This window comes from Pseudomonas sp. LARHCG127 (assembly GCF_052871455.1).
In genome coordinates this window covers 1-57,671 of record NZ_JBIXJT010000024.1, presented here as the reverse complement: position 1 = coordinate 57,671, position 57,671 = coordinate 1, and the positions used below count along the sequence as shown (strand labels likewise).

The window sequence follows — 57,671 nt, the reverse complement described above, 5'->3', positions numbered from 1 at the left end:
CCGGTGCTGCTCGCCGCGACAGGGGGCTCGGATCGCCATGCCTTGATCATCGATCACCAGTTGCGGCCGCTGTTCGGTTTCTTCCAAGCCCTCAGCTTGCCGGTGGGCGTCTATGCCAGCGAAACCGATTTCAGCCAATACCGCATTTCCAGCCCACAGGTGCTGGACCGTATCGAGCGCGCCGTCGAATCGGCGCTGCTGAGCCTGGTCCCGAGCGTCCGACGCAACGCCAGTGCCGCCTGATCCCTTTTTCCTTTCAAAACGAGCCGTGGAGTACATGCAATGAGCCAGGACACGATCAAATTTGCCTACTGGGTGCCCAACGTCAGCGGCGGACTGGTGGTCAGCAAAATCGAACAACGCACCGACTGGGGCATCGACTACAACCGCAAGCTGGCCCAGATCGCTGAAGCGGCCGGCTTCGACTACGCCTTGTCCCAGGTACGCTTTACCGCCGGCTACGGCGCCGAATACCAGCACGAGTCCGTGGCGTTCAGCCATGCCTTGCTGGCCGCCACCACGCGCCTGAAAGTCATCGCCGCGGTGTTGCCGGGGCCGTGGACGCCGTCGGTGTTGGCCAAGCAGATCGCAACCATCGATCACCTGACGGGTGGCCGAGTGGCGGTCAACGTCGTGTCGGGCTGGTTCAAGGGCGAGTTCACGGCCATTGGCGAGCCGTGGCTGGAGCACGACGAGCGCTATCGCCGTTCCGAAGAATTCATCACCGCCCTCAAGGGCATCTGGACCACTGATAATTTCACGCTGCGCGGTGACTTCTACCGCTTCCACGACTACACCCTCAAGCCAAAACCCCTGCAGCAGCACCCAGAAATTTTCCAGGGCGGCAGCTCACGTGCGGCTCGGGACATGGCCGCCCGGGTATCGGACTGGTACTTCACCAACGGCAATACCGTGGAAGGCGTCAAGGCGCAGATCGATGATCTCCAGGCAAAAGCCGCGGCCAACCACCACAAGGTCAAGGTCGGCGTGAATGCCTTTGTCATTGCCCGTGACACGGAAGAAGAGGCGCGGGCGGTCCTTGCCCAAATCATCGACCAGGCCGATCCCGAGGCCGTCAATGCCTTTGGCGACGCGGCGAAACAGGCCGGCAAGTCCAGCCCGGAGGGCGAAGGCAACTGGGCCAAGTCCAGTTTCGAAGACCTGGTGCAGTACAACGATGGCTTCAAGACCAACTTGATCGGTACCCCTCAGCAGATCGCCGAACGCATCGTCGCGCTAAAGGCCGTGGGTGTGGATCTGGTGCTCGCCGGGTTCTTGCACTTCCAGGAAGAAGTCGAGTATTTCGGCCGTAAGGTCCTGCCGTTGGTGCGTGAGTTGGAGCAACGCAAAGTGACGGCCAAAACGGCGGCGGTCGCCTAGGCGCGGGAGGCAGCATGGGCACGTTCACCGACACACCCGACGCGGTCCCGGCCAGCTTGCCCCAGTGGTTGCAGCGACAGGCGCTAGAGCATGGCACCGATGTCGCGCTGCGCCATAAGCACCTGGGTGTCTGGCAGGAAAGGACCTGGGCGCAGGTGGTCGACGAGGTGCGCCGTTTGGCGAGTGCCCTGCAAGCTCGCGGTTTTGCGGCGGGCGAGACCCTGACGATCATCAGCCGACCCAGGCCCCAGGCGCTGCTTGCCGCATTGGCCGCGCAATGGCTGGGCGGCGTGGCGAGCTTGTTCGACCCGCTGGAAGCAGCGGCCGAACAGGTGCAACGGCTCACTACATTGCAACCGGATTTCGTCCTGGTCGAAGGCGTGGAGGACATGCTGCGGCTGCGTTCGGCGCAGGTGGCCGTGCGGATCTTGGTCTATCTCGACAAACGTGGCCTGTCGGATTCGACGCCATTTGCGCAGGCGTCGGATTACGCCGCGTTACTTGCCGAGCGACCGATCGATAACGGGGTGCCGCAAGGGCGATTGTTGCAAACGGCCTTTGTCTTTTATCGCGGGGCTGGCCAGGCGATTGAGGAGCAACGCGTCAGCCACGCCGAGCTGTTGCAGGAGGGGCAGCGGTTGGTGACCCGCGAAGGGCTGGGGCGGCAGGAGGAGGCATTGGCCGCCCGGGCGTTCGCCTCGGGTGGGCAAGCTCGCTATCTGCTGGCGCCCTGGTTGATCGCCGGTTTTCGCCTGAACTTTCCCGAGAACCTGGCGACCCGCGATCGCGATCGGCGTGAGCTGGGGCCGACGCTGGTGGCCGGGACGCGGGAAACCTACGAACGTTTGCACCGCTACGCGCTGGAACGTTTGCCCGCGCCGGGCAGTGGGGCGCGCAGGCTGGTGGACTGGGCGCTGGCAGCGCAGCCGGGGCCGTTGCAACGGCATGTGGGGGATTGGCTGGTGCGTCGGCCTCTGCGCGATGTGCTGGGCTTTTCCCGGACCCGCGCGCCGCTGTTGGTGGGCGATGCATTGCCGCCGAACACCCAGGCGTTTTTCCAGGCATTGGGTATCCGGGTTCGCCAGTGGGGCGATGCGGCCCATTGGGAAGCGCCGACGCATCTTGTACACAAAACCACCGATAACTGGACCGGCCTCCAGTCCCGACTGGCCTGAGAGGAGACGCCCCAATGACCCAGACGGCCATTACGCATTTGCTGGAGCTGGAACATATTTCACTGTCATTCAAAGGTGTCAAAGCGATCACGGACATCAGCTTTCGCGTCGCCACCGGTGAAATCTGCGCCTTGATCGGCCCCAACGGCGCCGGCAAGAGTTCGCTGCTGAATGTCATCAGCGGCGTGTACCAGGCCCAGGACGGGCACATTCGTTTTGATCGGCAGGAGCGGCGCCGGATGCGTCCCCACGATGTGGCGGTCCGCGGCGTCGCCCGGACATTCCAGAACATCGCGCTGTTCAAGGGCATGAGCGTGCTCGACAACGTGCTCACCGGGCGCAACCTCAAGCGCCGCAGCACCTGGATCGAGCAGGCACTGCGCATCGGTCGCGCCCGGGCCGAGGATGATCATCAGCGCGAAGCGGCCGAACGGGTCATCGCGTTCCTGCATTTGCAGCCTTGGCGCGACGTCCTGGTGGGCACGCTGCCCTATGGCTTGCAGAAACGAGTGGAGCTGGCCCGCGCACTGGCGGCGGAGCCTCGGCTGTTGCTGCTGGATGAACCCATGGCCGGGATGAACGCCGACGAGAAGCGACAGATGAGCCGCTTTATCGTCGACATCAACCGTGAGCTGGGTACGACGGTGGTGCTGATCGAGCACGACATCGGCGTGGTCATGGACATCAGCGACCACGTGGTGGTGCTCGACTACGGTCGCAAGATCGGCGACGGCTCGCCCGAAGACGTACGGCAGAACCCCGAGGTCATTTCGGCCTACCTGGGCACTCGCCACTGATACCGGATATTTGATGCCTTCCCGCTGGGCTCTGTAGGAGCTGGCGAAGCCTGCGATCTTTTGATCTTTTGATCTTTTGATCTTTCGCTTGAGACTCAAGTGTCTGGGAAAAGATCGCAGCCTCGCTCGGCTCGACAGCTCCTACCGCGCAGCCCAGCGGGAGCAATCCTTGGCTACAGGATCCTCGTTTGTATTGACTGGACAGCATTAGGAACAGCGATGGAATTTTTCTTTGAAGTGCTGATTGGCGGGTTGTTGGCGGGGGTGATGTATGCCTTGGTGGCCATCGGTTTCGTGCTGATCTACAAGGCCTCCGGGGTGTTCAATTTCGCCCAGGGCGCGATGGTGCTGTTCTCGGCGCTGACCTTCGTCAGCCTGCTGGAGCGGGGTGTGCCGTTCTGGCTGGCGTTTCTCATCAGCTTGGCGGCCATGGTGCTGATCGCCGTGGCGGTGGAGCGGGTGGTGCTGCGGCCCTTGGTCAACCGGTCGCCGATCACACTCTTCATGGCCACCCTTGGCTTGTCCTACGTCATCGAGGGCTTCGCCCAGGCGCTGTGGGGCGCCCAGGTGCACGGCCTGGACTTGGGCATCAGCGATGAACCGCTGGAACTGGGCGGGATGTTGTTGTCGCAGTTCGACATTTTTGCCGCGTTGACGGCAGCGTCCCTGGTGCTGCTGTTGTCCTGGCTGTTCAACAAGACTCGCCTCGGGTTGTCGCTGCGAGCGGTGGCCGATGATCCCTTGGCGGCGCTGGCCGTGGGCATTCGTTTGCAGCGGGTCTGGGTGGTGGTGTGGTCGGTGGCGGGGTTTGTCGGGCTGGTCGCCGGCCTGCTCTGGGGCGCGCGCCTGGGCGTGCAGTTCTCGCTCTCGCTGGTGGTGCTCAAGGCCTTGCCGGTGCTGATCATCGGTGGCTTCACCTCCATCAGCGGGGCGATTGTCGGCGGCTTGATCATCGGTGCCTCGGAGAAACTGGCGGAGGTTTACCTCGGGCCCTTCATCGGCAGCGGCATCGAGAACTGGTTTCCCTACGTGCTGGCGCTGCTGTTCCTGTTGGTGCGGCCGGCGGGGTTGTTTGGCGAACGGGCCATCGAACGGGTTTAGGGGGCGCATCTATGTTCTATCGGGAAGCAGGCCAGTTCAGCACACGTTATGCCCAGGACCGTCGGGTCTTCGCCCTGCGCCAGGACCGTCACGGGCTGGCCGCATTGCTGCTGTTTGCCTTCGTCGGGGTGCCCTGGTTGGGCAATGACTATTGGCTCAGCGCGATCCTGATTCCGTTCCTGGTGCTGTCCCTGGCCGGGTTGGGGCTCAATCTGCTCACCGGTTATGCCGGGCAGCTGTCCCTCGGTTCAGCGGCGTTCATGGCGGTGGGAGCCTTTGCCACCTACAACCTGGAAATACGGGTCGCTGGCTTGCCGTTGCTGGCCAGCATTGCCCTGGGCGGGTTGATGGCGGCACTGGTGGCGGTGCTGTTCGGCCTGCCGAGCCTGCGTATCAAAGGCTTCTACCTGCTGGTCTCGACCCTGGCGGCGCAGTTCTTCGTGACCTGGGCGCTGACCCGGTTCAGTTGGTTTTCCAATAACAGCGCCTCGGGCGTCATCAGCGCGCCGCGCCTGGATGTGTTAGGGGTGAACCTCGATGCGCCCGTTGGCCGCTATCTGTTGACCCTGACCGTGGTGGTGGCGCTGTTCTGGCTGGGCAAGAACCTGGTACGCAGTGAGTTGGGGCGCAACTGGATGGCAGTGCGCGACATGGACACCGCCGCTGCGGTCATCGGCATTGCGTTGGCGAAAACCAAGCTGCTGGCGTTCGCCATCAGCGGCTTTTTCCTCGGGGTGGCCGGCGCGCTCTGGGCTTTCGCTTACCTGGGGACGGTAGAGCCCCACGGATTCGACCTCAATCGGTCGTTCCAGATCCTGTTCATCATCATTATCGGCGGCCTCGGCAGCCTGCTGGGCAACTTCCTCGGCGCGGCCTTCATCGTGCTGTTTCCGGTGCTGCTCTCGAACCTGGTATCGCTGCTGCCCGTTGGGCTGGTGGACGCCGGCCAGGTGGAGAACCTGCAGAAAATGATATTCGGCGCCCTGATCATCCTGTTCCTGATCAAAGAGCCAGAGGGCCTCGCGCGTCTTTGGCAGAGATTTCGCCAGCGCGCACGGCTGTGGCCGTTGCGCTACTGAGCGAACCGCACAACGCGGGTTTGCAGTTCCATTTTGTTGGCTTATTTATGGCTCCATAACAAGGAAATCCCGATGTTCAAACGATCATTCGCCAGCAGCCTGGCACTGGCCTTGAGCCTCACCGCCACGGCCTTTACCGTCCAAGCGGACAACGAACAATACTTCCCGCTGCAAAGCTATCGCGTCGGCCCTTATGCGGCTGGCGGCAGCGGTTTTTTCGGTGGTTTCATCGACTATCTCAAGTACGTCAACGCCAATGGCGGCGTGAACGGCGTCAAGCTGACCTGGAGCGAGTGCGAGACCGAATACGTGGTGGAAAAAGGCGTCGAGTGCTACGAACGGCTGAAGAAAGGCTTGAACGGTGCGCCAGCGGCGGCCACCAACCCGCTGTCGGTGGGCATTGCCTACGCCACGCTGGAGCGCTCGACCGCCGACAAGCTGCCACTGATCACCATCAACCACGGTCGCACGGACTCCACCGATGGCAGCGTGTTTCCCTACGTCTTCCCATTGCAATTGAATCCGTACTCCGAGGTCTCGGCGATCATCAACTACATCGGCCAGCGCGCCGGCGGGTTGGACAAGCTCAAGGGCTTGAAGATCGTCACCCTGTATCACGGTTCGCCCTATGGCAAGGAAACCAACGAGGTCCTGCAAACCCTGGCCGACAAGTACGGCTTTGCGCTGACCTTGCTGGAGGTGCCGCACCCGGGCAACGAACAACAATCGCAGTGGCTGAATATCCGTCGGGAAAAACCCGATTGGGTGATCCTGCGCGGTTGGGGGGTGATGAACCCGGTGGCGCTGAAAACCGCGCAGAAAGTCGGGTTCCCGGCCGACCACATCATCGGCAATATCTGGAGCAACTCCGAAGATGACGCCGCGCCGGCCGGTGCCGCGGCCAAGGGCTTCATCGCCATCACCACGCACCCTTCGGGCACCGATTTCCCGGTGTTGCAGGGCATCAAGCAGCAGGTGGTGGACGCCGGCCATGGCGACCTGGCCGATCCCAAGCGTTTCGGCACCGTGTATTACAACCTCGGCGTGGTCAACGGCATTCTCAACGTAGAAGCGCTGCGCATTGCCCAGCAGAAATTCGGCCAGCAACCCCTGACGGGTGAGCAGGTGCGTTGGGGCTTCGAGCATCTCAAACTCGACGACGCCCGACTCAAGGAACTGGGGGCGTTGGGGCTGGTGCAGCCGTTGCAGTTGTCGTGCGCGGACCATGAGGGCGGTGGTGCGGTGCGTTTCCAGCAATGGGACGGTGGCCAGTGGAAGCTGATCAGTGACTGGGTGCAGGCCGACCGCGCCTTGTTGCGGCCGATCATCGAAGCCTCTTCGCACCAGTACGCCCGGGAAAAAGGCATTACCCCGCGTGATTGCAGCAAGGAATCCTGAGGCATCGCAGCGACCGGTCGCTCCCTCGCCACGAGATGCGGCCAGGCGTTCGAGCGGTGTGGATTTTTGCGGTGTGGCGAGCGGAGCTCTACAAAATTGACACGCCACCGAAACGCTTTTTGTGGCGAGGGAGCTTGCTCCCGCTGGGCTGCGCAGCGGCCCTCAAGCCAGTCACCGCGGTGTATCAGATGGATGTCATCCGCCTCAATGGGGGCGCTTCGCACCCAGCGGGAGCAAGCTCCCTCGCCACGAGGTGCGGCCAGGCGTTCGAGCGGTGTGGATTTTTGCGGTGTGGCGAGCGGAGCTCTACAAAATTGACACGCCACCGAAACGCTTTTTGTGGCGAGGGAGCTTGCTCCCGCTGGGCTGCGCAGCAGCCCCAAAGCCAGTCACCGCGGTGTATCAGATGGATGTCACCCGCCTCAATGGGGGCGCTTCGCACCCCAGCGGGAGCAAGCTCCCTCGCCACAAAGGTGTGGGCGTCAGGTCGACAGGTTGATCACCCGGCCATCCCGGGTGTCCAGTGCCGGGCGGCGTCGATTGACCACCAACTCGCCAATCCTGATCAGCAACGTGCGGGTGACGTTGCGGCTCAGGCCCAGCAGGCTTGCGGTATGGACTTGATTGCAATTGGCGTATCGGTAGGCGGTGCGCAATAACTCGGCCTCGACCTTTTCATACACATCGCCATGCCCTTGCTCGAGCAGTTTCTCGAAGGCCTTCTGCAAGAGCGCCTCTGCACTTTGGGGGACGGATTCGGGCAGGTTGTCCTGGCGCTCGATGCGCAAGTTCGACAGGTGCAGGTCCTGCACACCAATCACTTTGTTACGGCAAATCAGCAGCGTGTGGTGAATGACGTTTTCCAGCTCGCGGATATTCCCCGGCCAGGAATAATCGAGCAACTTGCGCTGCGCCTGGGCATCCAACGTCACCTCGCCGTGACCGAGCCTGTGGCTGTACTGCGCAATGAAATGGCGTATCAGCGGCAGAATGTCGCCGGGACGTTCGCGCAGCGGCTTGAGCACCAGGCTGACCACGTTCAAACGGTAATAAAGGTCTTCGCGAAAATGCCCGGCATTGATGGCTCTTTCCAGCTGTACGTTGGTGGCCGCCAACACACGTACATCGATCTTGATGCTTTTGCGCGAACCCAGCCGGACCACTTCACGTTCCTGCAATACCCGCAGCAACTTGACCTGGATCGGCAACGGCAGATCCCCGATTTCATCAAGGAACAGGGTGCCGCCGTCCGCTTCCTCGAACCAGCCGGCCTTGGCTGTCAACGCGCCGGTAAAGGCGCCTTTTTCATGCCCGAACAGCTCGGCCTCCACCAGGCTCTCGGAAAACGCCCCGCAGTTGACCGCAACGAAGGGCTTGTGGCGACGGGCGCTGAGGTTGTGGACGTGGCGCGCCACCAGTTCCTTGCCGGTCCCGGTCTGGCCGATGATCAACACGCTGGCTTCACTGGGCGCGACTTGTTGCAGGTGAGCCAGCAAGGCGCGGGAGGTGGGGTCTTCGAAGACCTGGGCGGTGGCACGGATCGAGGTGGCCAGGCCGGGGGAGGGAGGTAGTGTTAGAAGCTGCATGACGGTGGCCCGTTAATGAGATTGCCGTGACTGAAGGTAGGTGAATGCCAACGTTCCTTGAAGGCAATACCGCGAAGCCATTGGGCTTAAGGCTTAATCTAAATGATCTAAAAAAATGATAATAAATAACTTTAAGTTATTTGCTTAGGCGACTGTGGGAGCAAGCCTCGCTCCCACAGGCTTGGCATTTATCCATCAATGCGGATATGCGGGGTCACGGACATCCCCACCCGCAGTTTCGCCGCGGCGGGTTGGTCGGGATCGATGCGAATGCGCACGGGCAAGCGCTGGACGATCTTGGTGAAGTTGCCGGTGGCGTTGTGCGGCGCAATGGCTGAATAGCTGACGCCGCTGGCAGGTCCCAGGCTTTGCACGGTGCCGAGCAGCGACTCGCCCGGCAACGCATCCACCGTGATGTCCACGGCCTGGCCCATCGCGACGCGCGCCAGTTGCGTCTCGCGGAAGTTGGCGGTGATGTAGACGGCGTCGAGCGGCACAATCGCCAGCAACGGTTGCCCGGTATTCACGAATGCGCCGATGCGCACGGATTTCCGTCCTATGGTGCCGGCGATCGGCGCCGTGATGCGGGTATAGGACAGCTTCAGTTCCTCGATGGCCTGCGTGGCTTGGGCATGGGCGAGGGTGGCCTGGGCTTTTTCCAGATCGGCCTTGAGGACATCCACTTGCTGCCGGGCCGCCTGCAAGCCCGCCTCGCTCCTGTCCCGGCGCGCCTGTTGGATGCTCAATTGCGCTTCGGCCTGTTGTCGCGCTTGCACGGTACCCGAGCCATCGTTGGCCAAATTGCGATACCGCGCTTGGTTGGCACTGGCCAGTTTCAGCGCCGCCTCGTCCGCGGCCACCGCCGCCTGAGCCTGGCGGATGGCGGTTTGCTGCCGGCTCAGGTGCGCTTGCAGGCTGGCGATGCTGGCCCGGGCACTGGCGACCTGGGCGTTGGCCGCGTTCACGGCGGCGACGAAATCACGGTCGTCCAGTGTCGCCAGCAAGTCGCCTTTCTCGACCCGCTGGTTGTCTTCGATCAACACCGTCTCGACCGTACCGGACACCTGCGGCGCGACTGTGGTGAAGTCCGCGTGGACATAAGCGTCGTCCGTTGACTGTGTCGATGCGCTGGATTCAGGGCGATTGACGTAGAGCACCCCGGCGGCTGCCACGGCGAGCAGAACGACACTGATGATCTGGGCTTTCTTCGATAAGGCCATGATGAATTACCCATGTGAGGATGAGGATGAGGCGGCCTGACTGGCAGGCGCCGGGATGTAGGTCAGTCGCAGCACGAGGGGAATCAGCAGCAGTGCCAGCAGGCCCAACGCGCGATAGGCATCGGCGATCGACAACACCAGCGACTGCTGGCTGACGATGCCCAGCAGTGCTGAGGGGGGCGGCGCCGAGGCCAGGGCATTGCTGGCCAGGGCCGCCTGGTCCAGCAACATTTCCCCATGGAAGCGGCCGCTCACGACCACGAGCTGTCCGACCAGGGCCGCACCGAACAACGACCCGAAGGCGCGCAGGGTATTGATGGTGCCGGACACATACGGGCCCTCGGCTGGCTGCACCACGCTGGTGATCAAAAACAGCATCGACACCACGGCCATCGGTTGTCCAAAGGCCTGTAGCGTTTGCGCCACGACGAACTGGTCGCGGTTCCAGTCGCTGGTCAATTGCGCGCCGCAAAGGCAGGCCAGGGCGATCAGGCATAATCCCAACGCGAACATGAAGCGCGCATCGACCCACTTCTGGTACAGCAGCAGCGCCACCAGTGCTCCCAGGAATAACTGCGGCAGCGCAACGATTAGCCCGATCGCGGCCATCTGCAACGGGCGATAGTCCTGCAGTGGCCCGAGGTAACTGGCCGGTAGCAACGAACCGGATAGCAGCACCACCAGCAGCGAGACGAACAGAATGCAACCCAGACCCAGGTTGCGACGCCCCAGGATCTGCAACTTGATGAACGGCGAGGGATGAAACCATTCGGTCAACAGGTAGATCGCCAGCAAGGCCAGGCCCGCGACCAGTGTCGAAGTGACCAGCGGTGAATGAAACCAATCCAGTCGAATGCCTTGATCCAGGGCGACGGTCAGCAAACCAAGCGCCGGGACACCGCAGGCCATGCCGGCCCAATTGGCCTGGCGAAAGCGTGGGAACTGGACCGGTTCACGTGGCAGCCCCCAGGCGATCAAGCCGGCCGCGATCAGGGCCAGAGGGACGATCTGCCAATACACCCAGCGCCAGTCCTGCAGTTGGTCCGTCCAATGCCCCGCCAGCCAAATGGCCAGGTTGGGCGCGAAGGTCGCGGTCATCGCGTACATCGCCAGGCCGTACAACCGTATGGGGGGCGGCAGGAATTTCAGGGCCGCCATCATCAGCAACGGGATCGTCGTGCCGCTGGCGATGCCTTGCACGAAACGCAGGCCCAGGAGCAGATCGAGGTCATGGACGAAAGGCAGGAGCAGCGCCAGCGATGTACACGTGGCGAGCGTCCACAGCTCAAGGCGCCGGAGCGAGAGCGTCAGGGCAAACCACGCGGCAAAGGGCATGGCGATCAGCTCCCCGGCGCTATACGCGGTGGTGAGCCAGGACGCATCGTCCAAGCCAAAGCCCAGCGCGCCTCTCACGTCCGCCAGCGCCAACGCGCCAACGCGGGTGTTCAGCCCCGCCATCATGGCCGCCAGGAAAATCCCGGCCAGACCGACCAGCGGGCGTTTCGACGACGTGACCAAGGGGGCCGCGCGAGGTGCGACCTGGGCGGGCGGCAACGCGATGCTGTTCATGGATGCGGCTCCGGGCCCCAGCCGCCACCCAGGGACTTAAAGAGATTGACCACGGTCAGGGTGGCGTTGGTGGCGCTGGCATTGAGGCTGGTCTGGCTGGCGAGCAGGTTCAGTTGCGCCGTGAGAACGCTCAGGTAATCGGCGGCACCCTGCTGATAGCCGCGTTCGGCCGCGTGCAATGCTTGCCGGTTCTGTTCATACGAAACCAGCAGTTCGTCGTGTTGGCGCTGTTGCGCGGCCCAGGCATCCAAGGCGTCGTCCACTTCGTGCCAGGCGCGCAATACGGTTTGCCGATAGGCGAGGGCGGCGGTCTTTTGCCGTGATTCGTTCAAGGCCAGGCGCTGTACCAAGCGACCGCCCTGGAAGATCGGCAGGTAAACCGTTGGCCCGACGGAAAAGAAGCGCGCGTCCCAATTGGCCAGGTCGCCGCTGTCGAAGGCTTCCACACCGATTCGTCCTTTCAGGCCGATACGTGGGTAGAAGTCGGCCTTGGCCACGCCGATGGCCGCGGTCGCGGCGTGGAGCTGCGCTTCGGCGCGCCGGATGTCGGGACGTCGCTGGGCCAGTTCAGACGGCACCCCGACCGGCACTTGAGTGGGCAGCGAAGGCAGGGGCATGGCTTGGCGCAGCTGTGCATCGAGGGTGCGAGGTGGTTCGCCCATCAACAGCGCAAGGGCATTCATCTGGGCATTGCGACGCTGGGCCAGTTCGGGAAGCATGGCCTTGATCGTCGCCAACTGCGCGCGTGCGGAGGCGGTTTCGAAGCGTGTCGCCACGCCATTTCGCTCGCGGCTTTCCGCCAGGCCCAGGGTGCGTTCGGCGATCGTCAGGTTCTGTTGGGCGATGTCCAGTTGCGCCTGGGTGCCACGCAGTTGCAGGTAGGTCCGTGCCACTTCGGCGGACAGCGCCACCCGAGCGGCTTCGCGATCAAACACCGTCGCCTCCAGCGTCGCCGCCGCACCTTCGCGCGCGCGGCGGGCCCGGCCCCACAGGTCGATTTCCCAACTGGCATCGAAACCCATTTGCCAGAAATTGCTGGGGGCCGTCGGGGCGCCCAGCGCGGCGAACTTGCCATGTTCACTGAGCGCCTCCCGGGCGTAACTGGCATTGGCGCCGACGCTGGGCAGCAATCGGGAAGCGGTAATCCCCAGTTGCGCCCGGCTTTGATCGATGCGTTCGGCGGCCATCTGCAAATCAAGGTTGCCGGCCTGCGCACGGGATTGCAGTTGGGCGAGCAGCGGGTCGTTGAACAGTTGCCACCATTGGCTGGGAACGGCGGCGGGGAGCAGGGAGGCGTCGCGTCCATGCTCGGGGCGGGGCGTCAGTTGCGCGGCGCCAAGTTCGTTCTTGGGTTCCATGAAATCGGGGCCTACCGCACAGCCGGTGAGGGCGAGTGTCGTGAGCACGACCATGGGTGGCAAGCGGCGTTGAAGTCGTTCGAAAAAAGCCGACATGGGCAGTTCCCCACAGGGTTGCAGCGCAGCTGCGCGAGCATGCGCCTGGGCTCGATCGATCCTGGATAGCGAGTCGTCCGCTGTGGGGTCATGGTATTGAGCGGTTGCGGCGAGGGCACTTCTACATCGGTACAGCCAGGACATACCTCGGTGGGGGGGTATGCATACTAGGGTATGTGTTTGGGCCAGTAAGGGCGGTTGTCCCCTACATAACCGGCCTGGTTCGGGGTGACCGCGTTTCTTCTAGGGGAGCGGAGTACGGGGTCTATCCGCGATTCAGCATTGTGGCCAAAGGCCCGCAAAAAGCCTGAAACATGATGGCACCTTTGAATAAATGATCTACACCTATGACAAGGGATTGCATTGCCAAGGTCGGCATGCGGCTGGTCGATCGATCACCGCGCGAAGTCTTCGCCATATTCCCTCGATAGCGTTCGCATTCGGCTAACAGAGCCAGGTTTGAGCGTGCCCACTTTTTGGGTGCCAAGGAGGTGTGTCACTTCATTGAGCGTGGACCGTGGACCGTGAACAAGCTTGGGCATTGTGCCGAAGCCTGATAACAGAAGGAGACCCTGCGCATCGCTCAGCAATTCGATGGGACGGCAGGCGTCTCTCTATAAGGAGATATCGATGAAGCAGCCTCAAGGAAAGATCATTGCGTGGCTGGCCCTGACGGGGGCCTTGTCCACCGCTAGCGTCCATGCCGGAGTCTTCCCCGATTTCGGCTACGCCCCGCCCAAGAGTGAATACGCCGGAGCGCCATTCCAGCTCAGCCAGGATTATCCGACGGTGGCCCCGGGCGCATCCTCGGTACCGGCATTCTTCCAACATTTGCCCAAGTCATTCTCCAATGACTTTGAAACCTGGCGCCCGTACATGGAGGAAGTGAAAAAATACTGCTTGGAAGGCAATACTGAAATCGGCTGGAAAGTACAAAAGAACAAGATTCGCCAGTGGTATCACATGCCTTGGCAGCATTACGGCCCCAACGGTCGTGAAGGCATCAGCGGGCTGACCAAGGAGGCACCGATTCAGCCCGGGCAACTGGCAAGTACGCAGACCGGCAGCGGGCAGACCTACGCGGTGGGTATCTATAACGACATAGGCGCCTACACCATCGGCCAGGTCTGGAAAGACCCCGATAATCCAGACCCAAGCCAAACCTCGAAACCCAAGAGCTTTGCCAACGGCACGGTGGTCTGCAAGGCGCTGTTCGCCGATATAGACGTCAAGACGGTGCCGTTCCTTGCAAACCCATTGCTCTGGAACGCCTACACCACCGAAACCTTTACCTCGACCAACCGGTCCGTCACCAAGGTAGCGCTGATTCAGATGGACATTGCCGTGCGCGACACCCGCGTGAGCGATACCGGCTGGTTGTTCGGCACGTTCCAATACAATGGCGCCATGACCGGCAAGGCGAACTGGAACAACCTGGTGCCGGTGGGGATCATGTGGGGCAATGATCCCCAGGAAATCGGCAATGACTATACCAACCCCAAACCGGTGGTCACCAAGATCAACCCGGCCCTGAAACAGACCGCAATCAACGCCAACACCCAAGAGCTGCCACCGACTCACCTGGGTTGGAACGGACGACTCAATGGGCCGGTGGACAACCCCCAGGCGTCCTGCCTGAGTTGCCACATGACCGCCGAGTACCAGCAATTGGCGATCATGAACCCGACGTTCCAGGCCAACCCGCCACCTGTGGGAGGCGATGAGTGGATGAAATGGTTCCAGAACATTCCGGCCGGTCAACCGTTCAGCCCGGGCACGCAAAGCACGGACTACAGCCTGCAACTGTCTGGCGCCCTGGCCAACTTCTACGACTGGAAGTGCAACCACAGCGGCGTCTATGCAGATGGCGTCAATGCCTGCGCCAAGCTCCAGACGCTCAAGTTGATCAAGGCGAGCAACGCGCCTGAGGAACAAGTGCACAAAGTGCAACGCAGCCCTGAACTGGAAGAGCTCGAGTAGCATGCTCCCGGCCTCGGACAAGCGCCGAGGCCGGGTCAAATCTGCATTCCCCTGTGGGAGCGAGCTTGCTCGCGATAGCGGTGGCTCAGTCACATGTATGTTGGGCCTGCCGGCCTCTTCGCGAGCAAGCTCGCTCCCACAGGGGCTCAAAACCAGGCGGATACCTACGCCATCGGCGGTAATCGCCGCTTGACCGGTGTTTTCTTGACGATGGCGGTATTGGTCTCGGCATGGACATTGAGCTTGTCCAGCAAGGTATCGAGCTGTTCCATCGAGCGCACGTGCAGGCGCGCGATGAAGCAGTCATCGCCGGTGACCTTGTCGCATTCGGTAAATTCAGCGATGGCCTGGATCTGCCGCTCCACTTCCTGCAACTGTCCCGGCAGCGGGCGGATACGCACGATGGCCTGGAGTTGATACCCAAAGCACTTGGGGTCCACCTCGACGGTGTAGCCCCTGAGCACGCCACGTTCCTCGAGCCGACGAAGGCGCTCGGCGACACTGGGGGAGGACAGGCCGCTGAGGTTGGCCAAGGCCTTGAGCGAGCGTCGGGAATCTTCCATCAGGGCACTGATGAGGATCTGGTCAATGTCGTCAGTCATTTTCAGCTCCGTTAGGCAAATGCGGGAAGTTGCCTTGATAAAAAAGGTCGAAACGCAGTTTAGCCTTTTTCAATCCATGGAGAAGGCCCCGGTCTGCTCGGCATACTGTGCCCACTTGCTGAAGGAGCCTGAAGATGGACAAGACCTTACGCCGCGGTTCGCTGGAAATGACCGCCGCCATGCTGATTTCCGGAACCATCGGTTGGTTCGTACTGGTTTCCGGCCTGCCTGTACTGGATGTCGTGTTCTGGCGCTGCGTGTTCGGCGCCGTGACCTTGTTGTTGATCTGCGCCGGCTTTGGCTTTTTGCGCCCCGGCATCCTCACCCGTACCACGTTCCTGCTGGCGGTGCTCAGTGGCGTGGCGATCGTCGGTAACTGGGTGTTGTTGTTTGCCTCTTACTCCCGTGCGTCGATAGCCATCGGCACGGCGGTGTACAACGTCCAGCCGTTCATGCTGGTAGGGCTGGCGGCGTTGTTCCTGGGGGAGAAAATTACCGCGCAAAAACTGTTCTGGCTGGCGGTGTCGTTTCTCGGAATGCTGGCCATCGTCAGTGCCCATGGTGAGCAGGGGCAGGGCGGCGGAGACTATCTGCTGGGCATCGCATTGGCACTGGGGGCCGCGTTGCTGTACGCCATCGCGGCCTTGATCATCAAGCGCCTGACCGGCACGCCACCCCATCTGATCGCGCTGATCCAGGTCAGCACCGGCGTGTTGCTGTTGGCACCCTGGGCGAACTTCTCGGCGTTGCCGCAACACGCCCAGGCCTGGGCCAGCCTGTTGACCTTGGGCATGGTGCACACCGGCGTGATGTACGTGCTGCTGTACAGCGCCATTCAGCGGTTGCCGACCGCACTGACCGGAGCGCTGTCGTTCATTTATCCGATCGCGGCGATCTTCGTCGACTGGTTCGCCTTCGGCCATCGCCTCGAACCGCTGCAATGGCTGGGGGTGGCGGCGATCCTGCTGGCGGCCGCTGGCATGCAACAGGGCTGGGGTATCAAGTGGCGTCGTCCAGCCCTGTCGTAGCCCACCGTTTGGGCGTGATCAGAAGATGTAGTCCGTGGTCAGGAAGTTAGAGTCCCGCTCACGGATGATGTCGCTGATCAACGCCTTGTTGTTTTCCTGGAACTTGGTTGCCACCAGCGTGCGAATGGAAAAGGTGCGCAGCGCATCGTGGACGGACAAGGTGCCCTCGGCCGAGTTCTTCCGGCCATTGAACGGGAACGTGTCCGGACCACGCTGGCACTGGGCGTTGATGTTGATGCGCCCGACCTGGTTGGCGAAGATGTCCACCAGCTTGCCGACTTGTGCCGGGTTAGTGCCGAAGATGCTGAGCTGCTGGCCGAAATCGGACTCCAGCACGTAATCGACCACGGTATTGAGGTCGCGGTACGGCACGATGGGCACGACGGGGCCGAACTGTTCTTCGTGGTAGACCCGCATCGCCGTGTTCACCGGGTACAGCACCGCCGGATAGAAAAACGAGCTTCGCGATTCGCCACCGTGGGCATTCTTCACTTCGGCACCTTTGGCAACCGCATCGGCGACCAGCGCATGCAGGTAATCGACCTTGCCCGCTTCGGGCAATGGCGTCAGCGCCACACCGTCTTCCCAGGGCATGCCGGGTTTGAGGCTGGCGAGCTTGGCGTTGAATTTCTCGATGAATGCGGGTGCCACGTCTTCATGGACAAACAGGATTTTCAGCGCCGTGCAGCGCTGGCCGTTGAAGGACAGCGAGCCGGTCAATGCCTCGCTGACGGCATTGTCCAAGTCCACGTCCGGCAGTACCAGCCCCGGGTTCTTCGCATCCAGCCCCAGGGCGGCACGCAGGCGGTGCGGACGGGGGTGGAGTTTCTTCAGGTCACTGGCCGCCTTGTTGGTGCCGATGAAGGCGAAGATATCGATCTTGCCGCTGGCCATCAGCGCGCTGACGGTTTCCCGGCCGCTGCCGTAGATCACGTTGATCACGCCCGCCGGGAAGCTGTCACGGAAGGCTTCCAGCAGGGGGCGCACCAGCAGGACGCCGAGCTTGGCCGGCTTGAACACCACGGTGTTGCCCATGATCAAGGCCGGAATCAGTGTGGTGAAGGTTTCGTTCAGCGGATAGTTGTAGGGCCCCATGCATAACGCCACGCCCAGGGGCACGCGGCGGATCTGCCCGAGGGTGTCCTGTTCCAGCTCGAAGCGGCTGGAGCGACGGTCCAGTTCCTTGAGGGCGTTGATGGTGTCGACGATATAATCGCAGGTGCGGTCGAATTCCTTCTGGGAATCCTTGAGGTTCTTGCCGATCTCCCACATCAGCAACTTGACCACGGCCTCGCGCTGCTCGCGCATGCGCGCCAGGAAGGTTTCCACGTGGCGGATACGCTCGGCGACGCGCATCGTCGGCCACTGGCCTTGGCCGCGATCGTAAGCCCGGACCGCCGCGTCCAGGGCCGTGAGGGCGGTCTCGGCGTCCAGCAGTGGCGTGCTGCCGAGGATCACTTGCTCATCGCCCAGCTCGCCGGTCAGGTAGACGGGGCTGCGGACGACGGCCAGCGGCCCTTGCCAGGCTTTCAGGACGCCGTCGACCAGGTATTCGCGCTGCTCGATCCGGCCTTCGAGGCGGTAGGCGTCGGGGATGTCGGCGGCACTGGGGAACAGGTTGGCGAGGAAGGGGGCTGTGGTCATGTCGTTACTCCATCAATGAAATGAGCCAGGGTCGGACGGCTTGCAGGGATAAAACGCTTTTAGCGTTATACGCCCTAATGGAGGTGTTTTTTAAGTGGCGGCAGATTGCTCGCGCCGGGCTACGTTGTAGGAGCTGACGAGCGCAGCGAGGCTGCGATCTTTTCCCAGGCGCTTGAATCTCAAGCGAAGATCAAAAGATCGCAGCCTCGCTGCGCTCGACAGCTCCTACAGGCCAATCGGCGATTGGAATATCGATAACTCACCAACGCATCCGCACCCCCATGCTGGTAATGATGCCATTGAGGTCGTTGTCATCGACGTCGCTGCTGTAATCGGCGCTGACATACAGGCTGACCGCCGGCGTAACCCGAGCCACCAGCCCCAGGCCGACTTCGACGGTGGAGGATTTTCGGCTGCTGCTGATCTTGTCGACCTTGTCCAGGGATACGGTACCGGCGCTCTGGACGGTGTGCCACAGGTTGGTTCGAACGTAAGGTTCCACGCCGAGACCGTTGACTTGATAGGTCCCTTTCAGCCGTGCGCCAACACGGCCACTCCAACTGCTCAGTTCATCGCCGGAGCCGCTTTCGGCGTTCGACGTGTTCAGGGTGACGCGCTGGTTGATCAGTTGTGCCTGGGGTTCGACCACCCAGTGGGTGCTGATCCCAATAGGAAAACCACCTTCGACCGACAGCGTCATTGCATGGCCTTGGGCGGCCTGGCGCTGGCCTTGTTCGGTGCGGCTGTAGCCATTGACCCGACCGCCGCTGGCGCTCAGGTCGACGTGCCAGCCCGCCGGGCCGGTCAGGCTCCAATAGGCGCCGAGGCTCGAACCTTTCAGGTTGAGGGCATCTGTGGCCGGTTCGGCCTGTGCGGGCATCACCAGCAGGCCGCCGCCGGTCGAAATGATCTGGTTTTGTCCGCTGATCAGCCCCATGCGCTGGGTATGGCCGCTGTCGTTTCGCAAGGTGAACAGGGCGGGGCTCTTGCCGGAAGTCGGCTCGCTTGCAAAGTGTGCGGCATCGAGGTGGGTAGACGGTGCTCGGCCATACCAGGGCTGCGTCGTCTCCTCGGCAGGCCAGGCCTGTACCTCCATGGATGAAAGCAGCAGCAACGACGTCGAGACGGTATGAAAAGTAGTGGAGAGTTCTTGCGGACGGTGGGAGGTTTTCATGGTGGCCTGCCTTGCAATCGCATGCGTTTCTCGCTTTTTTGGCGTCTCTCCTACCCCGAATGAGGGGCGACCGAATGGATTGGGGCAAGCCTCTGGCGGCCCGTCTCGGCGGGTTCCAGAGGCCTGCCCCTGACTGTGTTTCCGGGGGTAGTACGGTGTAGTCAAGAAGACTGATGGCGGTGCGTCAAGAAAATGAACGACGAATGGCAAGATGAAATCAGCGTCAATAACACGCTGATTTCAATTGAGTATTAAGGTGGTTGTTTCGGCGTCAAAGCTCCGTCGCGGGCGCCTGTCTAACAGGTCTACGCGCAAAAAGACTGAGGGAAGGCCCGTTCTACAAGTGCACTTCCACCGAAAGGGGCAGGTGGTCGCTCAGGTGGGTCCAGGGTTTGTTGCCCAGTATTTGCGGGGAATGGCTGGTGGCGTTGCGCAGGTAGACGCGGTCCAGGCGCAACAGCGGGAAGCGAGCCGGGTAAGTCCTGGCGGGACGGCCGAGGTGGTGCTCGAAGGCTTCGTGCAGGTAACCACGGCGGGCGAGGGCGAGGTTGCCGCGCAGTTGCCAGTCGTTGAAGTCACCGGCGATGATCACCGGCGCATCCTCGGGCAGTGAGTCGAGCAGTTGGCAGAGCAGTTTGAGTTGCAATTGGCGATGGCTTTCCAACAGGCTCAAATGCACACAGATGCCGTGGACCTCGGCGTGGCCCGGCACATCCAGCACGCAATGCAATAACCCGCGCCGCTCCGGGCCGGTGATGGACACGTCGAGATTGCGGAACTGGCGGATCGGGTATTTGGAGAGCAGGGCATTGCCATGGTGGCCATCGGGGTAGACCGCATTACGGCCGTAGGCGAAGTCGCTCCACATGCTGTCGGCGAGGAATTCGTACTGGGACGTCTGGGGCCAGTTGTCGTAGCGTGACGCGTGGCGGTCATGTTCGCCCAGTACCTCTTGCAGGAACACCAGGTCGGCACCGGTACTGCGCACCGCTTCGCGCAATTCGGGCAGGATGAAGCGCCGGTTGAGGGCGGTGAAGCCCTTGTGGGTGTTGACCGTCAGGACCCGCAGCCGATGAACCGTCGCAGGCGCGTCCGATGGCATGGGTTCGACGGCTCGCCAATCGGGGTCTTGAGTCACGTTCGCTCCTGAATCAGACGTACTTGTTCATGCGACTGACCCAAGGCACCGGCAGTTCCGGATTTTTCATATCCTTGCTGATCGCCATCGCGAGCAAGCTCGCTCCCACAGTTTTTTCTGCTGTTCACTCCTGATCATTCCAATCAACACACCGCTCTTGTGGCGAGGGAGCTTGCTCCCGCCGGAGGCTGCGATCTTTTGATCTTTCGCTTTGGACTCAATTGCTAGGGGCAAGATCGCAGCCTCGTTGCACTCGACAGCTCCTACGCAGCCGAGCGGGAGCAAGCTCCCTCGCCACAAAAGCGTTCAAGCCATCACGCCCAGCGGTAAACACTGTGGGAGCGAGCCTGCTCGCGATAGCGGTGTGTCTGAATCACCGTCACCCGCGAACAAACCCGCTTTCACAGGTGTGTGTTCAGATAAAGACAATCTCATACGGCAAACCCATCCGGTCAAGGATGACCCTGGGCAACAGTGGGGCGATGCCGCTCGCCGGTTCGCCGCTGAGTTGGCTGACGTAGGCGTGCATGGCGTGACGCTTGCGGGCGGTGGTCCAGACGTCGAGGCGCAGCTTGCGAGCCCGGTGCCAGGGGATTTTATTCTGCTCGCGGACCGGCCAGTGCCAGGCCCACACCGGCAGTTCGTTGAACGCCACCCCGATCCTGTCGGCGGCCAAGGCTCCGGCGCGCCCTACTGTGTCGTGGTCGCTGTCGCCGTCCTGGCGCCAGGTGCTGAACACCACGTCGCCGGGGCGAAGGTGTCGCGCAATGAAGGTGGCCAGTTCAGCTTCGTGTTCCACGAGGTCTTTTTCCGGAAAACCGCCGCGTACCCATTGCAGGCCATGGGCGTCGATGCCCAGGCGGTGCAGGGCGTCGACGCTTTCCTGGGGATGAGGGCGGTGCGTACGCAGGCGCTCGTCGGTCCACAACGGTGAACCGGGGTGGGCCAGGGCGCCATCGGTGACCGAAACCAGCAACATGGGCTGTTCGAGGTTGCTCAGCAATTGCAGCAAGCCGCCACAGGCCCCTACCTCATCGCCCGGGTGCGGGGCGAGAATGACGGCGCGGGCACCGGCGGGAATGAGCGTCTGGGTACTGATGATCGGAATATCGGCCAGTTGCGCAGCACTGTTCCAGATTTGCGGGTGCTGCCGGCCAGGCAGGCGAGAGGCGGGCTTCATAAGCGACATCCTTGTTGGTGTTCGATCTTTCAGTCATGCACCGGGCCTACTGTCCGGTGGCACCGATGTGAGCATGGCTGTGATTCACGGCGCTCCGAATCCTGGAGACTACCACGGGGGAAGTATTGACCATGTCAGCCCATTCGTCTCGTGACATGTGTATCTGAACTGGTTTTTTTTCGGCTAACTGGACGATTTGAAGGGAAAAACCGCATCCTTGCGGCCCCATGAGGTTAACTGCGAATCGTTCAATCCTCTTCTTCGCGTTGCAGCTCGAACAGCAGCAGCGAGCGTCCGGTGACGGAATACTCGGATTCGAAATCGAAGCGCTCCTGTCCACGAACGTTGGGCTGGTTGGTGTCGACCATGCAAGTCCAGAAACTGCCTTCGGGGACTTCCGGCAAGCGGAAGTTGACGATGTCATGGTGTGCGTTGACCACCAGCAGCAGCGTCGCATCGCCACCCTTGCGCCGAATGCCGGTTTCCTGGGCGCGGCCATCCATCAGCATGCCCAGGCAGCGGCCATGGCTGTCCTGCCACTGCTCGATGGTCATTTCGCTGCCGTCCGGGGCCAACCAGGTCACGTCCTTGACGCCGATGTCCTCGTTGTAGTTGCCCACCAGGAAGCGTCCACGACGCAGGATCGGGTAGGTCAGGCGCAACTTGATCAGGCGCTTGACGAATTTGAGCAGCGCCGCGCCATCCTCGCTCAGGTCCCAATTGACCCAGCCGATCTCGCTGTCCTGGCAATAGGCATTATTGTTGCCGTGCTGGGTACGGGCGAACTCGTCGCCAGCGACGATCATCGGCGTGCCTTGGGCCAGCAGCAGGGTGGCGAAGAAGTTGCGCATCTGCCGATGGCGCAGCGTGTTGATCTCAGGGTCATCCGTCGGACCTTCGACGCCATGGTTCCAGGACAGATTGTTATTGCTGCCGTCCTGGTTGTTTTCGTCGTTGGCTTCGTTGTGCTTGTCGTTGTACGACACCAGGTCATGCAAGGTGAAGCCGTCGTGAGCAGTGACAAAGTTCACCGAGGCGTACGGGCGTCGGCCACGCTGGTTGAACATCTCGCCCGAAGCGGTCATTCGGCTGGCGAAGTCGGCGAGCTGGCCGTCGTCACCTTTCCAGAACGCCCGTACCGTATCGCGGAACTTGTCGTTCCACTCGACCCAGCCCGGCGGGAAGCGTCCTACCTGATAGCCCCCCGGGCCGCAGTCCCAAGGCTCGGCGATCATTTTCACCTGGCGCAGTACCGGGTCCTGGCGGCAGGCGACGAGGAAACTGTGGCGCTCGTCGAAGCCATCATGGTAGCGGCCCAAGATCGTCGCCAGGTCGAAGCGGAAGCCATCGACATGCATTTCCGTGGCCCAGTAACGCAGGGAGTCGGTGACCATCTGCAGCACGCAAGGATGGCTCAGGTCCAAGGTGTTGCCGGTGCCGGAGTCGTTGATGTAGTAGCGTTTGTCGTCGGGCATCAGCCGGTAGTACGAGGCGTTATCGATGCCGCGCATGGACAGGGTGGGCCCCTGTTCGTTGCCCTCGGCGGTGTGGTTGTAGACCACGTCGAGGATGACTTCCAGGTTGGCCTCGTGCAGGTGGGCGACCATTTCCTTGAATTCGGCGATCTTGCCACTGGCCAGGTAGCGCGGGTCGGGCGCGAAGAAGGCAATGCTGTTATAGCCCCAGTAGTTGGTCATGCCTTTGTGCAGCAAATGCTGGTCGTTGACGAAGGCATGGATGGGCAGTAGCTCCACCGAGGAAACCCCGAGCTTGCGGATATGCTCCAGCACATCGTCGACCATCAACCCGGCGAAGGTACCGCGCACGTTTTCAGGCACCGAAGGATGACGCATGGTGAGGCCACGCACATGGGTTTCATACAGGATGGTCTTGTCCCAAGGCACGCTGACGCGATGGTCGTGGCCCCAGGTGTGTGCGGGGTCGATGACTTTACATTTGGGAACGAACGGGGCGCTGTCACGCTCATCGAAACTGAGGTCGCCATCGGGGTGGCCGATGGTATAGCCGAACAACGCTTCGGACCACTTCAATTGACCGACCAGTTGCTTGGCGTAGGGGTCGATCAGCAACTTGTTCGGGTTGAAGCGGTGGCCGTTCGCCGGGTCGTACGGGCCGTAGACCCGGTAGCCATAAATCAATCCCGGATGGGCATCCGGCAGATAGCCGTGGTAGATCTCGTCGGTGTATTCCGGCAGTTCGATGCGTTCGAGTTCGACTTCGCCGGCATCGTCGAAAATGCACAGTTCAACCTTGGTGGCGTTGGCTGAAAACAGCGCGAAATTGACCCCGAGGCCATCCCAGGTTGCACCCAGTGGAAAAGGCAGCCCTTCACGAATCCGCGAAGCCTCGATAATGGGCGGCGGCGTGGTTTTGTTTGGACGGGTCATAGTTGCTCCTGCAAAAAACAGACAGATACAGCGATGCGATTCATTAGAGCGGGGTAGGTTCCACCCTTCACCTGTGGCGAGGGGATTTATCTCCGCTGGGCTGCGCAGCAGCCCCAAATATTCAGCGTTAATGTCACAGGCTGATCGGGTTCACTCGTTTGGGCGCGCTGCGCACGCCAGCGGGGATGAATCCCCTCGCCACATGCAAACCCCTTTGGCACGAAGAAATGATTGCCCGAGACCGATGACGCAGGAGAAATCAAACCGCCGGCGGCTTGCGCGGTGCCCGCGGCTTCTTGTCGGCTGCCTTGTTCACGGGGGGCACTGTCGCTGCAGTCGCCGCGGAAGGCTTGGCCGCTGGCTTGACCTTGGGCGTGGTGTTCTTCGCGGCAGTCTTGGCCGTGGTGCTCTTGGCGGTAGCGGGTTTGGCGCCGTCGGTCTTGCTGGCCGCCGATTTGCTCGCGGCCTTGGGTGGCTTGCTCGGCGCCAGCGCTTCGGCTTCGGCGAGCTTGCGCGCCATCTCCCAGTGGCGTTTTTCCTGCCCGGTGGGCTTACCCTCGGACTCCCAGATCTGATAGGCGAATTCACGAATGCGTTTATCGTCGGTACTCATCGCAGTGCTCCTGATTCAACTCAAGATTGGATAAAGACATTGACCGGGAAATTCCCCAGCGCGGCGCTGATCAGCAGCTCCCTTTGGGGTGTGACTGTTGCGCTTGAAAAAAATCCCTTCAGTTTTTCATCCTTGGCGGCGAACGGTAACGACACGCGGGTATCGCCCCAATCCGACGCAACCACCAGCGGCACGGCACTGTTTTCCAGCAAATGCGCCACATGGACAGGTACGACAATGATCGCTCGCTGCTGCGAGTCCTCACGCATGAAAGCCAGCACCCGGTGGGCCTGCTCGCCGAGTACTTCCAACGGCTGGTAGCGGCCCTGGCGCCATAGCTGCGGGTACTCGGCCCGCATGGCCAACGTCCTGGCGATCAATGCCTGCTTGATCCGGCCGTCACGCCAATCCCGTACCAGCGCGGCCGGCGTGTTGTCGGCGTGCATTGCCTCGCGGCGCGCCTGGAAATCCACCGGGCGGCGGTTGTCCGGGTCCACCAAGCTGAAATCCCAGAACTCGTTGCCTTGGTACAGGTCCGGCACGCCGGGTACGGTCATGCGCAGCAAAGTTTGCGCCAGGCTGTTGAGCGCACCCGCCGGCGCCATGGCGTGGACCGCCTCGGCAATGGCGCTGCGCAAGGGCAGCCCCTCATCGCCCAGCAGCAAGCGTTCGAGGAACATCTGGGTGGCTTGTTCATAAGCATCGTTGACCGCCGCCCAGCTGCTTTGCAGCTTGGCTTCGCGCAGGGCCTTGCGTTGCCATTGCCATAGGCGCTCGTTGTATTCGGCCAGTGCCTTGTGGTCTTGGAGGTCGAGGTCCAGCGGCCAGCTGCCGAGCAACGCTTGGTAGAGGATCAGTTCATCACCGGCCGAGGGCGCAGACGGGTCGCTGTGCAGCGAAGGCGAGAGGATGCGCCATTGTTCGACGCAGGTGGCGTACCAATCGGCGCGCTCGCTGAGCACGGCCAGTCTGGCGCGGGTGTCTTCGCCGCGCTTGTGGTCGTGGGTGGCGGTGGTGATCAGGTTGTCGGGAAAATGTTCGAGTCGCTCGAGGCATGCCTGGTGGAATTCTTGCACCGGGGCGCTGAAGCGCTCGGTGTTATAGCCGACGTCATTGCGCGACAGCAGCACCGCCGAGCGATAGAGCGCGGTGTCCTCCACGGCTTTGGCGGCCGCCGGCGAAGTCAGTTGCTGGAAGCGCACGCAGGCGTGACGCAGGCGTTTACGCTGGCTGCCCCGCGGACGTTGCCGCCAGGGCATTCCACCGAGCCAGCCGGCCAGGCAATCGAGCACCGGCCAATCGGCTTCGCTGAGTATTTGCCGGGCACCTTCCAGGGCTTGGTTGAAATACACTTCGTCTTCGGCGGAGCGCCCCATGGGCGTGATGTAGGTGCGGTATACCGGGAAATGCACGATCAACGCCTGCAAGGCCCGCCGAATCGCGCCGAGGGTCAGGTCGCGGGTCATCACATCGTCCCGGGCCACTTGCAGCAGGGCCTGGGCGACACTTTCAAAATCCCCGGCCAAGGAACCATTGAGAATCTGTTGGCGAGCCAGGCGGGCTTCTTCAATGAAATGTGCCGGCCGCTCGCTGTGCCGGCTCCAGAATTCAGCGAGGGGGGAGGCACCGGCCGGGTCGTGCTGCAGCAGCGAGACCTGGTTCATGAACTCGTAGCCGGTACTGCCATCGATGTTCCAATCCCGGCGCAAGGTCTCGCCATCGCCGAGGATTTTCTCGACGAAGATCGGCAGGTGCCGCGACGGCGACAACGAGTCAAGACGCCTGCGTAATTTGCGGCAGTAACCGCGAGGGTCTGCGAGACCGTCGATATGATCGATCCGCAGCCCATCCACCAAATCTTCGCCGATCAGTTCGAAAATCTTGGCATGGGTGGCTTCGAATACGGCCGGACGCTCGACCCGCAGCCCGCCCAGTTCGTTGACATCGAAAAAACGCCGCCAATTGATGTCGTCCGCTGCGGTGCGCCAGCTGGCGAGCCGGTAGCTCTGGCGCTCCAGCAACTGATGCAGGCGCTCGAAACCCTGGGGCTGGGTGGAGTCGTAGGCGCCCAGGTTGTCCTCAATGGCGGCAAGGATGCCGGCGTGTGCCGCCAGGTCCTGCAACTCTGCTTGCAGCGGGCGGGCGAGGGTGTGGGCATCGCTCTGGTAATTCAATGTAGTGAAGCGCTCGGCCAGGGCCTTGAGCGGTTCGGCCTGTTCGGCGGGCAGGGTTTCGGCGGGCTTGAGCAGCTCGCCGTAGTGCATCGGGCAAATCGGGAAGCGGTGTTCGTAATGCTCGACATAGAAGCTGCCCTGGGCGGAATCGAAGCGCAGTTGCAGGGTGCCTTCCTGCAAGGTCACGCCGTAGTCGCTGCCCAGGAACGGTAGCAACAACTGGCCTTCCATCAGCGGGTCCGGGGAATGCCACTGGATGTCGAAAAACTCGCCGTAGGGGCTCAGGCGTCCCCATTCCAGCAGATCCAGCCACCAGGGATTGTCATTGCCGCCGACGGCCATGTGATTGGACACGATGTCGAGGATCAAGCCCATCCGGTGCTCGCGCAACGTTGCAACCAAGCGCTTGAGCGCGGCTTCGCCACCCAGTTCGGGATTGACCAGGGTCGGGTCGACAACGTCGTAGCCGTGCATGGAGCCGGCCCGGGCCTTGAGCAGCGGCGAAGCATAAATATGGCTGATGCCCAGCGAGGCGAAGTACGGTACCTGGGGGATGGCATCGTCCAGGGTGAAGCCTTTATGGAACTGCAGGCGCAACGTAGCCCGCAGTGGTTGGATCAACGTCTGTTTCATCGGTCACGCTCGTTCGCCTGAAGTCGCGCGCAGGCGAGTATTTCCAGGCGCCGGGCGGCGTCCGGGTGGTCCAGCAGCGCCTGGCTCTGTTGGGTCAGGCGGCGGCGCCAGTTGGGGTGGGTGTCGATGGTGCCGGGCAGGTTGGCTTGCTCCTCGATGCCCAGGGCATCTTCGAGTGGCAGCAAGACCAGCGGCGCTCGGGTGTGGCCGAGGAAGCGCACGCTGGCATCGAGCACCTGGTCGGTCTCTCGATGTTCTTCGCGAAAATTCTGCGGGTCCTGGTTCAGAACTTGGCGCAGGCCTTCGCGTTCGCGCTCGCGGTGTTTGCGCCAGTCCATCTCGGTGGGGGAATCGATCAGGTCCAGCCGGGCGTTCCAGTCGATGTCATGACCGTGCCACCAGCCGTTTAGCGTTGGCAGGTCATGGGTGCTGGTGGTCGCCAGGGCGTTGTCCGGCCAGTCGAGGATGGGCTTGAAGTGGGTGTTGTCCTGTTCGAACAACAGTACGCGCATGCCCAGGATCGAGCGGGCGATGAGTTTTTCCCGCAAGCCATCCGGCACGGTACCGAGGTCTTCGCCGAGCACGATGGCCTGGTGGCGATGGGACTCCAGTGCCAGCAGGCGCAGCAGGTCGTCCACTGGGTAATACAGGTAGGCGCCATCGCTGGGTGGGGCGTCGTTAGGAATCACCCAGAGCCGCTGCAAGCCCATTACATGGTCGATGCGCAAGCCGCCGGCGTGGGCAAAGTTGGCCCGCAGCATTTCAATGAAGGCGCGAAAGCCGTTGCGCATCAGGCCTTCCGGGGAAAACGCCGAGATGCCCCAGCCTTGGCCGGAGCGGTTGAGAATGTCCGGCGGCGCGCCCACGGTCAGTGACGCGAGCAGTTCGTCCTGGCGGCTCCAGGCCTGGCTGCCGCCACCGTCGGCGCCCACCGCCAGGTCGGCGATCAAGCCGATGCCCATGCCGCTGGACTTGGCGGCGCTCTGGGCGCGTTCCAGGCAACGGGCAATCAACCATTGGCAAAAGGCGTAGAAGCCGATCTCATCGGCGTTTTCCTCGGCGAAATGGGCCAGGGCCGCGCTGCGTGGATCACGCAGTTCTTCCGGCCACTGCCGCCAGTCGAGGCTTTCGCCCCGGGCCGCGCGTTCGGCCTGCAAGGCTTCGAAGCGGCAATGGTTCTCCAGTGCTTCACCGCTGCTGTGACGAAAACTGCTGAAGTCTTCGTGCAACGGGTGCGCGCCCTGGCTGAACCCGTCATACAGGGCGCGGAGGATTTTCTGCTTGGCCTGGGCGGCGACCGGCCAGTCGATCAGCGGCTGCTCTTCCAGGTTGCGCAGTTGATTGGTCAAGCCGGTGGCGTCGATGGCGGTGCGCAGGGCACGTTCACCGAGGATGGTGCCGGGCGCGGCGTACAGGCTGTTGAGAAACAATCGGCTGGATGGCGAATAAGGGCTGTAGCGTCCGGTGTCGCTGCTGAACATGGCGTGCATCGGGCTGATGGCAATGGCCTCGGCACCGCGCTCGCCGGCCACCCGGGCCAGCTCTTCCAGGGCCTGGGTGTCACCGAAACCACCGTCGCCGGGGCGTCGCAAGGCATACAACTGCGCGCTCAGTCCCCAGGCCCGGGGCGTCGGGTCGTCCACCGCATCGGCCACGCTGTAGCAGCGGGCCGGTGCGACGGCCAGGGTGAAATGCTGGTTCTGGATATGGACGTGCTGATAGCCCACCGGGACCATCCCTGGCAGCCTGGCCTCGGCATCGAGGTTCAGGTGCAGTGTCGCGCCGTCTTCGAGTTTGATTTCGCAGGGCGTCCCGGCCTCGAAGTAGCGGCTCAAGTCCAGGCTGGCCCCGACATCGGCGGTGATCAGCGGTGGCAGTTGATGGTTCTGTTGATCCTCCTGTAACTGCAGCAGGCTGGCGTCGATTTCCTGGGCGCTGCCGGCGGGATGGCCCAGGCCGGTGAGGACCGAGCGCAGGACGGCCGGCGAGACTTTCTGGGCCCTGCCATTGGCATCGATCCAATCCACCGCCAGGCCCGCTCGGCCGGCGAGGATTTCCAGTTGCGCATCGCTCATAGGCGCTCTCCAGTGATGGTGGGCAAGGTTGTCGCCTGCGTCAGACTGACCAGCGCGCTGTAGGGCGCAAGGACGCCCTGTTGCAACAGACCCATGGCCTGCTGCGGATGTTCGAAAAGAATGCGTACCTCTTCCGGAGCCTGGTGTTCGACGGGGCGTTCGCCAAGGTTCAGGTCGATGCGCAACACGCTGCCATCGCCCAGTCGCCAGCGTGCGCTGACGGCGCCATGGCCCAGCACATCGGCCCCGAGGGCTTGAGCGCCGGGCAGGCGCGGGACGATGTCCTCACGGCGGATTTTCAGCAGTTGGCGATACAGCGCCTCGCTGGCCTGTTGCTCCGGTCGCTGTGGTTCCAGGCTCGGGCGTGACGCCTCGAAGGTGCCGGCCGCGTTGGGGTCGGGAATTCGCTCGCGTTGCTGCGGGTCGGCGAAAGCACTGAAGGCCTTGAACTCGTTGCGTCGGCCTTCGCGCACGAGTTCCGCCAGCTCGCCATGGTGGCTGGTAAAGAACAGGAACGGTTGTTCGGCCATTGCTTCATCGCCCATGAACAGCAGTGGGATCATCGGTGACAACAGCAACAAGGCCGTCGCTGCTTGCAGGGCCTGGGGGGCGGCGAGCTGATGCAAGCGTTCGCCGAGGGCACGGTTGCCGATCTGGTCATGGTTTTGCAGGAACAGCACGAATGCGCTCGGCGGCAGGTGGCCACTGGGCTCGCCCCGGGATTCGCCATGGCGATTGATGTGGCCCTGGAAGACAAAACCCTGGCTGAGGCAGCGTGCCAGTTGTTCCGTCGGCTGCTCGGCATAGTCGGCGTAGTAGGCGTCGGTTTCACCGGTCAGCAGCACGTGCAAGGCATTGTGGCCGTCGTCGTTCCACTGGGCGTCGTAGCCCTGTTCCAGCAGGCTGGCCTGGTTGTGTTCGTTTTCCACGGTCAGCCAGACATGCCGGACCGGGTCCACCTGTTCGCGCACCCTGGCTGCCAGTTCTTGAAGGAAATCCGGGTCTTCGATGGCATGCACCGCGTCGAGGCGCAGACCGTCGAAACGGTATTCCAACAGCCACATCAGCGCATTGTCGATGAAGAAGTCCCGCACTTCGCGACGGCGAAAATCAATCGCCGCGCCCCAGGGCGTGTGCTTGTCTTCGCGGAAGAATCCCTTGGCATAGCGGTGCAGGTAGTTGCCATCAGGGCCGAAGTGGTTGTAGACCACATCCAGGATGACGGACAGGCCATGACCGTGGGCACTGTCGATCAGATGCTTGAGCTGTTCAGGCGTGCCATAGGACGCCTGGGGCGCGTAGGGCAGCACCCCGTCGTAGCCCCAGTTGCGATCACCGGGAAACTGCGCCAGCGGCATCAGCTCGATGGCGGTGACGCCAAGCCCCGCCAGGCGCGCTAGATGCTGTTCGAGCCCATTGAAACCGCCGAGGGCGCCCACGTGCAGTTCGTAGATCACGGCTTCGTGCCAGGGGCGGCCGGACCACTGGGTGTGCCGCCAGGAGTAGGCATGGGGGTCGACCACCACGCTGTGGCGGTCAATGTCGCCGGCCTGGGCGCGAGAGGCCGGGTCCGGCACCTCCAGCTCGCCGTCGATGTTGTAGCGATAGCGGGTGCCGGCGGGGCAACGGGTCTGGATCATGAACCAGCCGTCGGCTTGGGGCAGTAGCGGTATTGAATCGCCAGTGTCGAGTTCGACACTGACAAAAAAGGCATCCGGGGCCCAGAGGGCGAAGCGGGTGTGCTCGTCATCCAGCATCACCGCGCCATGGGTCCATGTTTCAGGCGTCCTTGACGTCATTGTTACCTCATTGTCTGGCCGATTTTCCCAGGGACTTTGCCACCAGCTGTTCGTAGAGTTCGGCGTAGGGTTCCACGGCCTTGCACCAGTTGAACGGCGCCGACATGGCCCGGCAGCGCATGGCGTTGAGCAGGTCGGGGAACTCGAAGACCTTGAAGGCCCGGCTCAAGGCCTGTTTGTAGCTCTCCACCGTGGACTCATCGAACAGGAAACCGGTGATGCCATCTTCGATGGTGTCCGCCAAGCCCCCGGTATTGCGCGCCACCGGCAACGAGCCGAAGCGTTGGGCGTACATCTGGCTCAAGCCGCAAGGCTCGTAGCGCGATGGCATCAGCAGGAAGTCGCTGCCGGCAAACATCCGCCGGGCATCGGTTTCGTTGAAGCCGATGCGTACGCCGATGCGGCCGGGGAAGCGCAGCGCCAGTTCGCGCATGGCCTGTTCTTCCTCCGGTTCGCCACGGCCGATGATGGCGATCTGGCCACCGGACTCGACGATGAACTCGGCGACCGCTTCGGTCAGGTCCAGGCCTTTCTGGTAGACCAGGCGCGACACCACGGCGAACAGCGGGCCCGTGGAGTCGTCGAGGCCAAACAGCTCCCGCACATGGCTTGCGTTGACTGCCTTGCCTTCCCAGTCGCCGATGGCGAACTGGCGGAACAGGTGCGAATCGGTGGCCGAATCCCAGCTTTCGTCGATGCCGTTGGGAATGCCGCTGAGCAAGCCTTGTTGGGTCTTGGCCGCGAGGAAGCCGTCAAGCCCGCAACCAAACGCCGGGGTGGTGATCTCCTGGGCGTAGGTGGCGCTGACGGTGGTGATATGGCTGGAGTAGGCCATCCCGGCCTTGAGGAACGACAGTTTGCCGTAGAACTCCATGCCTTCCTGTTGCAGGGCGTGCTCGGGGATGCCCAGCTCCGGGCAGGAGGCGAGGCTGACCACGCCCTGGTAGGCCAGGTTGTGGATGGTGAACAGGGTCGGGGTGCGTTGCCCGCGCCAGTGCATGTAGGCGGGCGCCAACCCGGCTGGCCAGTCGTGGGCGTGGACCAGGTCCGGGCACCAGTGGATCTGCGCGAGGTTGGCGGCGATGTCGGCGGCGGCAAGGCCCAGGCGGGCGAAGCGAATGTGGTTATCGGGCCAGTCGCGGCCGTTGTTGGCGCCGTAGGGCGAACCCTCGCGGGCAAACAGTTCCGGGCAGATCAGGACGTAGATCACCAGGCCATCGGCCATGTCCATGCGCCCGATCTTGCAGGGCGGTAGCGCTGCGTGGCCGCCCAGTTCGCCGATGATGTGGATCGGATTGCCGCTGTTCATCACTTGCGGATAGCCGGGGATCAGTACCCGGACATCATGCAGCCCGGCCATGGCCCGGGGCAGTGCCGAGGACACGTCGCCCAGGCCGCCGGTCTTGACCAGGTCGGCGATTTCCGAGGTGACGAACAGGACTTTCTTGCGGTTGGGATTCTGTCGAGCGACGGGGAGCAGTGCCTTGCCGCCGGTGGCCAGCACCGGGGCCGTCGGCGACTCGGCCGCCGGCGGTAATTGTGAACGGACTTGTTGTGGTTCCAAGGCAGCACTGATCATAAATATCTCCCATTTTCTCGATCTGTTTCCGGCAAGCGCCAGAGCTGTTGTTTCATTGGCCGAATCCTGCGGCCAGGCGCACAAGCGCTACGAAGGAAAGCGAACGGCTACCCAAACGCGGCGAAGCGAAGCAGCTGGAGGAGCTGTTGCAATGACCAGTGCAAGGACTGCACCAGTCGCTATTGCCCTACCTCTAACCTGACCTGTCGCCGTTGCGAAAAGTTTCGACTTTTTTTCGTCTGGATGACCGGTCGGTTTTCCTCCCGGTTAGGCAGTCTAGGTCAGATCCTAGAGCGGTGCGGCTCGGTTCGTCGCATTGTCCGACAATCACGTTTTTTAGCGGCAATGTCTTACACGACGTTGGGGAATACGCACCGACGAAGTGCACATTCCTGAAAAGAAAAAAGTGTAGGGGGAGGGAGTTGGTTCACTGATGTGCGCGATGGGATGGCGCGACGCACCATCGGGGGGCGGGTGAAATAGCGGCGTTTTGATGGCTAATCACGCCCACTGGAAACACCCCTGTCCCCTGTGGGAGCGAGCTTGCTCGCGATAGCGGTGTGCCAGTCACCAACCCTGCAACTGACCCTCCGCTATCGCGAGCAAGCTCGCTCCCACAAAGGGAACAGTGGTGCTCCTGCTCAGCCCGCCGGCGTCAGCAACCGAATCGGCGTGCCCGCCGCCCAGGCCAGCAGGTCCTCGATCATCAAGGAATAGAACCTCTGGTAATTCTGTCGGCTGACGTAACCCACATGGGGCGTGGCCAGTACGTTGTCCAGGGTTCGGAACGGATGGGCGGCAGGCAAGGGCTCCTGGGCAAAGACGTCCAGGGCGGCACCGGCCAAGCGTTTGTGCTGGAGGGCGTCGATCAGGGCGGTTTCATCGACGATAGGCCCGCGGGAGGTGTTGACCAGCAGCGCCTCGGGTTTCATCCAGGCCAGCGCCTGGGCATCCACCAGGCCGCGGGTGCGTTCGCCGAGCACCAGGTGGATAGAGAGGATGTCGGCCTGTTCGAACAACGCTTGTTTGCTGACATAGGTCACGCCCACTTCGGCGGCTCGTTCGGCGCTGAGGTTCTGGCTCCAGGCGATGACCCGCATGCCGAACACCTGGCCGAATTGCGCCACCCGCGTGCCGATGCTGCCCAGGCCGAGGATTGCCAGCGTCTTGCCGTGCAGGTCGCCGCCCAGGCCTTGCTGCCACAGCCCGGCGCGCAAGGCATTGGCTTCCTGCACCAGGTTGCGGGTCAGGGCCATGATCAGCGCCCAGGTCAGTTCGGGCGTGGCGTGCTTGTAGCTGTCGGTGCCGCAGACCTGGATGCCCAATTCGGCGGCGGCCTTCAGGTCCAGGGCGGCATTGCGCATGCCGCCGGTGAGGAGCAGCTTGAGATTGGGCAGGCGGCGCAGCAGGCCTTCGTCGAACACGGTGCGTTCGCGCATCACGCAGATCACCTCGAAGCGCTGCAAACGTTCGGCGAGGGTGTCGCGGTCGGCGGGATAGTCATGGAGAAACGTCACCTGGCCGACGCTGTCGAGCACCGACCAATCCACCACGCCGCGTGCCACATCTTGCCAATCGTCTATGACTGCTATTTGCACCGCCATGGATCACCTCGTCAGGGAATGGGTTTGTCCAGCCAGCCGAGCAGCGCCTTATGGAACCGATCCGGCTCTTCCATTTGCGGGGCGTGCCCCAGATTGGGGAACTCCACCAGGGTCGCGCGCGGAATCAGCCCGGCCACCTGCTTGCCCAGTACCTCGTAGTGGCCCAGTTTGGCCTTGACCGCCGGCGGCGCGATGTCGCTGCCGATGGCGGTGGTGTCCGAGGTGCCGATCAGCAGCAGGGTGGGCACGGTCAGGTCCTTGAACTCGTAGTAGACCGGCTGGGTGAAGATCATGTCGTAGATCAGCGCCGAGTTCCATGCCACTTGCTGATGACCCGGGCCCTTGTTCAAGCCGGCAAGCATGTCCACCCAACGGTCGAACTCAGGTTTCCAGCGGCCGGCGTAATAGGTAGTGCGCTCGTAATTGCGAATCCCCTCGGCGGTGACCTTCAGCTCACGGGCGTACCATTGGTCCACGGTGCGGTAGGGCACGCCCAAGGCTTTCCAGTCTTCCAGGCCGATGGGGTTGACCATTGCCAGGCGTTCGACCTGATCGGGAAACTGCAACGCGTAGCGGGTGGCGAGCATGCCGCCGGTGGAATGGCCGAGGACGATGGCTTTCTGTACGCCGAGGGCCTTGAGCAAGGCCTGGGTGTTGGTTGCCAGTTGCTGGAAGCTGTACTGGTAATACTCGGGTTTGCTCGAGGTGCAGAAGCCTATCTGGTCTGCCGCGACGACCCGGTAGCCGGCCTCGCTGAGGGCCTTGATCGAATCGCCCCAGGTGGCAGCGCAGAAATTCTTGCCGTGCATCAGCACCACGGTGCGGCCATTGACCTTGCCTTGGGCCGGCACGTCCATATAGCCCATCTGCAAGGATTGGCCCTGGGACTGTAAGGCGAAATGCTTGAGGGTGTAGGGGTATTCGAAGCCTTCCAACTGCGCACCGTAGGCCGGGCCTTCCGGGGGATTGGCGGCCTGGGCGAGCAGGGGCAGGGCGGCGGTGAGGAACAGGCTGGGCAACCAACGGGGCATGATTCGGGGCATGGTCGATCTCCTTGTGGCCGCCGCCGATCCTGGCGCGACTCGATTATGGCGACATTAACCACAGGCAACCGAACGGCCCGAACGTTCAACCCATCCAGCCCAGCGTGGCCAGGGCGAGCACGCCATAGCGCATGCCTTTGGCCAGGGTCACGATCAGCAGGAAACGTCGCCACGGCTCGCCCATCACCCCCGCCACCAGGGTCAGCGGGTCGCCGATGATCGGCAGCCAACTGAGCAACAGTGACCAGCGGCCGAAGCGCTGGTAATGCAGGCGAGCCTTGTCCAGGTGGGCCGGGCTGACCGGAAACCAGCGGCGGTCCTTGAAGTGTTCCAGGCGCGTGCCCAGCCACCAGTTCACCAGCGAACCCAGGACGTTGCCGACTGTGGCGACCGCGAGCAGCAACCCGGTTTCGTGGCGCTCGCTGAGCAACAGGCCGACCAACAAGGCCTCCGACTGCAGCGGCAACAAGGTCGCCGCGCCGAACGCCGCCAGGAACAAGCCGATATAGGCTTCGCCCATCAGTGGGCCGGGTAATCCGCCACCACGGTTTGGGTCCCGTCTTTTTTCAGGCCGATCACTTGATAAGCGTCGCTCATGCCATCCATTTCCATGCCGGGCGAGCCCATGGGCATGCCTGGCGCGGCCACGCCGAGCAAGTCATCGCGCTTGCCCAACGCCAGCACCTGGTCGGCCGGGACATGGCCTTCGACGAATTTGCCGTTGATTTCGGCGGTGTGGCAGGAGCGCAGGTTCGGCGCCACGCCCAGGCGTTGCTTGACCGAACTCATGTCGGCCTCGACATGGTCGTTGACCTTGAAGCCGTTTTCTTGCAGATGCGAGATCCACTTTTTGCAGCAGCCGCAATTGGCATCGCGGTGCACATCGATGGTCACCGGCTCGGCGGCCTGGGCCAGGGAGGTGAGGAACAGGGCGCTCAAGGCGAGCAGGTGCAGGGGGTTGGCCATGGAGGTGGTCTCGTGTCGTACGGTTTGGAGGGAGGATAACAGAGTAGCGAGCACGAGCTGACAGGGGGCTGAGGCGGGGATTACAGAATTGTCAGGTGGGGGGCGGAAGAAAACCTGTGGGAGCGAGCTTGCTCGCGATAGCGTCGGATCAGCCGACATTGATGTTGACTGTTCGACCGCTATCGCGAGCAAGCTCGCTCCCACAGGAGGGCAGATCTGGAATTTGCGTGTCGCCTTAGCGCACCTTGAACCGTCCCATGATCGCATTCACCCGCGTGTTGGCTTCCAGCAGTTGCCGGGTATTGGCTTCGCTGGCCAAGCCGCTTTCCACCAGTTCCTCCACCATGTGGCGGATTTGCACCATGCTGCGATTGATCTCCTCGGTCACCGCGCTCTGTTGCTCGGCGGCGGTGGCGATCTGGGTGCTCAGGCTGTTGATCTGGCTGACCGAGCCGGCCATTTCGTCCAGGCCCGAGTTCACCCGTGACGTCGCATCGGCGGCCGACTGGCAGCTGGCCTGGGTGTTTTCCATGGCCGAGACCGACGAACTCACGCCCTGGGTCAGGCGGGTCAGCATTTCGTTGATTTCCGAGGTGCTGGCCTGGGTGCGAGCGGCGAGGGCGCGGACCTCGTCGGCCACCACGGCAAAACCACGGCCTTGCTCACCGGCCCGGGCGGCTTCGATGGCGGCGTTGAGGGCCAGCAGGTTGGTCTGCCCGGCGATGGCGCCGATCACACCGAGGATTTCGGTGATGCGCTGGGCGTCCTGTTGCATGCTCTCGACCTTGCGGGTGGCGCTGGCCACTTCATCGATCAGCGCCACCACACTGTTGGAGGCCTCGCCGACCACCACGCGGGAGCGGTCGGCATGCTCGTTGGCGCGTTGGGTGAACGCGGCGGTCTCGGCGGCGTTTTGCGCGACGCTTTCGGCCGTGGAGCTCATCTGGGTAATGGCGGTCACGGTCTGGTCGGTTTCCGAGGCGTGGCGCATCAGGATTTCGCTGGTGTGGGCCGAGGTCCGCTGCAGATCGCCGAGGCTCGACGCCATGGCGCCGGTGGCCTGGGTGACTTCACCGATCATGCCTTGCAGGTAAGCGATGAAGCGGTTGACCGAATGACCGATCGCGCCCAATTCATCCTCGGCCCGGATGATGATGCGTCGGGTCAGGTCGGCATCGCCCGTGGACAAGGCGTCGATGTTGCCTTTGAGCACCTTCATGCGGTGGGTCAATTGGCGGATCGCGTAAAGTTGCATCAACACCAACAGGATCACCATTGGGATCTGCAGCAGGCTCAAGGTGTTCAGCACATCGTCGCGTTGGGCGGTGATCAGTCGGGTTGGCAGCGCAGTGGCAAGGAACCACGGCGAACCTTCGATAGGGCGCATGAAGAAGGTGCTGGCCTCGCCCTTGTTGTCGAACTCGACCCGCTGCAACGGCTGGTCACGCTTGGCCAGGCCTGCCTTGACCTGGGCAGCGAATGGCGAGGATGCCGCCAGGTCGCCGATATTCTTCAACACGATCGGCCCGCTGATGCGCGAACTGTTGCTGATGATCTTGCCGTCGCCTTCGACGATCAGCATTTCGGCGCTCAGGTCGGCTTCCTTGCGCGCAATCAGGTCGTTGAAGAAGCCCAGGGTCACGTCGATGGTGGACACGCCGTAAGGCACGCCATTCTTCTGGATGGCCATGGCGCAGTTGGTGCGGGGCTCGGCGCTGGCGTCGTCTTTATAGGCTGCGGCCCAGGCGCATTTGCCAGGCGGCGTGGCCATGCCGCCCTTGTGCCAGGGTTGCTCGTAATAGTTGGGCGCGGCGTCACTGTTCCAGAAGGTATTGACCACCAGCTTGCCGGACGCATCGCGATGCCAGAACGTGCTGAACTTGCTACGTCCCTCGGCCCGCTGGTTGGGCAACGGCCAGATCCCGCCGCCGAAGACTTTCAACTCGCCGTACTGGTCAACCAGCCCCGGCAATACTTTGTCGATGGCATCGCTGTCGAGCAACGGGATGGTCTGGGTGATGCTGCGTTGCTGCGCCTGCACCTTGTTCAGTTCGCCCTGGATCTGCTCGGCAACCTCGGCGATGCGGTTCAGCGCCACTTGCTCTTCAGTCTGGCGCAGCTTGGGCGCCACCAGGTAACTGATGCCCACCACGGTCAGGAGGGACAACACCAGCATGAAAATGACCAGGAACAGGGTGTAGCGAGCCTGAATCGTTCGGAATGAGGGCATGTGGAAATCCTTGCACGAAGGCGACTTTCTGGAGCAGGCGGATGGGCAGTCCTGATTGTATCGGCCTGGGGTGATGCAGCTTTAGAGGTCAGTCGGTCAAGGAATAAAACGAGGGGATTGCACGAAGACTTGCCTTCGGCTGTACCATGATGCCCCCTTGGCAGCCTGTCATTCCGGCAATACGGTATGGACCTGGCAGCCTTTGGATACAGAACGGATACATTCAGGAAATTGGCAATGACTCATTCGCAACGTTTGAAATACTCGATTCTGATCGTTCTCGTCGTCCTGGCAATCATGCTGGGGCTGTCCTGGATGCAGGGCCAGGGCATGATCAGCGAGCAGCTGTTTCAATACATCGCCATTGCCGTGGCGGTCATCGTGGTGGTGATCAACGGCGTGATGCGGCGCAAGGTCAAGCCCTGAGCGCCGGGTTCAATCCTCGGCTTCGAGCACGGCCATCGCGCTGGGGTGCAGGCGGTAGCTTTTATCGGGGTTGAGGGTCACGACGCCCTCGCTGCACAGGCGCTTCAACACCTCGCGCACGCTGAGAAAGGACAACGGAATGTCCAGCCCCAATAACTGGCTGTGCACACCACGCACGCCCAGGCAGCGGTTTTCGTGGGCGGCCTTGAGCAGCGCATCGATAACTTTGAGGCGAATCAGGCTGGTCCTGAGCCCGAAGCTCTTGAGCAGGCGCCTGATGTGGTCGTTGCCGCCGCGCTCTGGCGGCCTGTCGAATTCACGGTGGGTGGCATTCAGCGAGACGCCGGTCGGCCTTGGCTTGCCCTCCATGGGCAGTTGCGCGTTACGCATGCAGAAACTCCTTACCAGCCTGATCAGAAAAGGTCACGAATACTCTCCTGTTATAGGACGAACGAGGATGGGCAATCATGAAGGCGGCGATGTGAAAAAATTGCCCCGGCTTCGTCAAACCCCCGTGCTCAAGCGGCGCCAGGCCATTAATTTTTTTTTATCCGGTTCGTTTTCAAGGTAGGCACATTCCGGTTCAGCATGCGGTGTGTGATTTCCCAGGCGGGCCGAGTGTTGTCTACAGGCGCAGCGGTAGCCGTTCTGGTTTTTGCGGTTTTCATCAGGAGAGAACGTGAGAATGTCCGGGCAGTTATCGAGGGTTGGCCTTACAGGCGCTTTTCTAGGGATCGCCCTCGGGCTCAGCCCTGTGGTCTATGCGCAGGACGATGGGGCGCAGGCCAGTGCCGAGATCCGGCGCACCCGTTTTGGCGTGCCGCATATCCGGGCTCAGGACGAGCGTGGGTTGGGTTATGGCATCGGCTATGCCTACGCCCAGGACAACCTGTGCCTGCTGGCCAATGAGATTGTTACGGTCAACGCCCAGCGCTCGCGTTATTTCGGGCCCGAGCAGGTCACGGTCGAACAGCGGGAGAACCGCGTCAGCGACCTGTTCTTCAACTGGCTCAATACGCCGCAAGCGGTTTCCGGTTTCTGGCAGGCCCAGACGCCCCAAGTGCAGCAATTGGTCGAAGGCTATGCGGCGGGCTACAACCGCGCGTTGGCCGAGCACAAGGCCAAGGGCCTGCCCGAACAGTGCGCCAGCGAGTGGGTACGGCCAATCACTGCGCTGGACTTGGTCAAGTTGACCCGTCGGTTGTTGGTGGAAGGCGGCGTCGGCCAATTCGCCGAAGCCCTGGCAGGTGCGCAACCGCCCAAGGCGACCGCGCTCGCCGCCGCTCCGGCCGCGAGTTTCGCTGCCGCCGCGACCCGGCAGCAGCGTTTTGCCCTGGAGCGCGGCAGCAATGCCCTGGCCATCGGCAGTGAGCGCTCGTTCAACGGTCGTGGGATGTTGTTGGCGAACCCGCATTTTCCGTGGGTGGGCGGCATGCGTTTCTACCAGATGCACCTGACCATTCCCGGCAAGCTGGACGTCATGGGCGCGGCGCTGCCAGGCCTGCCGATGATTAACATCGGTTTCAGCCAGCACCTGGCCTGGACCCACACCGTCGACAGTTCCAAGCATTTCACCCTGTACCGCCTGCAACTCGACCCGAAGGACCCGACCCGCTACTTGCTCGATGGCAAGTCCGTACCGATGAGCCAACAGACGGTCACAGTGGACATCCAGCAACCCGACGGCCAGGTGCAGACGGTTTCCCGCGTGGTCTATGGCTCGCAGTTCGGCCCGATCGTGCAATGGCCCGGCCGGCTGGACTGGGATAACCGGTTCGCCTACAGCCTGCGGGACGCGAACCTGGAAAACGATCGGGTGCTGGCCCAGTGGTACGCCATGAACAAGGCGGTCACGCTCAAGGACTTGCAGGCCGCCGTCCATGAGATCCAGGGCATTCCCTGGGTCAATACCCTGGCGGTGGACGACCAGGGGCAAAGCCTCTACATGAATGTGTCGGTGGTGCCGAACGTCGATGCCGACAAACTGTCCCGGTGCAGCGATCCCAGGGCCGGGTTGCAGATGATCGTGCTGGATGGTTCTCGCAGCGAATGTGCCTGGGGCAGCGATGCCAAAGCGGTACAGAAGGGCATTTATGCCGCCGACAAGCTCCCGCAGCTGCTGCGTCGTGATTATGTGCAGAACTCCAACGATTCGGCCTGGATGGTCAACCCGGCGCAACCCTTGTCCGGTTATTCCCCGTTGATCAGCCAGCACGGCCAGCCACTGGGGCTGCGCGCGCGTTTTGCGCTCGAGCGGATGGGCCAGTTGGCCAAGGCCGGGCCGGTGAAGGTGGAGGATTTGCAACACATGGTCATGGACGATCAGGTGTACCTGGCGGACCAGGTGATGCCGGACCTGCTCAGCGTATGCGCCGGTGACCTGGGGAGCGATGCGCGGACGTTGGCCGAAGCCTGTGCCAGCCTCAAGGCCTGGGATCGCAAGGCTGGTTTGAATAGCGGCCTGGGGTTCGTGCATTTCCAGCAGATCATGGAACGGCTGCAGGCGCTGCCTGACTCATGGCGCGTCGCGTTCGATCCCAAGGATCCGCAACGCACCCCGCGCGGCCTGGCGATTGAGCGGCCGCCTGTGCTCAAGGCCGTGCGCGAAGCCATGTTGGCCTCGGTGGAGGCGGTGAAGGCTGCCGGGTTGTCGAAGGACAGCCGATGGCAAGACGTCCAGGTGGCCAGCAGTGGCGCCCGACAGACACCGATCCACGGCGGCCCCGGGGAGCTGGGCATCTATAACGCGATCCAGAGCGTGCCGGGGGCGAACGGCAAGCGAGAGGTGGTCAGCGGCACCAGCTACCTGCAAGTGGTGACGTTTGACGATAAAGGTCCACAAGCCCAGGGGCTGTTGGCGTTCTCCATTTCCAGCGACCCTGCTTCGCCTTATTCGGCCGACCAGACCCAGGCGTTTTCGCAGAAACAGTGGAGTGTGCTGCCCTTCACCGAACAGCAGATCAAGGCTGATCCACAGTATCAGGTCCTGATTATTCGTGAGCGGGATGAGGCGGGCAGGGTGGCGACGCAATAACCGCTGTTGTACCTGAGGCGTTCGGCAAACCCGTGGCGAGGGAGCTTGCTCCCGCTTGAGCGCGAAGCGCTCACAAATGGGTCTGCTGCGCAGCCCAGCGGGAGCAAGCTCCCTCGCCACAGGTTCGTCATTCCCTTTAAGTGAACAGAATTTCGTTCCCAAAGAGGCCTTTTCAGTTATTGAACCGGCCGTTGCCCGATGGGATTGAGCACCGGGTTGCCGTCCTTATTCTGCGTCAGGTAGACCGGCAGGACTTTCGGCAACGAAGCCACAAGGTTCTGTACTTCGCCGATGTTGTAGACACCCCCGACACGCAGGCCGCCGGTGCTGTTGTCAGCGAGCATTACGGGACGGTCGAGGTAGCGGTTGATCAGCGGCAGCGCATCGCTCAGGGCAAGGTTATCCAACACCAACTTGCCGTTGCGCCACGCCAGCGAGCTGTCGTTGGGATCGGTCTCGCGGACTTGCGGTTGGTGGTCGCCCGCCTTGTAGCTCGCATGCATGCCCGGCGAAAGTTGCAGGCCGTTATGGGTGAGCGCCTGGTTACTGATGACCTTGACCGAACCTTCCACCAGCGTGACCCGCACCTGGTCCTGGTACATCCAGACGTTGAAGCGCGTCCCGGTCACCCGCACCTGGCCTTGGCCGGCGCGCACGACAAACGGATGTTGTTTGTCATGGGTGACGTCAAAAAACGCCTCGCCTTTTTTCAACGTCACCCGACGCTCGTTTTTGTAGTTGGCGAAGGTTAGCTCGCTGCCCAGGTTGAGTTCGACCTGGCTGCCGTCGTCAAGCGTGATCTGGCGGACGCTCGTGCCGGCTTCGAATCGCTCGTAGGAATTGGCAACCCAGCCCAGATTCCAGCCGGTGTAGGCGGCCACGGGCAGGCCCACGACGAGCATCGCGGCGGCGACAGCCAACCGGCTCCAACGCGACCGGAGCCTGGACGCTGGGGCGGGGGCTGCTGGCTCGACGCGCGGCAGATGATCGGCCACCTCCCAGATTTCCAACATGGCTTCGTATTCGAACGCATGCAGCGGATCGGCATCGTGCCATTGCTGGAACGCCTGCCGTTCGGCATCGGTGCAGTCGACGGCATGCAGACGCATGCACCAATGGGCAGCGGCATCGGTGATGGCGTCGTATTCGGCTTCCGAGAGGGTATGTTCGGTCATTGTTTCGTCCTGATTTGCCGCATTCTAACCTTCCACCACCGCTGTCGAGAACAGCGGTGATGGCGTTTGCGCACTAAAGAACGGTTTTTTTATCGTCGTATCGAGCGTTGTTTCTCGTGTCACTGTTGCATGATCGACGTGAAAAAAAGATCAATGGGCAGAGCGGCGCTGGTCGAGCTGGCGCCCTAGTTCGCAGATCAACAGGGTAATGGAGTCGGCATTGCGGAGTATGACGTCGATCCGCTTGTCCGGTAAAAGGGGGTCGAGGAAAGCATCACGTGCTTCGTTCATGTTGCGGGTCCCTGTTATTTTCAGGATTTCCTTCACCGTCTCCTTCTCTCGGGGGAAAAACTCCAGGCCTTTGTAGGTATTGTCGTTCTCATCCCACTGCGTAAATAGTTTTGATTTTGGGGTGCTTAATGAAAGCCCGTCCTGTTGCAGTTCTTTTTGCAGTTCATATTTCACTTTTCCCAAATGAGTTGCTGTTGAAATCAAATCCAGGAACGGCATCGGCGCATCGAGATAGATAATATCGAGCGTATTGAACAACTGATGGGATATTTCGTGGATAAATGTCGCGCCCTGGGCGTGAGCATCAACATCAAAGGAATCGGGGACGATGCTTTTATACCAATCCAGACCCAGGTCAAAGAAAAACTGTGTGATATAAATTCTTCCCCGCGCTTCAGGTTCGAGTACAAACGCCGTGGCCCTGTCCGCCAGATGTTTCAGGCTGCCAACAACGATTTGGTCCGCATGTTGCAATTCCCAGGTCGGGTCGGCCAGTGCTTGGCAGATCGGTGAAATCGCTGTGTCTATTTTCCCTACAAGCCGGGGGTCTACCACGTTTACGTTGAAGAACGATTTCAGGTAAGTATCCAACCGCGAGCCTGATAGCACCTGCCGTTTAAGTTGCTCAAGGTTTTGCAAGGCATTGGAGCAGTAGAGCCGTGCGGTCGCCAGCGCTTGAACAATCGTATTGGCACGATATGGGTATTTTCTACGTATCTCAGCCATGCCCCGTGCCTCGATGTTCAATGTCCCCTTGGCTTTGAAATCACTGTAGGTGACGGCCATTTTCGACCCGGCCTTGCCAAAGCGAATCGTCTGGCGCTGCGGGTCAATCGCCCATGTCCAGTCATCAGGCGAATACTTCACTAACGGCCCTTCGCCGTCGTCGTGAATGATTCGCCAGGCCAGGCCGGCTTTTGCCACTTGATAGACCTTGCCGGCAAGGGGAATGTAGCGCTTGCCGGTTTCCACTGCCCTGTAGGTTCCGTCCATCACATTGAGTTGAAGATCCGAGAGACTGACATCCAACGCTTCGAAGACTTGCAAGTCGGTGCGGGCCGAAGCCGTGCAGGCGATGTCCTTCCAATTCAGCGGTGACGGGGCGCTCGCCGAAACCGGTTCGATGGGGTCAAGAAGGCCGAATGTATCGGCGCGATTCAAAAAGCCAAGTGAAACCATCTCCGCGGCGCCAGCGATGAAGTTGTGCAATCCGCTTTTCCAATCATGCTGCTGCAAGTCTTCGGCGGAATCCTTGAAGTCCTGGTAGCTTTCCCAAAGTGTGTCCAGAAAGGATAATTTGGCCGGTAACTGTTTCCCCAGCATCCTGACGCCGGTGCTGAACAGATGGAGGGCTGTTGCCCAATCAGACTGACGGTGGTTCTGGGTTTGCGCGGTCAACATATCTGCCAGTAACGCGACGTTGTCGTCATACAGCGTGTGCAGAACATTGGTATTGATGGGACTGAAGCCCAGGGTCACCTCCGATGATCTCCCCCGGGTGGACGCAAAGAGATTTTTAAACGTGGCTTGTTGCGCCTTGGGAAGCCGGCGAATCAGCAAATCCTGGAGCGCACCGGGGGTATTGAATGCAGCGACGATGCGCTCTTCACTTTCGAACTCTTGCAACAGATCACCGTCATGGTAGGGCGAATACAGGACGTGAGGGCTGGTTGCATCGTTAATCGAGCTGAACAGGTAAAGCCCCAACGCTTTAATCGCGGCACCGCCTTCGGTCTTGATCAGCTCCACAGGGCGGAAGTAGGCGCTAAAGCCCTCGACTGCTTGGCGAGCGATGGCGTCCGGCATATCCATGACTTGCCGAAACAGGTCGAATGCCGTCGGGGAGAGGTGTTGCTGCAGATACCGTGCGTGCGCGTACTGCAACAATTGCCAGGGCAGTTGTTGGTGAAAGCGCCGCTTTCTGGACCGCACGGCTGCCGTTGGCCCAGAAAGGGATTCGGTTACGTCGTTTTTATAAGTGGTCGGGATTTCCAGGGACAACAAGATTTGCCGTACCGCCATTTCGTTAAAACCGTCAGGCAATGGCTGGGTGGATGTTGACGAAACCTTGAAACCCTTCTCGGTCACATCGATGTGATTCAACGCAAAGTCGGTCAATGAACTGGCTGGCCCAACGATCGCCAGGTTGGGCGTAATCCGGACGGTGTCGGGGTCCAGGTTTTTCCCAGGAAAGCGCGCGTCCAATAGCGCTTGCTGTTTTTTGCGCACATAGGTGCCCAGGGGCTCGATGCCGTCCAGGTAATCCTTGCCGTCGGACACGCTGTTTTTATATTGCTCAATCACTTCTACGTGCACACGCCTTTCTTCAAGGGGGGCCGTGCCAAGCCAGGCAGGCAGTTTCTGCTGGCGTTTAATTGCCTGGGCAAGAGAGGTGGCGCGCTTCAGATTGGTGGGCGCTCCTTTGTGCAGGAGCGCCTGAAGACTTTTGATCAAGGCCGGCCCGGTAAGTCGCCAATCGCCGGCTCTCAATGTGCTCAGATAGCCGTACTCGGCCTCGAAGTATTTGATGAATGAACGCATCCGATTGACCAGCACATTGTCTTCGATCAGTTCATAAGCAAGGAGCTGGTAGCGCCTATGGGGCAAGCGTTGAGGGGCAGTGAGATTTTCCAGCAAGCCAAAGCGTCTTTGAGAGTCGAGCAGACGTTGATTCAATCTCTGAGTGGCGCTATCAACGGACGAAAAAGCCTGCAAGCCCTCGGCGGGCGTCCACAGAATGGCCATGCCTGAGTGGGGCGTATCGAGTCCGCCACGCTCGGTTAATAGAAAACAACTGGCGAGAGGCAACTGAACCGTTCGACCTTCTTCGCTGCATGCGAGCTTCAACGAATAGACGTCTGGCCGAAAGCCCCTGACGGTTGTGCGTTGCGAACGGTCCGGGTAGTCCGGGTCGTAGGCAAAAACCGTTTTGATCAGATCATTTGCAATCGGCGGCAGGCTCGAATCAAGCGCCCTGAGTTCGGCCTCGGCACGGATGCCCAAGGAATAAACATTGGTCAGTTCCGCCAGCAGCGGCCTGAGGGGGTTGAGCAGCGAAACGTCGGCAGATGTCGGTAATTGACTAAAGAGGCCGTCGAAAGCGTCCTCGACATCGGTATAGCTCTTGATTTTCCTTTCCATTTGATCGGCCAGGAAGTTGGATGGGCGCAGGTCGCCATGAAACGCGGGATGCGTCCCCCAATGTCCGGCGGTTGGCTGACTCAAAAGGCTTTTGTTGATGAACGCACGTATATCCAGCGCCTTGTCGATAAACGAGTGGATGTCGACAGGGGCCTGGCGCGACATTTCCAGCGCGTAGTGCAGGTTCCCCACCTGTTTGTCGATGATGGCGCTGGCCAGGGATTCGGCGACTGGCAAGGCCACGGGTTTACCCGAAACCTGCGGGTCGTCAAAACTCTGGAAACGGTTACGGTCTTCCAGGCTGAGAAGGCTATAGAGCGTTTCCTTTCGTTCGACAGTAGCCGGCATACCGAGCAAGGCCTGTTTGAACCCCAGGTGATTTTCCACTTTCTGAAGAGGGTAGCCGGGGGTGTAGAGATAATGACCCTCGCCGCTAATCATCAAGGAACCCGCGAGTTCCACGTCATTGGGCTCGTATTCCCAGAGCCGGATCGTTTCGATAAACAAAAGTGCCTCGTTCCGACGAGACGGCCGGAATAGCCGAAACAGTTCTCGACTTTGCCCTTCGGTCAGTTGGTTTTTTTCTCGCTGGATCAAAATAGTCGCCCGCAACGCCTCCTCGATGAACAGAGACAGTAATTTGCGGCGAGGAACATAGAAGGCGCTGCGCGCCTGCCAATAGGCATTGATGCATTCCGTAAACGCGGGGATCAGCTTGGCGGCCGTGGTCTTCACGATGTTTTCCCACTGCTGCGCATTGTCGGGCGAAGCGCTTGTACCGGGATGCGAGAGGTCGGCTTCATACCCGGGAGGCCAACCCTGATTGTGGAAATAGATCAGGACCGCGTCGCTCAATGAAACGCTTTCAATGACCGGTGTCGCCGTCGGATCGCTCAGGCGACTGCGTTTTCGAAGCGCCACGCGGGCCTGCCCATGATCCAGATCCGGAAGGATCTCGCTGAGTACCTGATCCAACATCGAGGCGAGCGAAGGCAGTTTGATCAGCTCATTCACCATGGATCGGGCATTAAGGTCCTGGGCGTGTTCGATGGATTCGATCTGAGCCTTGAACACGTCGCCGCTGATCGTGCCCCTGTCCTGCCTGATGGTGGGTGTGCTGTTGAGTTCCCTGCGCTGGGAGAGCGACAGGAACCGAAACAGGTCGTCGCGCGCCGTAGGATTGCGCAACATCTCGTCAATTTCTTTCTCGACGGCTTGCCGATTGTCGAACTTTGTAATTCCACCTTGCGGCGTATAGAGGTACGCCGTTTCGGTGTCCGCTGCGCCAGCCGTTGTCGAGACCCTGAGGACAAAACAGCCGGCCAGCGGAATCGGGGATTTACCCTCGGCCGCAAGCAGGATCGTTTCGGCGGCCATCGGTGGGGTTTGTGCGGTGCGCAGTGTGTGGCTGGGCAGGGAAACATGCCGCAGCCAGTCGAGGTCTGCCTGCGTCAAGCCGTGGGTTGCGATCAATTCGTCCGGTGTGGCGGCAGCCAAGACCTCGGGAAATAAAAGTGGCATGTCTTCAGTGGGCATCGTTGCATCTCGATCAAGGCACCGCGAGGCGGTGCGAACAAGGAGGGAGCCGCCAGACTAGGCAACGACGAACGAGCAAAGGTGGTACATAGTTACCGCACGCTGGTTTCCTGACTTACTGGCCCGCCGCCACGGGCAAGGATTGACAGCCCGCGCCTGAAACGGTGTTTAATCACCGGGCGGGTCCTTCACGCTGTTGCTACCTCCAACAATCATTCCGGAGCTTCAGATGTCTGCGCCATCCGATCATGCTGCTTCTCGCACCCTGTCTTTCGATGCTCTGGTGAGTTTGCTGGAGAAGATTTTCCTGCGTCATGGCACCTCGACCGAAGTCGCCCGGTGCCTGGCTGAAAACTGCGCCGGGGCCGAGCGCGACGGCGCCCACAGTCATGGGGTGTTTCGCCTTCCCGGGTATGTCTCGACGCTGAACAGCGGCTGGGTCAACGGCAAGGCCGTGCCGGTGGTCGAAGACGTCGCCTCAGGGTTCGTCGCGGTGGATGCCGGCAACGGCTTTGCCCAGCCAGCCCTGGCCGCCGCGCGCCCATTGTTGGTGGAAAAGGCCCGCAGCGCCGGTATCGCTGTCCTGGCCATTCGCAACTCCCATCACTTCGCGGCGCTCTGGCCGGATGTCGAGCCGTTTGCCTACGAAGGCCTGGTGGCACTGAGTGTGGTCAACAGCATGACGTGCGTGGTGCCCCATGGCGCGGACCGTCCATTATTCGGTACCAATCCCATTGCCTTCGCCGCGCCACGGGCCGACGGTGAGCCGATTGTCTTCGACTTGGCCACCAGCGCCATCGCCCACGGCGACGTGCAGATTGCCGCGCGCAAGGGCGAGTTGTTGCCGCCGGGCATGGGCGTGGACAGCCTTGGCCAACCGACCCGCGACCCCAAGGCGATCCTCGAAGGCGGCGCGCTGCTGCCGTTTGGCGGGCACAAGGGCTCGGCGTTGTCGATGATGGTCGAGTTGCTGGCGGCGGCGCTGACGGGGGGCAATTTTTCTTTCGAATTCGATTGGAGCAATCATCCGGGCGCCAAGACGCCATGGACCGGCCAGCTGTTGATCGTGATCGACCCCAGCAAGACCGCCGGGCAAGACTTCGCCGAGCGCAGCCGGGAACTGGTCAGGCAGATGCATGGCGTCGGGTTGCGACGATTGCCGGGCGACCGTCGTCATCGCGAGCGCGGCAAAGCCAATGAGCAGGGGATTACGTTGGACGAGCAGACGTTGGCGCAGTTGCGGGAACTGGCGGGCATTTGAGCCCCAGCGGTGGCAGCCAAGGTGGTTGCCACCCGCTTTATCGCGGCCCCGTGCCTTGCCGTGACACGCTGGGCCAAGCCTTCTACTATGACGGCTTCTTTTTTCTGGAATCGCCTGGATGAGTAAGCCCGGCCAAACGGTGCTGGTTGCGCTGCGCAAGATGATCGCCTCGGGTGAGCTGGCCGCCGGCGAGCGCTTGATGGAAATCCCTACAGCCGAGTTGTTCGGTGTTTCGCGCATGCCGGTGCGCATGGCGTTCCGCACCCTGGAGCAGGAAGGGTTGCTCGTGCGTTTTGGCGGGCGCGGTTTCCAGGTGCGTTCGGTCAGCGCCGAGCAAATTGCTGGGGCCGTGGAGGTGCGTGGCGTGCTGGAAGGCTTGGCGGCACGGCAGACAGCCGAGCATGGTTTGTCCGAAGAAGCCCGCGCGACGCTTGAGCAATGCTTGGTACAGGGCGATGAATTGTTCGCCAAAGGCTACGTCACCGAGGACGACCTGGAGGTCTATCACGACCTCAACATGCGCTTTCACCAAGTGATCGTCGAAGGCAGCCACAACCCGGCGATCGCCGATGCCCTGGCCCGCAACGATCATTTGCCATTCGCCTCAGTCACCGCCCTGGCGGTGGATCGCCAGAACATGGCAGGTGAGTTTCGCCGTTTCAACTATGCCCATATGCAACACCATTCCGTGTTCGACGCACTGATCAACCGCCAGAGCGGCCGCGCCGAGGCGATCATGCGCGAGCATGCCAATGCGACCCTGCGCTACGCCGAGGTGTTCGGCTCGACACTGGCTGATGAGCGAATGAAGGTGATCCTGCGTTCGGAGTGACCGCCTCGGCGCCTGGTGATTGCAATATTCGTATCCACTCCAAATCCCCTGTGGGAGCGAGCCTGCTCGCGAAAGCGGTGGGTCAGTTTGCGGTGATGTTGGATACCCACAAGGTATTGGGAACCGCACGGTCCTGTGGCGAGGGAGCTTGCTCCCGCTGGGGCGCGCAGCGTCCCCAAAAAAGCGATGAGCGCTGCGCACTCAAGCGGGAGCAAGCTCCCTCGCCACAAAAGCTTTCCCAGCCATCACGGCACAGATTGATCCACGGTAAACACTGTGGAGCAAGCCCACCACAGGGTTCCGTGTTGTCTGGGTGTTAGAGGTCGAGGACCAACACCGGTGTCTTCGACCTGGAGCAGCACGGGGTGAACTGGTCGTTGCAGGCCTGCTCAGCTTCGGTCAGAAACATGTCCCGATGTTCCGGCACACCTTCCAGCACCCGCGTCAGGCAGGTACCGCACACGCCTTGTTCACAGGAGATCGGGATTTCGATGCCATGGCTCTCCAGCACCTGCACCACGCTGCGGTCCGCCGGTACATCAAACACTTGGCCACTGCGGGCGAGCTTGACCGAAAAGCTGCCATCGGCGCGGGTGTCGGTGGGGGCGGCGGCGAAGTATTCGCGGTGCAGGCAGTCTTCCTGCCAGCCCTGGCTCTTGGCGGTGTCGAGGACGTGCTGCATGAAACCTCCGGGCCCGCACACGTAGAGGTGCAGGTCGCTATCGGGGGCGGCCAGCACCTTGGCGGCGTCCAGCAGGGTTTCGGGTGCTTCATCGAAATGCAGGAAGACCCGGTCGGCGTAAGGGGCCTGGCGCAGGCGTTCGACGAAGGCCGCACGGTCCCGCGAACGGGCGCAGTAATGCAACTCGAACGCCGCACCGCTCTGGGCCAGATGCTCGGCCATGCACAGGATTGGCGTAATGCCGATGCCGCCGGCAAACAGCAGGCTGCGCCGGGCGTGGGGAGCAAGCGAAAACAGGTTGCGCGGTTCGCTGATGTGCAAGCGCATGCCGGGCTGGATAAGTTCATGCAAGCTGCGCGAACCACCGCGGGACGCCGGGTCCTTGAGCACGCCGATGAGGTAGCGGTGCTGTTCCTCGGGATGGTTGCACAGCGAGTACTGGCGAATCAGCCCGTCGGGCAAGTGCACATCGATATGGGCACCGGCGGTGAAGGCGGGCAATGGCTCGCCGTCGACCCGCGTCAGCTCGTAGCTGCAAATATCGAGGGCTTCGCTGTTTCGCGCCGTGACCTGGACTTCGATCATGGCCGTTGCTCCGCCAGTTGCGGCTGATGAGTGCTGGCGATCAACTCGGCTTGAGCCTCGCGCTCCCGTGCGATCCAGCGCTCCAGCACCCGCCGGGACTGCACGCCGCCGGCATCGATGTTGAGCTTGAGCAGGTTGCGCTGTGGATGGTCCAGCAGGTTGCGCTGTTGGCGTTCGAGCATTTCCAGGTCTTCGCTGAAAATCTTGCCCTGGCCTTCGCGAATGGACGCGGTGAGGGCGTCATCCTGCGGCTGGAAATGCCGGGCCATGCCCCAGAAGTACCAAATCGAGGTCTCGGTTTCCGGTGTGATGAAATCCACCACGATGCTCGACGCCTTGAATTGCGGTGCAGCGTGATAGCCGCCATTGCCGGCATGGGCCACGCCCACTTCGATCAGCACATGGCTGGGTGGGGTGAAACGGCAGATCTGCCAGCGATCCACCGGCACGTCATCGGCCAGGTTGTTGCCGCGCAAGGCCATGCGCCAGAACGGCGGAGCCATGATGTTTTCCATATGGCGGGCGGTGACTACTTCATCGCCCTCGACGGTGGTTACCGGCGGCGCTTCATCGATTTCCTTCTGGCCGATGCTCGAGGCGTGGACGTAAGTCTCGTGGGTCAAGTCCATCAGGTTGTCGATCATCAGGCGATAGTCGCAGTGAATATGGAACAGACCGCCACCGTAGGCCCATTCATCGCTTTCGGCCCATTCCAGATGATGGATCCGTGCCGGATCGGCCAGCGACTGGTCACCGGGCCAGACCCAAATGAAGCCATGCCGTTCCTGCACCGCAAAGGTCTTGTTGCAGGGAAATCCCCGTACCCGTTGCCCCGGCATCTCGACGGTCTTGCCATCACCGCCCATCACCAAGCCGTGGTAGCCGCACACCAGGTTGCCGTTTTCGACGTAGCCCAAGGAGAGCGGAGCGCCGCGGTGGGGGCAGAAGTCTTCCACGGCTGCGACCTTGCCTTCGTGCCCCCGGTAAAAAACCATCTTCTCACCACAGATCTGGCGACCCAGGGGTTTGTCGGCGATTTCATCGGGGGTGCAGGCAACGTACCAGGCGTTCTTGGGGTACATGACGGATCTCCAGGCGGATTGTTCTTGTTTGTGGATCCATTAACTCTCTTAACTAATTTAGTTGTCAACGATTTTGCTGTGAGAATGGACGATTGGCTACATTAGTGGATCCATTGGGCGGCTCAGGTGATCCGTTCAGAACCGATAGGCCGCCGGCACCTGCGCTTCGATGAAGCGCCGCATGTGCTCCAGAAAACTGGCTTGCAGCCTGGAAACCGGGCCCTGGATGGGCAGGAGCATGCTGAAGTCCATTTCTATCGCCGGCTCGAAGGCGCGAAAGACGATGCCCTGGCCGCGATATTCGACAGCGCTGATGGCGTCCACCAGCGCCACGCCCAGGCCTTGTTCGACCAGCACGCACATGGGCAGCGAGAGTTGGGTTTCCAGGCGCAGTACACGGTCCACGCCATGGGCGGCGAAGATCGCATCGATCTGCTGGCGCGAGGCAATCGACTGGGGATAGGAAATGAACGGTTCGCCCTGCAAGTCTTCCGGACGGATCGTCTCTTGGTCCTGCAAGCGATGGCCGGCGGGCAGGGCGCAAAGCATGCGCGTCGCCAGCAGTTTTTCCGCACGGGGGCTGGGGTAGGTGTTGGGCAGCACGATCAGGCCCAGGTCGCAGCGTTGGCCCACCACCAGGTCCACAACTTCCCGGGACGAATGCACCACCAGCGATATCTGCATCTGATCGTGTTCGGCCATGAACGCGGCAATCGCCCGAGGCACGAATGACAAGCCCATGGCGGGTGCGCAGGCAATGTGCAGTGAGCCGCGCTTGAGCGTGCGGATGTCCTGGGCGGTCCGTGCAATGCGTTCCACGCCCAGCAGCGAACGTTGCACTTCCTGATACAGGGTTATGGCCTCGGCGGTGGGTTGCAGCCGCCCCTTGACTCGGTCGAACAGGCTGAAACCGATGTCCTCTTCCAGGCTGGCGATCAACCGGGTCGCCGCCGGTTGCGAGATGTGCAGCATTTCGGCGGCGCGGGTCACGGTCTGGCCCAGGATCACGGCGCGAAAAGCTTCCAATTGGCGGAGGTTCATGGTGCGGACCTATCCATAACAAAAAAACATGAGATTGCCAAAATAAAGCATTTTTCAAGGTGTTGTCAGCGCCCTAGGATCGATTGAAATCAATTGATGCAGCCATGGGCTGGCGCCTGATTGAATGATGGGCGTTGAAAACAGCGATAAGAAATCCATGCAAAAAACTGATGTCATTGTCGTGGGGGGAGGCCTGGTGGGGATGTCCGTCGCCTATGGGCTGGCCTTGCTCGGACGCCAGGTAAGCGTGCTCGACGAAGGCGACGACGCCATTCGCGCCGCCCGGGGCAACTTCGGTTTGCTCTGGGTCCAGGGCAAGGGCTACCGCATGAGCCCGTATGCGCAATGGACGCGAGAATCGGTGGCGCTCTGGCCTCGGTTCGCTGCGGCGCTGCACGCGGATACCGGCATCGACATTCATCTGCGCCAACAGGGCGGCTTTCAGTTGTGTCTGAGCGACGGGGAAATGGCCGAGGAAAGCCATCGGCTGGGTTGGCTGCGCGAAGCCCTTGCTGGCGACTACCCCTTTGAACTGCTGGACAATGCGCAACTGCGCGCCCGTTTGCCGGGCATTGGGCCGGATGTGGTCGGCGGCTGTTTTTCGCCCATGGACGGCCACGTCAATCCGCTCAAGCTGCTGCGCTCGCTCTACGCCGCCTGCCAGTCGCGCGGGGTCAGGCTTATCAACGGCCATCACGTCGACGCGCTCGAAGCAGGTGCAACGGGTTTCGAACTGCGGGCTGGAGATAAGCGCTGGTCCGCCTGTCAGGTTGTGCTGGCCGCCGGCCTCGGCAATCGGGCGCTAGGGGCCATGGTCGGGTTGGACGTGCCGGTGCAACCGAACCGCGGGCAGATCCTCGTCACGGAGCGGCTCGAACCCTTTCTGCAATACCCCACCACTTATGTACGCCAGACAGACGAGGGCACGCTGCAACTGGGCGACTCCCATGAGTCGGCGGGCTTCGATGACGGCACCGGCAGCCAGGTCATGGCCGCCATTGCCCGGCGCGCCGTGCAGTGTTTCCCACGGTTGGGCCAGGTCCGACTGGTGCGGGCCTGGGGTGCGCTGCGGGTGATGAGCGCCGACGGCTTTCCGATCTACGAAACGCCTCAAGGCCGCCCGGGCTTGTCGATTGTCAGTTGCCACAGCGGCGTGACCCTGGCCGCTGCCCATGCGTTGCGTCTGGCGCCATGGATTGCGGGTGAATTCGATGATCTGGCGGTGCAGCCATTCGGGCTGCAACGTTTCAACCGGCAAGCCGAGGTGCGCCATGTCGGCTGATCGTCTGTTCCGGCCACTGGCCTTGGGAGATCACACTCTGCAAATCGAATTCGAAGGCACGCCGCTGACAGTGCCCGCCGATGTATCCCTGGCGGCGGCGCTGCTGGGCTGCGGTATCCACCACACTCGCGAGAGCGCCATCAACGCTCGTCCCGGCGCACCTTACTGCATGATGGGCGTATGTTTCGAGTGCCTGGTGGAGGTGGACGGCCAAGCCAATGCCCAGGCGTGCCTGGTGCCGGTGCGTGCCGGCATGCGCGTGCGCCGCCAACACGGTGCCGCTTGCCTGGCACTGCGGGAGGAGGGCGGCGATGAGTAACGCAGCCATCGACCTGATTATCATCGGCGCTGGCCCGGCGGGCATGAGCGCTGCGCTCGAAGCCCGGGCCCAAGGCTTGTCCGTGGTTGTGCTGGATGAGCAGGCCAGCCCGGGTGGACAGATTTATCGCCAGGTGCTCCAGGCGGATCTACGCAGCCGCGCGGTGTTGGGTGACGACTACGTGGCCGGGGCGAAGTTGGCCGCCGACTTTCTGCAATGCGGTGCCCGCTATCTTCCCAGCGCGGCCATCTGGCAGGTGACGTCGCAATGCGAGGTGCATTACCTGATCGAGGGCCGTGCCGAAGTCTTGCAAGGGCGTCACCTGTTGATCGCCACAGGCGCCTTCGAGCGGCCGATGCCGATTCCTGGCTGGACCCTGCCGGGCGTCATGACCGCCGGAGCCGGGCAGATCCTGCTCAAGAGCGCTGCCATGGTGCCGGCCTCGCCTGTGGTGCTGGCCGGGTGTGGTCCATTGCTCTACCTGCTGGCGGTGCAATACCTGCGCGCCGGGATCACCCTTGAAGCGCTGGTGGATACCAACCTGCGAAGCGATCTGCTGCGGGCTTGGCGCTATATTCCCGGCGCGCTGCGCGGCTGGCGCGACTTGCTCAAAGGGTTGGGGCTGCTGGCGGAACTCAAGCGGGCCGGCGTCCGGCATTTTCGCGGTGCGTGCAACCTGCGGGTTGAAGGTACGGATCGGGCCTGCGCCTTGAGCTTCGACAGTCAAGGTCGCGCCCAGCGCATTCGCGCCGATTTGATTCTGCTGCATCAAGGCGTGGTGCCAAACACCCAGGTGAGCTGGTCGTTGCGCCTGGCCCACGACTGGAGCGAACAGCAATTGTGCTGGGCGCCGCGCCGCAATCGATGGGGAGAAAGCAGCACGCCGGGCATTTTCATCGCAGGCGACGGTGGCGCCATCGGCGGGGCCCAGGTGGCGCAACTGGAGGGGCGCCTGGCTGCGCTGGCCATCGCCGGTCAGCAGGGTAAAGCCGGGGCATTGCAACAAGCCTTGCGCCGTGCTCGCGCCGCACGGCCACTGCTCGACACCTTGTATCGCCCTCGAACAGAGAATCGCATTCCCGCCGACGACGTCACGGTGTGCCGCTGCGAAGAGGTCAGCGCTGGCGACATCCGTCGTTACGTCGACCTGGGTTGCCTGGGCCCCAATCAGACCAAGGCTTTTGGACGTTGCGGCATGGGCCCGTGCCAGGGGCGCCAGTGCGGCCTGAGCGTCACCGAAATCATTGCCGAGCGTCGCGGCGTCGCACCCGCCGAGGTGGGCTATTACCGCATCCGCTCACCCCTCAAACCCATCACGCTCGCCCAATTGGCTGGCGAGCATCTCTCCATCGAGGAACCTTCATGAGTATTCAACGCATCGAAAGCAACCCACGCCTGAGCCGCAGCGTCGTGCACAACGGCGTGGCCTGGCTCAGCGGTGTCGTCGCCGCCGATTGCAGCCAGGACATCCAGGGCCAGACCCGCCAGGTGCTGCAACGGATCGATGAACTGCTGGCCGCGTCCGGCAGCGACAAGCACCGACTGCTCAGCGTGCAGATCTGGATGAAAGACATGGGCCGGGATTTCGCCGCCATGAACGCGCTGTGGAGCGAGTGGATCAATGCCACGCAGACGCCGGCGCGGGCCACGGCCCAAGTGGCCTTCGACGACCCGGAGATTTTGCTGGAGCTGATTGTCACCGCGGCCGTCTGAGGCCGCTGGCCGATCACCGTTGTGCGGTCACCGGGCAGGCGACCACCAGAGTCACCGCCCGGGCTTGTTCACATTGCTGCTGCCATAACGGACGACTTCTGTGGAGCGTCCGGAATCAATAACATCGCACCTGGAGCAAATGAATGAACGTAAAACGCATCGCCCTGAAACTGGGTCTCGTCTCGCTGCTGGCTTTCGGCGCGAACCTGCAGGCCGCCGAATCATCGCTGCGCATCGGCATCGAGGCGGCTTACCCGCCCTTTGCCTCGAAAACCCCGGACAACGCCATCGTCGGCTTCGACTACGACATCGGCCAGGCGCTGTGCGCTGAAATGAAGGTCCGTTGCGTCTGGCAGGAACAGGAGTTCGACGGCTTGATCCCCGCGCTCAAGGTCAAGAAAGTCGACGCGGTGATTTCCTCCATGTCGATCACCCCGGAGCGCTTGAAGTCGGTGGACTTCACCGATCGCTACTATCGGATCCCGGCGCGCCTGGTGTTTCGCAAGGGCAGCGGCATCAACGATATCCCGGCACAGCTCAAAGGCAAGCGGATCGGCGTGCAACGGGCGACCAACTTCGATCGTTATGTCACCGATCACTTTGCCCCGGCGGGCGCCGAGGTCGTGCGCTATGGTTCGCAGA

General features: G+C 61.9%; 44 protein-coding genes (1 of these 44 running past the window's edge). 18 read left to right on the top strand and 26 right to left on the bottom strand.

All coding sequences use genetic code 11. The features are described 5' to 3' along the window. From msuE to ACIPQ1_RS27350, 7 genes are all read left to right on the top strand, one after another. Nucleotides 1-243, top strand: partial view of an FMN reductase gene (gene msuE, locus ACIPQ1_RS27380; protein ID WP_446534137.1) — the 3' portion only. It extends 321 nt beyond the left edge of the window; 243 of the gene's 564 nt are visible here — the last part of the coding sequence; the start codon falls outside the window, past its left edge; the stop codon is at nt 241-243. Between the two features lie 39 nt (nt 244-282). Continuing rightward, on the top strand, nt 283-1,380 hold the full coding sequence (gene sfnG / locus ACIPQ1_RS27375; protein ID WP_411384894.1) for a dimethylsulfone monooxygenase SfnG: 1,098 nt from the start codon (nt 283-285) through the stop codon (nt 1,378-1,380). 14 nt (nt 1,381-1,394) lie between these two features. Next, complete coding sequence (locus ACIPQ1_RS27370) at nt 1,395-2,555, top strand: AMP-binding protein (RefSeq protein WP_446534136.1); 1,161 nt, start codon at nt 1,395-1,397, stop codon at nt 2,553-2,555. A 14-nt stretch (nt 2,556-2,569) separates the two neighbouring features. Further along, nucleotides 2,570-3,352 (top strand): ABC transporter ATP-binding protein, encoded by a 783-nt coding sequence (locus tag ACIPQ1_RS27365; protein WP_446534135.1) that lies wholly within the window; start codon nt 2,570-2,572, stop codon nt 3,350-3,352. Nucleotides 3,353-3,571: 219 nt separating this feature from the next. Continuing rightward, entirely contained in the window at nt 3,572-4,453 is an 882-nt protein-coding gene (locus ACIPQ1_RS27360) for a branched-chain amino acid ABC transporter permease (protein ID WP_446534134.1), read from the top strand. A gap of 11 nt (nt 4,454-4,464) precedes the next feature. Then, nucleotides 4,465-5,532: a branched-chain amino acid ABC transporter permease gene (locus ACIPQ1_RS27355; protein ID WP_446534133.1), complete on the top strand. Its 1,068-nt coding sequence runs from the start codon at nt 4,465-4,467 to the stop codon at nt 5,530-5,532. Nucleotides 5,533-5,604: 72 nt separating this feature from the next. Then, nucleotides 5,605-6,930 carry an ABC transporter substrate-binding protein gene (locus ACIPQ1_RS27350; protein WP_411384890.1) on the top strand — a complete coding sequence of 442 codons (1,326 nt, stop codon included), beginning with the start codon at nt 5,605-5,607 and terminating at the stop codon, nt 6,928-6,930. 482 nt (nt 6,931-7,412) lie between these two features. Here ACIPQ1_RS27350 and ACIPQ1_RS27345 read toward each other — a convergent pair whose 3' ends face one another. The 4 genes from ACIPQ1_RS27345 to ACIPQ1_RS27330 all read right to left on the bottom strand — a co-directional run bounded on the left by ACIPQ1_RS27345 (nt 7,413) and on the right by ACIPQ1_RS27330 (nt 12,759). Next, nucleotides 7,413-8,516, bottom strand: coding sequence for a sigma-54 interaction domain-containing protein (locus ACIPQ1_RS27345; protein ID WP_411384889.1), 1,104 nt, complete (start codon nt 8,514-8,516; stop codon nt 7,413-7,415). A 188-nt stretch (nt 8,517-8,704) separates the two neighbouring features. After that, nucleotides 8,705-9,736, bottom strand: a complete 1,032-nt coding sequence (locus ACIPQ1_RS27340; protein ID WP_250964893.1) for an HlyD family secretion protein — start codon at nt 9,734-9,736, stop codon at nt 8,705-8,707. Between the two features lie 6 nt (nt 9,737-9,742). Then, the gene (locus ACIPQ1_RS27335) at nt 9,743-11,305 is read right to left on the bottom strand and encodes an MFS transporter (protein ID WP_411384888.1); all 1,563 of its coding nucleotides are present in this window, start codon (nt 11,303-11,305) and stop codon (nt 9,743-9,745) included. Continuing rightward, a complete protein-coding gene (locus ACIPQ1_RS27330; RefSeq protein WP_250964895.1) occupies nt 11,302-12,759 on the bottom strand; it encodes an efflux transporter outer membrane subunit in 1,458 nt (485 codons plus the stop codon). Before ACIPQ1_RS27330 ends, ACIPQ1_RS27335 begins: the two co-directional genes overlap by 4 nt. 630 nt (nt 12,760-13,389) lie before the next feature. Here ACIPQ1_RS27330 and ACIPQ1_RS27325 point away from each other — a divergent pair. After that, the gene (locus ACIPQ1_RS27325) at nt 13,390-14,739 is read left to right on the top strand and encodes a hypothetical protein (protein ID WP_250964896.1); all 1,350 of its coding nucleotides are present in this window, start codon (nt 13,390-13,392) and stop codon (nt 14,737-14,739) included. A 164-nt stretch (nt 14,740-14,903) separates the two neighbouring features. On the opposite strand, the gene ACIPQ1_RS27320 is transcribed toward ACIPQ1_RS27325, so the two are convergent. Then, the gene (locus tag ACIPQ1_RS27320) at nt 14,904-15,341 is read right to left on the bottom strand and encodes an Lrp/AsnC family transcriptional regulator (protein ID WP_003202176.1); all 438 of its coding nucleotides are present in this window, start codon (nt 15,339-15,341) and stop codon (nt 14,904-14,906) included. Between the two features lie 134 nt (nt 15,342-15,475). Between ACIPQ1_RS27320 and ACIPQ1_RS27315 the strand changes: the two genes are divergently transcribed. Then, nucleotides 15,476-16,369 (top strand): DMT family transporter, encoded by an 894-nt coding sequence (locus tag ACIPQ1_RS27315; RefSeq protein WP_186705726.1) that lies wholly within the window; start codon nt 15,476-15,478, stop codon nt 16,367-16,369. Between the two features lie 18 nt (nt 16,370-16,387). Here ACIPQ1_RS27315 and ACIPQ1_RS27310 read toward each other — a convergent pair whose 3' ends face one another. The 15 genes from ACIPQ1_RS27310 to ACIPQ1_RS27240 all read right to left on the bottom strand — a co-directional run bounded on the left by ACIPQ1_RS27310 (nt 16,388) and on the right by ACIPQ1_RS27240 (nt 38,629). Next, on the bottom strand, nt 16,388-18,013 hold the full coding sequence (locus ACIPQ1_RS27310; RefSeq protein WP_411384887.1) for an NADP-dependent glyceraldehyde-3-phosphate dehydrogenase: 1,626 nt from the start codon (nt 18,011-18,013) through the stop codon (nt 16,388-16,390). A gap of 259 nt (nt 18,014-18,272) precedes the next feature. Next, on the bottom strand, nt 18,273-19,187 hold the full coding sequence (locus ACIPQ1_RS27305) for an autotransporter domain-containing protein (protein ID WP_250964899.1): 915 nt from the start codon (nt 19,185-19,187) through the stop codon (nt 18,273-18,275). A 337-nt stretch (nt 19,188-19,524) separates the two neighbouring features. Next, a complete protein-coding gene (locus tag ACIPQ1_RS27300; RefSeq protein ID WP_284739213.1) occupies nt 19,525-20,289 on the bottom strand; it encodes an endonuclease/exonuclease/phosphatase family protein in 765 nt (254 codons plus the stop codon). Nucleotides 20,290-20,740: 451 nt separating this feature from the next. After that, nucleotides 20,741-21,505, bottom strand: coding sequence for a PIG-L deacetylase family protein (locus ACIPQ1_RS27295; protein WP_186705721.1), 765 nt, complete (start codon nt 21,503-21,505; stop codon nt 20,741-20,743). Between the two features lie 248 nt (nt 21,506-21,753). Then, complete coding sequence (gene glgX, locus ACIPQ1_RS27290; RefSeq protein ID WP_411384886.1) at nt 21,754-23,913, bottom strand: glycogen debranching protein GlgX; 2,160 nt, start codon at nt 23,911-23,913, stop codon at nt 21,754-21,756. A gap of 259 nt (nt 23,914-24,172) precedes the next feature. Then, on the bottom strand, nt 24,173-24,526 hold the full coding sequence (locus tag ACIPQ1_RS27285; RefSeq protein ID WP_411384885.1) for a DUF2934 domain-containing protein: 354 nt from the start codon (nt 24,524-24,526) through the stop codon (nt 24,173-24,175). A 20-nt stretch (nt 24,527-24,546) separates the two neighbouring features. Further along, on the bottom strand, nt 24,547-27,333 hold the full coding sequence (locus ACIPQ1_RS27280; RefSeq protein ID WP_446535085.1) for a malto-oligosyltrehalose synthase: 2,787 nt from the start codon (nt 27,331-27,333) through the stop codon (nt 24,547-24,549). Next, nucleotides 27,330-29,408: a 4-alpha-glucanotransferase gene (malQ, locus tag ACIPQ1_RS27275; protein ID WP_446535084.1), complete on the bottom strand. Its 2,079-nt coding sequence runs from the start codon at nt 29,406-29,408 to the stop codon at nt 27,330-27,332. The genes ACIPQ1_RS27280 and malQ overlap by 4 nt, the downstream gene beginning before the upstream one ends. Beyond that, on the bottom strand, nt 29,405-31,207 hold the full coding sequence (treZ, locus tag ACIPQ1_RS27270; protein WP_411384882.1) for a malto-oligosyltrehalose trehalohydrolase: 1,803 nt from the start codon (nt 31,205-31,207) through the stop codon (nt 29,405-29,407). The genes malQ and treZ overlap by 4 nt, the downstream gene beginning before the upstream one ends. A 7-nt stretch (nt 31,208-31,214) precedes the next feature. After that, on the bottom strand, nt 31,215-32,786 hold the full coding sequence (gene glgA / locus ACIPQ1_RS27265; protein ID WP_207965915.1) for a glycogen synthase GlgA: 1,572 nt from the start codon (nt 32,784-32,786) through the stop codon (nt 31,215-31,217). A gap of 641 nt (nt 32,787-33,427) precedes the next feature. Further along, nucleotides 33,428-34,390 (bottom strand): D-2-hydroxyacid dehydrogenase family protein, encoded by a 963-nt coding sequence (locus ACIPQ1_RS27260; RefSeq protein ID WP_250964907.1) that lies wholly within the window; start codon nt 34,388-34,390, stop codon nt 33,428-33,430. A gap of 11 nt (nt 34,391-34,401) precedes the next feature. After that, nucleotides 34,402-35,433 (bottom strand): alpha/beta fold hydrolase, encoded by a 1,032-nt coding sequence (locus ACIPQ1_RS27255; protein ID WP_446535083.1) that lies wholly within the window; start codon nt 35,431-35,433, stop codon nt 34,402-34,404. 85 nt (nt 35,434-35,518) lie between these two features. Then, nucleotides 35,519-35,953 carry a YqaA family protein gene (locus ACIPQ1_RS27250; RefSeq protein ID WP_446535082.1) on the bottom strand — a complete coding sequence of 145 codons (435 nt, stop codon included), beginning with the start codon at nt 35,951-35,953 and terminating at the stop codon, nt 35,519-35,521. Next, on the bottom strand, nt 35,953-36,399 hold the full coding sequence (locus ACIPQ1_RS27245) for a DUF411 domain-containing protein (RefSeq protein WP_411384878.1): 447 nt from the start codon (nt 36,397-36,399) through the stop codon (nt 35,953-35,955). The genes ACIPQ1_RS27250 and ACIPQ1_RS27245 overlap by 1 nt, the downstream gene beginning before the upstream one ends. A 235-nt stretch (nt 36,400-36,634) precedes the next feature. Then, the gene (locus ACIPQ1_RS27240; RefSeq protein WP_411384877.1) at nt 36,635-38,629 is read right to left on the bottom strand and encodes a methyl-accepting chemotaxis protein; all 1,995 of its coding nucleotides are present in this window, start codon (nt 38,627-38,629) and stop codon (nt 36,635-36,637) included. Nucleotides 38,630-38,866: 237 nt separating this feature from the next. On the opposite strand from ACIPQ1_RS27240, the gene ACIPQ1_RS27235 reads away from it, so the two are divergent. Continuing rightward, nucleotides 38,867-39,055 carry a hypothetical protein gene (locus ACIPQ1_RS27235; protein ID WP_186705709.1) on the top strand — a complete coding sequence of 63 codons (189 nt, stop codon included), beginning with the start codon at nt 38,867-38,869 and terminating at the stop codon, nt 39,053-39,055. A 9-nt stretch (nt 39,056-39,064) separates the two neighbouring features. Here ACIPQ1_RS27235 and ACIPQ1_RS27230 read toward each other — a convergent pair whose 3' ends face one another. Continuing rightward, nucleotides 39,065-39,445 carry a fe2+ zn2+ uptake regulation protein gene (locus tag ACIPQ1_RS27230; protein ID WP_186705708.1) on the bottom strand — a complete coding sequence of 127 codons (381 nt, stop codon included), beginning with the start codon at nt 39,443-39,445 and terminating at the stop codon, nt 39,065-39,067. Nucleotides 39,446-39,740: 295 nt separating this feature from the next. Between ACIPQ1_RS27230 and pvdQ the strand changes: the two genes are divergently transcribed. Continuing rightward, complete coding sequence (gene pvdQ, locus ACIPQ1_RS27225; RefSeq protein WP_411384876.1) at nt 39,741-42,089, top strand: bifunctional acylase PvdQ; 2,349 nt, start codon at nt 39,741-39,743, stop codon at nt 42,087-42,089. Between the two features lie 176 nt (nt 42,090-42,265). On the opposite strand, the gene ACIPQ1_RS27220 is transcribed toward pvdQ, so the two are convergent. Continuing rightward, nucleotides 42,266-43,264, bottom strand: coding sequence for a FecR family protein (locus ACIPQ1_RS27220; RefSeq protein WP_446535081.1), 999 nt, complete (start codon nt 43,262-43,264; stop codon nt 42,266-42,268). 150 nt (nt 43,265-43,414) lie between these two features. After that, nucleotides 43,415-48,232: a dermonecrotic toxin domain-containing protein gene (locus ACIPQ1_RS27215; protein WP_446535080.1), complete on the bottom strand. Its 4,818-nt coding sequence runs from the start codon at nt 48,230-48,232 to the stop codon at nt 43,415-43,417. A gap of 229 nt (nt 48,233-48,461) precedes the next feature. Between ACIPQ1_RS27215 and ACIPQ1_RS27210 the strand changes: the two genes are divergently transcribed. Both ACIPQ1_RS27210 and ACIPQ1_RS27205 read left to right on the top strand, forming a co-directional pair. Beyond that, a complete protein-coding gene (locus ACIPQ1_RS27210) occupies nt 48,462-49,493 on the top strand; it encodes an Ldh family oxidoreductase (RefSeq protein ID WP_411384873.1) in 1,032 nt (343 codons plus the stop codon). A gap of 118 nt (nt 49,494-49,611) precedes the next feature. Beyond that, nucleotides 49,612-50,325, top strand: a complete 714-nt coding sequence (locus tag ACIPQ1_RS27205) for a GntR family transcriptional regulator (protein WP_053125475.1) — start codon at nt 49,612-49,614, stop codon at nt 50,323-50,325. Between the two features lie 316 nt (nt 50,326-50,641). Here the strand turns inward: ACIPQ1_RS27205 and ACIPQ1_RS27200 are convergent, their stop codons facing one another. The 3 genes from ACIPQ1_RS27200 to ACIPQ1_RS27190 all read right to left on the bottom strand — a co-directional run bounded on the left by ACIPQ1_RS27200 (nt 50,642) and on the right by ACIPQ1_RS27190 (nt 53,715). Beyond that, nucleotides 50,642-51,592, bottom strand: a complete 951-nt coding sequence (locus ACIPQ1_RS27200; RefSeq protein ID WP_446534386.1) for a PDR/VanB family oxidoreductase — start codon at nt 51,590-51,592, stop codon at nt 50,642-50,644. Continuing rightward, complete coding sequence (locus tag ACIPQ1_RS27195; protein ID WP_446534385.1) at nt 51,589-52,674, bottom strand: Rieske 2Fe-2S domain-containing protein; 1,086 nt, start codon at nt 52,672-52,674, stop codon at nt 51,589-51,591. The genes ACIPQ1_RS27200 and ACIPQ1_RS27195 overlap by 4 nt, the downstream gene beginning before the upstream one ends. Before the next feature lie 135 nt (nt 52,675-52,809). Continuing rightward, entirely contained in the window at nt 52,810-53,715 is a 906-nt protein-coding gene (locus ACIPQ1_RS27190; RefSeq protein ID WP_411384870.1) for a LysR substrate-binding domain-containing protein, read from the bottom strand. A 157-nt stretch (nt 53,716-53,872) separates the two neighbouring features. On the opposite strand from ACIPQ1_RS27190, the gene ACIPQ1_RS27185 reads away from it, so the two are divergent. From ACIPQ1_RS27185 to ACIPQ1_RS27165, 5 genes are all read left to right on the top strand, one after another. Next, nucleotides 53,873-54,997 carry an NAD(P)/FAD-dependent oxidoreductase gene (locus ACIPQ1_RS27185; protein WP_446534384.1) on the top strand — a complete coding sequence of 375 codons (1,125 nt, stop codon included), beginning with the start codon at nt 53,873-53,875 and terminating at the stop codon, nt 54,995-54,997. Then, on the top strand, nt 54,987-55,316 hold the full coding sequence (locus tag ACIPQ1_RS27180; RefSeq protein WP_446534383.1) for a (2Fe-2S)-binding protein: 330 nt from the start codon (nt 54,987-54,989) through the stop codon (nt 55,314-55,316). The genes ACIPQ1_RS27185 and ACIPQ1_RS27180 overlap by 11 nt, the downstream gene beginning before the upstream one ends. Then, nucleotides 55,309-56,682 (top strand): FAD-dependent oxidoreductase, encoded by a 1,374-nt coding sequence (locus ACIPQ1_RS27175; protein ID WP_446534382.1) that lies wholly within the window; start codon nt 55,309-55,311, stop codon nt 56,680-56,682. Before ACIPQ1_RS27180 ends, ACIPQ1_RS27175 begins: the two co-directional genes overlap by 8 nt. Next, nucleotides 56,679-57,029 (top strand): RidA family protein, encoded by a 351-nt coding sequence (locus ACIPQ1_RS27170; protein WP_250962076.1) that lies wholly within the window; start codon nt 56,679-56,681, stop codon nt 57,027-57,029. The genes ACIPQ1_RS27175 and ACIPQ1_RS27170 overlap by 4 nt, the downstream gene beginning before the upstream one ends. A 143-nt stretch (nt 57,030-57,172) precedes the next feature. Next, on the top strand, nt 57,173-57,671 hold a 499-nt coding region (locus ACIPQ1_RS27165; RefSeq protein ID WP_446535079.1), incomplete at its 3' end, for a transporter substrate-binding domain-containing protein.

Coding starts and splice junctions, on each gene's coding strand:
- ACIPQ1_RS27220 (WP_446535081.1), bottom strand. CDS start 43,264: ATGACCGAACATACCCTCTCGGAAGCCGAATACGACGCCATCACCGAT.
- pvdQ (WP_411384876.1), top strand. CDS start 39,741: ATGTCCGGGCAGTTATCGAGGGTTGGCCTTACAGGCGCTTTTCTAGGG.
- ACIPQ1_RS27255 (WP_446535083.1), bottom strand. CDS start 35,433: ATGCCCCGAATCATGCCCCGTTGGTTGCCCAGCCTGTTCCTCACCGCC.
- ACIPQ1_RS27330 (WP_250964895.1), bottom strand. CDS start 12,759: ATGTCGGCTTTTTTCGAACGACTTCAACGCCGCTTGCCACCCATGGTC.
- ACIPQ1_RS27360 (WP_446534134.1), top strand. CDS start 3,572: ATGGAATTTTTCTTTGAAGTGCTGATTGGCGGGTTGTTGGCGGGGGTG.
- ACIPQ1_RS27245 (WP_411384878.1), bottom strand. CDS start 36,399: ATGGCCAACCCCCTGCACCTGCTCGCCTTGAGCGCCCTGTTCCTCACC.
- treZ (WP_411384882.1), bottom strand. CDS start 31,207: ATGACGTCAAGGACGCCTGAAACATGGACCCATGGCGCGGTGATGCTG.
- ACIPQ1_RS27190 (WP_411384870.1), bottom strand. CDS start 53,715: ATGAACCTCCGCCAATTGGAAGCTTTTCGCGCCGTGATCCTGGGCCAG.
- ACIPQ1_RS27280 (WP_446535085.1), bottom strand. CDS start 27,333: ATGAAACAGACGTTGATCCAACCACTGCGGGCTACGTTGCGCCTGCAG.
- ACIPQ1_RS27210 (WP_411384873.1), top strand. CDS start 48,462: ATGTCTGCGCCATCCGATCATGCTGCTTCTCGCACCCTGTCTTTCGAT.
- ACIPQ1_RS27230 (WP_186705708.1), bottom strand. CDS start 39,445: ATGCGTAACGCGCAACTGCCCATGGAGGGCAAGCCAAGGCCGACCGGC.
- ACIPQ1_RS27335 (WP_411384888.1), bottom strand. CDS start 11,305: ATGAACAGCATCGCGTTGCCGCCCGCCCAGGTCGCACCTCGCGCGGCC.
- ACIPQ1_RS27310 (WP_411384887.1), bottom strand. CDS start 18,013: ATGACCACAGCCCCCTTCCTCGCCAACCTGTTCCCCAGTGCCGCCGAC.
- ACIPQ1_RS27215 (WP_446535080.1), bottom strand. CDS start 48,232: ATGCCCACTGAAGACATGCCACTTTTATTTCCCGAGGTCTTGGCTGCC.
- ACIPQ1_RS27300 (WP_284739213.1), bottom strand. CDS start 20,289: ATGCCATCGGACGCGCCTGCGACGGTTCATCGGCTGCGGGTCCTGACG.
- ACIPQ1_RS27325 (WP_250964896.1), top strand. CDS start 13,390: ATGAAGCAGCCTCAAGGAAAGATCATTGCGTGGCTGGCCCTGACGGGG.
- ACIPQ1_RS27205 (WP_053125475.1), top strand. CDS start 49,612: ATGAGTAAGCCCGGCCAAACGGTGCTGGTTGCGCTGCGCAAGATGATC.
- ACIPQ1_RS27350 (WP_411384890.1), top strand. CDS start 5,605: ATGTTCAAACGATCATTCGCCAGCAGCCTGGCACTGGCCTTGAGCCTC.
- ACIPQ1_RS27285 (WP_411384885.1), bottom strand. CDS start 24,526: ATGAGTACCGACGATAAACGCATTCGTGAATTCGCCTATCAGATCTGG.
- ACIPQ1_RS27170 (WP_250962076.1), top strand. CDS start 56,679: ATGAGTATTCAACGCATCGAAAGCAACCCACGCCTGAGCCGCAGCGTC.
- ACIPQ1_RS27250 (WP_446535082.1), bottom strand. CDS start 35,953: ATGGGCGAAGCCTATATCGGCTTGTTCCTGGCGGCGTTCGGCGCGGCG.
- ACIPQ1_RS27320 (WP_003202176.1), bottom strand. CDS start 15,341: ATGACTGACGACATTGACCAGATCCTCATCAGTGCCCTGATGGAAGAT.
- ACIPQ1_RS27180 (WP_446534383.1), top strand. CDS start 54,987: ATGTCGGCTGATCGTCTGTTCCGGCCACTGGCCTTGGGAGATCACACT.
- malQ (WP_446535084.1), bottom strand. CDS start 29,408: ATGAGCGATGCGCAACTGGAAATCCTCGCCGGCCGAGCGGGCCTGGCG.
- ACIPQ1_RS27370 (WP_446534136.1), top strand. CDS start 1,395: ATGGGCACGTTCACCGACACACCCGACGCGGTCCCGGCCAGCTTGCCC.
- glgA (WP_207965915.1), bottom strand. CDS start 32,786: ATGATCAGTGCTGCCTTGGAACCACAACAAGTCCGTTCACAATTACCG.
- sfnG (WP_411384894.1), top strand. CDS start 283: ATGAGCCAGGACACGATCAAATTTGCCTACTGGGTGCCCAACGTCAGC.
- ACIPQ1_RS27355 (WP_446534133.1), top strand. CDS start 4,465: ATGTTCTATCGGGAAGCAGGCCAGTTCAGCACACGTTATGCCCAGGAC.
- ACIPQ1_RS27365 (WP_446534135.1), top strand. CDS start 2,570: ATGACCCAGACGGCCATTACGCATTTGCTGGAGCTGGAACATATTTCA.
- glgX (WP_411384886.1), bottom strand. CDS start 23,913: ATGACCCGTCCAAACAAAACCACGCCGCCGCCCATTATCGAGGCTTCG.
- ACIPQ1_RS27305 (WP_250964899.1), bottom strand. CDS start 19,187: ATGAAAACCTCCCACCGTCCGCAAGAACTCTCCACTACTTTTCATACC.
- ACIPQ1_RS27185 (WP_446534384.1), top strand. CDS start 53,873: ATGCAAAAAACTGATGTCATTGTCGTGGGGGGAGGCCTGGTGGGGATG.
- ACIPQ1_RS27240 (WP_411384877.1), bottom strand. CDS start 38,629: ATGCCCTCATTCCGAACGATTCAGGCTCGCTACACCCTGTTCCTGGTC.
- ACIPQ1_RS27315 (WP_186705726.1), top strand. CDS start 15,476: ATGGACAAGACCTTACGCCGCGGTTCGCTGGAAATGACCGCCGCCATG.
- ACIPQ1_RS27345 (WP_411384889.1), bottom strand. CDS start 8,516: ATGCAGCTTCTAACACTACCTCCCTCCCCCGGCCTGGCCACCTCGATC.
- ACIPQ1_RS27295 (WP_186705721.1), bottom strand. CDS start 21,505: ATGAAGCCCGCCTCTCGCCTGCCTGGCCGGCAGCACCCGCAAATCTGG.
- ACIPQ1_RS27195 (WP_446534385.1), bottom strand. CDS start 52,674: ATGTACCCCAAGAACGCCTGGTACGTTGCCTGCACCCCCGATGAAATC.
- ACIPQ1_RS27175 (WP_446534382.1), top strand. CDS start 55,309: ATGAGTAACGCAGCCATCGACCTGATTATCATCGGCGCTGGCCCGGCG.
- ACIPQ1_RS27260 (WP_250964907.1), bottom strand. CDS start 34,390: ATGGCGGTGCAAATAGCAGTCATAGACGATTGGCAAGATGTGGCACGC.
- ACIPQ1_RS27340 (WP_250964893.1), bottom strand. CDS start 9,736: ATGGCCTTATCGAAGAAAGCCCAGATCATCAGTGTCGTTCTGCTCGCC.
- ACIPQ1_RS27200 (WP_446534386.1), bottom strand. CDS start 51,592: ATGATCGAAGTCCAGGTCACGGCGCGAAACAGCGAAGCCCTCGATATT.
- ACIPQ1_RS27235 (WP_186705709.1), top strand. CDS start 38,867: ATGACTCATTCGCAACGTTTGAAATACTCGATTCTGATCGTTCTCGTC.